We start from the raw sequence: 56540 nt of genomic DNA, 5'->3' as shown, positions 1-56540 counted from the left end.
GCGCCAGTACCAATGCGCAAGATCTGAACATTATCGAAACCCGGTCGCCCATCGTAGACCGGCTGCGGCTCTATTCCTCCGGATTGGGTCATCGATACTGGTGCCTGAGTTCGAAGTTTCCTGTGCTCGCCGAAGACGGACTGGCCATTGGACTGATCGGCATATCGCGAGATCTGCCTCGCCCTGATGAACGTCATCACGGCTACCGCCGCCTGCTCGCATATCTGGACTATCTGGAACAGAACCTTGGACAGAACATCCTGGTTACCGAGGCGGCGGAGCAAGTCTCCATCTCTGTCGATACGCTGGAACGTCTAACCCGCGAAGTGTTTCATCTGACGCCCAAGCAACTGCTGATGAAATTGCGGATCGACCACGCATGCAAGCTGCTGGAAACGACTGACAACAGCATTACGGAAATCGCGACCGAATGCGGCTACGCGGACCATAGCGCGTTCACGCGTCAATTCAAATCTGCCACGCACCTCACGCCCCGACAGTACCGAAATGCACGAGGGCGTGGTCTGCATCCTCACTAATGCTTCGCCTGCCGGGCCCTAGTAAACACCTTCCTCGATCACCAGTTCACCCTTGGTGAACCGTGACGGCGACAGCGGCGAGAGATCCAGTGTTTTAAACTCGCCAAAGCTCAACAGTTCGGCAACAGCTCGACCAACCCCTGGGCTGTGCATCATGCCATGGCCGCTGAAACCGGCCGCCACGAAAGAGTTTTCCGCACCCGACTGCCCGACGATGCCATTCTGGTCGAGAATGTTGTATTCGTAGTAGCCAGCCCAGGCGTGTTCCACCCGTAAGGCCTCGAACGCCGGGATACGCCCTGCCAAGGCCGGCCAGATGATCTCGTCAAATTCGGAAAACTGCACGTCGAGTGGCAGGTGGTCCAGATCCGTCTCCGCCGACGGCGAAACGATACAGAGGAAATGCTTCTGCTCCCTACGCAGATACACTCCCGAGGTGTCGATGAGGATTGGCATATCCGGAATCTCCGTCGGACATGACACGACAAAAGCCGAACGCCGTCGCGGCCGAACCGGCAGATCCACGCCGATGCTTTGTGCAAGCGGTGCGCACCACGCGCCGCTGGCATTCACGAACGCGTCCCCGGCGATTTCCCGCCCGTCCGTCAGTTCGACATGGGTCACCCGGTTTCCGCGTGTACGGTAGCGCACCGCTTCACCCGTGACGAAATGGACGCCCGCTTCACGCGCACGGTTTCTGAACCACTGCATGACGCTATATCCGTCGAACCAGCCCTCGCCTGCAAGACCTTCGACACTATAGGCCAGATCGCTGACATACATCCACGGGTAGCGGCGCTGCAACGCCTCGACTGAATGCTCCTGCAGCTCCACCCCGAGCGATCGGGCAAGAGCGCTCCGCCGACGCAGCACGCTCTCTTGCTGCGAGTTGCCCACGAACAGGTATCCGCAATCCACCAGGTCGACGCCAGCGCCATACCGCACCTTCTCCCGCTCGCAGAAAGAAAGAAAATCATAGCCGAACTGCGATAGCTGGATGCAGATGGGCGTTGAAAACTGCTGCCTGATCGAACTTGCCGAGAGCGACGATGAAGCGATCTGATAAGTCGGATCCTTTTCGATCACCCAGATCTCGCGGCTCTCTGTCTTTTGGAGGCTCAGGAAATACGCTATTGAACAACCGATCGCCCCCCCGCCGGTGATGACAATTCTTTCGCTCATGATCTACCTTGGAAGACTCATAGGCTCTCGAGAGCCACAACAATATGGATAACTGACAATCAAACAGACACGGTCGCCAGGTTTTGACATGCGGCGCGAATGCGGCCGAGCGCTTCGTTCAGATCGTCAAGTGACGCAGCATAAGAAAGCCGGAAGTAAGGCGAGAGCAGAAAGCCGGAGCCCGAAACCACGGCTACGTTTGCCTCTTCCAGCAGGTACATGACGAAGTCCTGGTCGCTTTCCAGAAGCGTGCCATTCGGCGTGCGGCTCCCCATGACACCATGGCAGCCGACGAATACATAAAACGCGCCTTCCGGCTGATTACTGTGGAGTCCCGGTATGCCGTCCAGCGCATTGACGACGACCTTCCGGCGTTCGTCAAAAGCCAGTCGCGATGTCTCGACGAAAGTCTGATCACCATTGAGCGCTTCGATCGCAGCGTACTGCGACACCGAAGACGCACTGGTCACAATCTGGCCTTGCACCAGATTCATGGCGCGGATGAGCGCCGACGGTCCAGCGGAATAGCCAATCCGCCAGCCTGTCATCGAGTACATCTTGGACACGCCGTTGATGATGAGCGTCCGCTCCTGCAACTCCGGCGCGACGTTCAGGATATTGACGAACGGACTTCCGGTGTAGATGAGCTTTTCGTAGATGTCGTCAGACAATACCCACACATGGGGATGTCGATGCAATACTTCTGCGATGTTGCGGAGTTCATCGGCCGAGTAAACCGCGCCGGTCGGATTCGATGGCGAATTCAGCATCAGCCACTTGGTACGAGGCGTGATCGACGCCTCCAGTTGAGCTGCGGTCAGCTTGAACCCTGCGGCCTCATCGCACGGTACAACAATAGGCGTCCCGGTCGCCATTTTGACGATCTCGGGATAGGACACCCAGCATGGCGCCGGCACGATGACTTCGTCACCTGCATTGAGCGTTGCGAAAAAGGCCGCGAAAATTGCCTGCTTCGCGCCCACGGCGACGCTGACACCGTCCACGGGATAATCGACGCCATTGTCACGCTTGAGCTTCGCGACAATCGCCTCGCGCAACTCGCGGATGCCCGCGGCCTCGGTGTAACGCGTCTTGCCTTCGCGCATCGCACGAATCGCGGCAGCCTGGATATTTTCGGGCGTATGAAAATCGGGTTCGCCTTGCGACAGGGAAATGACATTCTTCCCGTCCCGGCGCAGTTCTGCCGCCTTTGCCGCCATTGCCATTGTCTGCGCAGGGGCGATCTGGCCAATGCGGTCTGCAATGAAGCCCATTCTATTTGTCCCGTTCATTTGGAAAAGCTGATTCGCGCCAGGGCCGCCCAAAGGCAGCCCCAAACGACATGCGTGCTTAAAGACGCTCGGCCACGGCCTTCATTTGCAAGAACTGCAGAAGATAATCAGGACCACCCGTCTTGGTATCGGTGCCCGTGAGGTTGAAGCCGCCGAATGGCTGAACACCGACAAGCGCGCCCGTACATTTGCGATTGAAGTACAGGTTGCCCACGTGGAAGTCGCGACGCGCCCGTTCGATGCGGCTTCGGTCATTCGAGAAGAGCGCCCCCGTCAGGCCATAGACCGTGTCATTGACAACAGCCAGACCTTCCTCGAAATCCTTGACGCGAATCGCAGCGACGAATGGGCCAAATACTTCTTCCTGTGCGATGCGCGCGCGAGGAGACACGTCGCCAAAGATAGTGGGCTCAATCAGATAACCAGCGGCATTCTCTACGGCCTTGCCACCCGTTAACAGCTTGCCCTCCGTGTGGCCGATATCGATGTACGACAGCACCTTCTTGTACTGCAGTTCGTTGCAGACCGGACCGAAACTGGGATTGTCCCTGGCTTCGCCGACAACCAGTTCTTTCGCCTTTGCAACGACCTTCTCAAGCAATGCGTCGTAGACCGAATCCACTACGATCAAACGCGAGCAGGCGGAACACTTCTGGCCTGAATAACCGAACGCCGCCTGAATGACACCCGTCGCCGCGTCGTCGAGATTGGCTGTCTCGTCGACCAGAATGGCGTCCTTGCCACCCAACTCGAGGAAAACGCGCTTGAACCATTTCTGGCCTTCCGCGAGCTTCGCAGCGGACTCGTTGATCTGGGCCCCAGTCGCGAGCGAGCCTGTGAAGTTGATAAAGCGCGTCTTTGGATGAGCAACCAGATAGGAACCGATCTCCCGTCCAGTTCCAGGCAGGTAATTCACCACGCCCGGCGGCAGGCCTGCTTCCGTGAAGATGTCGAAGATCTTGGCCAGCGAAACAATCGTGTCTTCCGCCGGCTTGCAAACCACCGTGTTACCCACCACGATCGCGCCGACCGTCATGCCGGTCATTAGCGCCATCGGGAAATTCCAGGGCGAAATCGTTACACCTACCCCCAGCGGAATGTAGAAGCTCTCGTTCTCTTCACCGGGATAGTCAATCAGTGCCCCCAGGCCGCCCACGTGCTTGACTGCCTGACGCGCGTAGTACTCGGTGAAGTCGATCATTTCCGCGACTTCGGCGCTTGCTTCGACGTAGTTCTTGCCGATCTCATAGACCAGCCATGCCTCGAGCTCACGCTTGCGTCTGCGCATGATTGCTGCAGCCTTCAACATAAGACGGGAGCGATCTTCCTGGCTCCAGCGCTTCCACGATTCGAACGCGGCCCACGCAGCTTCGAGTGCGTCATCCGCATGCCGCGTCGTCGCCTTGGCGGTGTAGCCGACGATCTCTTCCGGATTCGACGGATTTGTCGAGACGAGCTTCGCTTCGGTCTGCACACGCTCACCGTTGATCAGAAGCGGATAGGTCCGGCCAAATTCAGAACGCACTCTTTTCAGGGCCTGCTGCATATCGGCTTTGGCACTTTCGGTGTCGAACAAATCAAATGGCTCGCTCTTGAACGGTGCAATCAGCATCGCTTTCTCCAGATTGAATTGGTTTGGGCTGCTCTGCCGCCCTGATGAGCACGGCATGCTTCCGTGAACCGATTGTCCGGCGCGAAAACTTTCCGGTCTTGATCCGGCTCCACCAATTTGTGCGGAATTCTGCATAGTCATAGCCATCGCTCCGTCTCCGTTGTTCTTCAATAGACCGATAACATAGAGGCACGGACAAAACGTGTGAAAAATATCGCAAATACCGATTTGCGGATTTCTGCTATTTGCTACACTGGATCAACGGCGCGTCACTTCATTCGGAGCACGTATCATGACCATGCATTTCGATCTCGTTGATCTTCGTCTCATCACATGTATCGCCGAGACGGATAGCTTGACGCGTGGCGCCGAGCGCTTTCATATGTCCGTACCCGCAGCGAGCACCCGGATCAAGAATCTTGAAGAAAGTATGGGGGCGAAACTACTGTATCGGACTAGCCAGGGGGTGACACTCACGCCACCGGGCCAGGCATTCCTTCACCATGCGCGGGTTGTCCTGTCACAACTCGAGCAGTTGCGCGGCGACATGCAAGAGTACGCACGCGGTATCAAAGGCCACGTGAGGATCTTCGCGAACACCACGGCCACCACGGAATTCCTTCCTAACGACCTGCGAAACTTTCTCGCCGAGCATCCGGACGTGAACGTCGAGCTTCGCGAACGATTGAGTCATGACGTGGTGCGCGCGGTGAGCGAAGGCACAGCGGACGTCGGCATCGTGGCAGGCAATGTCAGGCCCGAATCGCTGGAAATCATGCCCTATCGCTCGGACCGGCTCATACTGGCGGTGTCGGAATCACACCCTTTAGCGGGTAAAACGTCTATTCCCTTTGAGGAAGCAACGGAGTTCGACTTCGTGGGGATGCCTGAAGCAAGCGCGATTCATACCTTTCTGAACCGCGTCGCGCACGATATGCACAAGAAGCTTCAGGTGCGGATCGAAGTGGGCAACTTCGAGGCCCTGTGCCGAATGATCGAAGCCAACGTCGGGATAGGCGTGCTGCCTCGTTCGTCAGCGATAAGGCACGTCAAAACCATGAACATCCGGCTGGTTGAAATCGAGGATGCCTGGGCGACGCGCAATCTGCTGATCTGCGTGCGCAGCCTCGATCTGCTGCCATCTTTCGCGCGGGAACTTGTCGACCTGCTCACCCAGAAGTGCAAAAGCGAGTGCGAGCCTCAGCCGGCCTAAGCGGCGGCAGTTAGTCTGCGTTTAAAGCCCTCTTCTCCAGACACAAATTGTAGTCAACAGGCCGGTGCGTCAATCTAGCGTGAACGACGCTATTCGATGCCCTCATGACTACCGAACTCAATTATCTGCGCACGTGGATCGGCCGAACCCAGGCTGAGCAGGAACTCGTATCCCCTCGTCTTGCGCAGCAACTCGCGGCTACGCTAGGCTATGAGGACGCGCCGCATGCCGGCTCTCCGTTGCCTCCGCTTTGGCACTGGGCACTCTTTCCTCATATCGTTTCGCAACCACAGGTTGGGGTGGACGGTCATCCCAAACGCGGTGGATTCCTGCCGCCAGTGCCGCTACCCCGCCGTATGTGGGCAGGCAGCCGGGTCCGGTTCGAGCGGCCGCTCCTGGTCGGTAGCCTCGTCACCAGAACCTCGCAGATTGTCGATGTCGCCGCCAAGGAAGGACGCACCGGAAAGCTCGTGTTTGTGCGTCTGCGTCATGAACTGGAAGACGCGGAAGGTCCGCTGCTTTCGGAGGACCAAGACGTCGTGTATCGCGAGTCCGCGACGACTGCGTATAGCCCGGCGAACGGTCCAATTGCGCCCGAAGGGTTCACATGGAAGCGGGAGATCGTGCCAGACCCGGTCCTCCTGTTTCGTTACTCCGCCGATACCTTCAACGGACATCGTATTCACTACGACCGGTCCTACGCTCAGGAACAGGAAGGCTATCCCGCGCTGGTCGTGCATGGGCCGCTGACTGCGACCTTGCTGGCCGATCTCGTCCGACGCAGCCTTCCGGGCGAGTCGATCGCTTCGTTTTCCTTCAAGGCGGTCAACCCGCTCTTTGACGATGCCCCCTTTCATCTATACGCCGCCCGCGCGGCAGGATCGAACGAGGTGAGGCTTTGGGCGGCCAATTCCGAAGAAGTGTTGTGCGTCGATGCGGCGGTAACGCTCACGGTACCCGCAAGTGCATTTCAAAAATGAACCCAAAGGAGTAGAGACAAGTGTTGGCTAACGTTGACCCCTATCAGGACATCCGCGAAGCGATTCGCGATCTGTGTTCAAACTTCCCGGCCGAGTATTTCCGCAAGGTCGATGAAGAGCGCGCCTATCCCGAGACCTTTGTGCAGGCTCTTACCGACGCGGGTTGGTTGGCAGCCCTGATTCCGCAGGAATATGGCGGCTCCGGACTCGGGCTGACCGAGGCGTCGGTGATCATGGAAGAAATCAACCGCAGCGGCGGCAATTCCGGCGCGTGTCACGGGCAGATGTACAACATGGGGACACTGCTCAGACACGGTTCCGCCGAGCAAAAGGCCCGCTACCTGCCGGAAATCGCGAGCGGAAAGTTGCGGCTTCAATCGATGGGCGTGACCGAACCGACCACCGGCACCGACACCACCAGTCTCAAGACGACCGCCGTTCGCAAGGGTGACCGGTATGTCGTCAACGGTCAGAAGGTGTGGATCTCACGGATTCAACACTCCGATCTGATGATCCTGCTCGCACGGACCACACCGATCACTCAGGTGGCAAAAAAATCTGAGGGCATGTCGATATTCCTCGTCGACCTGCATCAGGCGGTCAAGCAAGGCATGACGGTTCGCCCGATCCCGAACATGGTGAATCACGAGACTAACGAACTCTTTTTCGACAACCTCGAGATCCCGGCCGAAAACCTGATTGGAGAAGAAGGCAAAGGCTTCAAGTACATCCTTGACGGCCTGAATGCCGAGCGCACGCTGATTGCTGCCGAGTGTATCGGCGACGGCTACTGGTTTCTCGACAAGGTTTGCAAGTACGTCAAGGAGCGGGTGGTCTTCGGGCGTCCGATTGGACAGAACCAAGGCGTGCAGTTTCCGATCGCACGCGCGCACGTCAACGTCGAAGCGGCGAGCCTGATGCGCTATAAGGCCTGCGAGCTTTTCGACGCGAAACAACCCGCCGGCGCGCAAGCCAACATGGCAAAACTGCTGGCCGCTGACGCTTCCTGGGAAGCCGCCAACGCGTGTCTGCAGTTCCACGGTGGCTTCGGCTTCGCAAACGAATACGACGTGGAACGCAAGTTCCGCGAAACACGTCTTTATCAGGTCGCGCCGATCTCGACCAATCTCATTCTTTCGTACGTAGCCGAGCATTTGCTTGGGCTGCCACGTTCTTTCTAAGGGGCCGGGCATGAAACCGCTGGACGGCGTGAAGGTGATCACCCTCGAACACGCGATTGCAGCACCGTTTTGCACGCGTCAACTTGCCGATCTCGGCGCACGAGTAATCAAGATCGAGCGCCCCGGTACAGGTGACTTCGCGCGCGCCTACGACGAGCGGGTGCACGGCATGGCCTCGCACTTCGTATGGTGCAACCGCTCGAAGGAGAGCCTCACGCTAGACGTCAAGGCTCCGCAGGCGCAGGGTATCTTGGAGCGCTTGCTCGAAGATACCGACGTGCTCGTGCAGAACCTGGCGCCCGGCGCTGCAGCTCGCCTGGGTCTGTCCTACGAAGCGTTGCGTGAGAAGTATCCCCGTTTGATTGTCTGCAACATCTCGGGTTACGGGTCCGACGGTCCGTATCGCGACAAGAAAGCCTACGATCTGCTGATCCAGAGCGAGTCCGGTTTTCTCTCGATTACCGGCGGCCCGGCCTCGCCCGCAAAGGCCGGCTGTTCCATCGCCGATATCGCCGCGGGAATGTACGCGTATACCAACATCCTCTCCGCGCTTCTGCAACGCTCGAAGACGGGCGTGGGAAGGGAAATCGACGTCTCGATGCTCGAGAGCATGGTGGAGTGGATGACGTATCCCCTTTACTACGCGTTCGATGGCGCATCGCCGCCACCTCGCGCCGGAGCCGCTCACGCAACCATCTATCCCTATGGGCCGTTCCCTGCCGGGGACGCGAAAACCGTCATGCTGGGGTTGCAGAACGAGCGGGAGTGGAGTGTCTTCTGCGCAAAGGTTCTGCTCGCACCTGAGCTGGCTACCGATCCGCGCTTCAGTTCCAATTCGAAACGGGTAGCGGCGCGCGAAGCACTGCGCGACATCATCGTCACCGCATTCAGCAAATTGACCTCGGAAGAAGTCATCCGCAGGCTGGATCACGCGCAGATTGCCAACGCCCGGATGAACGACATGTCCGATGTGTGGGCGCATCCGCAGCTTAAAGAACGCAATCGCTGGGTGAACATCGACTCCCCGGCCGGTTCCATTCCTTCGTTGCTGCCGCCAGGCGTAGTTACGGCAGCCGATGTCCGCCTCGACCCCGTCCCCGCATTGGGCCAACACACCGAAGCCCTGCTGAATGAGTTGGGTTTTTCGACCGATGCCATCCGCGAACTTCGTGACGCGGCCGTCGTATAACCTCCAGTTAAGGTAAGCCTGTTATGAGCAACACACAGATTCTTGCTTCGTTTGCGGCCAATCTCGAGTTTGAACAGATCCCCCGAGACGTGGTAGCACGGACGGAAGACCTCTTCCTTGACTGGTTCGGATCAGCATTGGCCGGCCGGGGAGCGCGTCCCGTTGAAACGATCCAGAAACTCGCATTGAACTTTGGTCCGCAGTCCGGTTGCTGCGAAGTATTGATCTCCCGCCGAACGAGCAGCCCGTTCTTTGCGGCAATGATCAATGCCGCTGCATCGCACTTCGCTGAACAGGACGATCTGCACAACAGCTCGGTCCTGCACCCGGCAACCGTCGTTTTCCCCGCGGCATTGGCTGCCGCTCAAGCACTCGGGAGAAGCGGCAAAGAGTTCGTTGCGGCATCCGTCGCGGGCTATGAAGTGGGTATCCGCGTCGGTGAATTCCTCGGTCGATCGCACTACAAGATTTTTCATACCACCGGTACGGTCGGAACGATCGCAGCCGCGGCTGCGGTCGGCAGGCTTTTGCGGCTGAGCCGCGAACAGATGATGAATGCGTTTGGGTCCGCTGGTACCCAGGCAGCCGGGCTGTGGGAATTCCTGAAAGACGCCGCGGACTCCAAGCAACTGCATACGGCCAAGGCCGCAGCAAATGGTCTTCTCGCGGCCTACCTGGCGGCCGACGGCTTCACCGGTGCGAAAGATATCTTCGAGGGCACCAAGGGTATGGGAGCCGGCATGTCCACGCAAACGCATCCGGACAAGCTCGTCGACTCGCTCGGAACGCGCTGGGCCTTGAGTGAAACATCGTTCAAGTACCACGCCTCCTGCCGGCACACCCATCCGGCGGCCGATGCTTTGCTGCAGGTTATCAAGCGCGAACAGATTGCACCTGACGACATAGAGACGGTGGTAACTCATGTTCACCAGGCCGCAATCGACGTCCTCGGGCCGGTGACGGATCCGCAGACGGTTCATCAGGCGAAGTTCTCCATGGGCACGGTACTAGCCATCGCTGCGGAGTTCGGCCACGCGGGCGTACGTGAGTTCGACGCCCACTATAGGGAAAGCAGGATCGCGCACTTCCGCAAGAAAGTTTCGATGGTGCTCGACGTCGAGGTCGATACGGCTTATCCGTCGCGCTGGATCGGCAAGGTCACCGTGCGGACCAAGGATGGACGCACTTACAAAGGTCGGGTGGATGACCCCAAGGGGGATCCGGGCAACACGCTCACGCGCGCCGAACTCGAACACAAAACGATCACGCTTGGGCTGTATGGCAAGGCAGCCACTGAAGACGAACTCAAGCACTCCATCGCCTCGGTATGGGCAATTACCGATGCCCCCGTCGTACCCCAACTGCTCCCCGAATCGATATTGGAGGTTCATCATGGCTGAGCTCGCACCCCGGTCCTATCTCTTCGTTCCCGGCAACCGGCCCGACCGGTTTGCTAAAGCTGCGGCGTCGGGCGTCGACGTTGTGGTGATCGATCTGGAAGATGCCGTACCTCCCGCCGAAAAAAAGATTGCGCGGGCCGCCCTTGCCGAGTGGCTGTCCACCAACAGCACGCCGGTCGCCGTGCGGGTGAATGACGTGAACAGCGAATGGTTTCGCGACGACATCGCGGTATGCCGTGCGCCATCCGTGGCCGCTGTCATGCTGCCCAAGACCGAACGCATCGACGACATTTTCCTCTGCGAGTTCGCCGGCAAGCCGACCGACATCCTGCCGATGATCGAAACCGCCCAAGGCTTCCGCAATGTGGTCGCGATCGCCCAGCACCGGCTGACTACACGGCTCGTCTTCGGCAATGTGGATTTCCAGCTTGACCTCGGCATCGACGGGGACGATGAGCAGCTCCTGTACTTCCGCTCACAGATCGTCCTCGCTTCGCGCATTGGCAATCTGCTTTCGCCGGTAGATGGCGTCAGTACCACGCTGGACGATACCGAGCAGATCACGCGCGACACCGTCCGTGCAAAGCGGCTAGGCTTCGGCGCCAAGCTTTGCATTCATCCGAAGCAGGTGGCGGCAGTCAACGCTGCATTCATCCCAGGCGAGAAGGACGTCGAGTGGGCACAGCGGGTTGTAGAAGGCGCCGCCGCATCTCACGGAGCGGCTGTCGCGGTGGACGGCCGCATGGTCGACCGGCCGGTCATCTTGAAGGCCCAGGAAATTCTTGCAGAGTCCCAGCGTCGGCGCCTTGGCGAATGAGTCAACATCAAAGGGAGACGAAAGTCATGCAACAGTTTGAGATGTTTATCAACGGCGAATCCTGCGCGCCGGCTTCGGGCGAATGGTTCGACACCGAGAACCCCTTCACCGGCGAAACGTGGGCACAGATTGCGAAAGGCAACACGACAGACGTCGATCGGGCTGTGCAGGCGGCGCATGCCGCCTTCAGCGCAGGACCATGGTCACAGATGTCGCCAAGCCAGCGAGGTCTGTTGCTTCATCGGGTAGGAGACCTGATCGCACGTGACGCAAAGCGGCTTGCCGAGCTGGAAGTTCGTGACAACGGCAAGCTGATGGCTGAAATGCTGGGCCAGTGCCAGTATTTGCCGCAATGGTACTACTACTTTGGCGGCCTGGCGGACAAGATTCAGGGCGCCGTGGTTCCGCTCGACAAGAAAGGCTACTTCAACTACACCCGCAACGAGCCTCTGGGTGTCGTCGCCGCCATTACGCCCTGGAACTCGCCGTTGTTGCTCGCCACATGGAAAATTGCACCCGCGCTGGCCGCGGGTTGCACGGTGGTAATCAAGCCATCCGAGTTCACTTCTGCATCCACCATCGAGTTTGCGAAGCTGTTCACTGAGGCCGGCTTTCCGCCGGGCGTAGTGAACGTTGTCACAGGCTTCGGTGCAGACGTCGGCTCTCCTCTGGTAGAACACCCGCTGGTCAAGAAGATTACCTTCACCGGTGCAGACTCCACCGGCCGGGCAATCAACGAGGCGGCAGCCCGTCAGTTCAAACACGTGAGTCTCGAACTGGGTGGCAAGTCGCCCAATATCGTTTTCGAAGATGCAGATCTGGAAGACGCGGTGAATGGCGCGGTTTCAGGCATCTTTGCTGCGACTGGGCAGACCTGTATTGCCGGTTCGCGCCTGTTGTTGCAAGAAAGCATCTACGACACGTTTGTCGACAAACTTCTGACGCTGGCAAGGTCCGCGAAAATGGGCGATCCGTCGAGTATGGACACGCAGGTCGGACCGATCACGACCCGCCCGCAGTACCGCAAGGTCCTGTCCTACATCGAAACCGCAACACAGGAAGGCGCGACGTTGCTGCTAGGCGGAAAGCCCGGCAGCGCCCCCGAATGTGGCAATGGCTGGTTCGTCGAACCCACGATCTTCGGCGACGTTAGCAACAGGATGCGAATCGCGCAGGAAGAGGTCTTTGGCCCCATCCTCTCGATCATCAGGTTCAAGGATGAAGACGAGGCGGTTGCAATGGCCAATGACGTGCGCTTCGGACTTGGCTCGGGTGTCTGGACGAAAGATATTGGCCGGTCCATTCGCGTCGCAGAAAGACTGCAGGCCGGCATGGTCTGGGTGAATAGCTATCGCGCGGTGAGCTACATGTCGCCCTTTGGCGGCTACAAGGATTCCGGACTGGGCCGCGAGAACGGCATCGACGCGATCCGCGAGTATCTGCAAACGAAGAGCGTCTGGATCAATACCGGGGTCAAGACCGCGAACCCGTTCGTGATGAGGTAATGGCAGATGGCCCCGTGGTATTCCCAAGGGGCCATCTGGAATGTCAGTAAGACGCTCGCGAAAGCGCCTTGAACTCAGGACTTGATGCCTTGAGCGGCCTTGGTACTCGGCGCCCGGACCTCTAGCGTAACCCCAGCCCCTTCATTTACCGTCTTGAAGTACGTGAAGCCACTTCGATCTTCGAGACGTCCGCGCGAGAGCACATCCAGCCCGGCGTTCGCAGCAAGTTCCTCGGCCTTGTCGCAACTCTCGACAGAGAAGCCGAGATGAAAGACGCCCTCGCCTCGCGTTTCCAGGAACCGTCGTTGCGGCGTGTCACCGTCTCCTGGCTGGCAAAGCTGCAGTTGGGCGTTATCGATATTCGTAAACTTGTAGCGCATCTTCAGAAAAGCCGGACGATCGTAGCCGTCCAACTGGTATGCATCCATCGGCGGAAAATCGTCCCATGGACCAACGCCAATTGATTCGTAATACTTCACAGCGTTTTCGATATCGCGAACCACGATGCAGACGTGGTGCAGTTTCTGAAAAATCGGCAGCTTTTCCATCGTGAACCTCATCTCTGGTCAGTTTTGACGCTGGGCCGCAGAACCTTTCTAGGCTACCGCGGCCCGACCTGAAGCAGCTGCAGTATCAACCTGCCTTCGCAATCTTCTTCGGCGTATACGTTTTTGCCGCATCGTCATGCGACTGGCCGACCGACGGGTTCCATTGGAAACCGGAACGGGCCACGACGCCCGGCTTCAGACGTTGGTCCGGACCAAAGTCTGCAAAGGGATGGAAAAACAACGGCTGCGTGCCCTCAAGCGTGCGCAATCGTGCCGCATAGGAGTCGAGGTAGGCTTGCCGCTCCTCGGCACTCACGCGGCCAGGCATCCACGATACGTGCGGCGGCAACACCTCGAAGCCAAGGTAATTGAAAATGCCGTTGTGAATCGGCCAGAGAATGTGATTGATGTCTCCATCGACGCCGTCCGGTTCGTAGAGGCTCGCGGCCGTTCCAGTCGTGGTCGAAACCATCGCCTTACGTCCCTTGAACATGCCGGTCTCGTACTTGCGGCCTGTGGCGTAGGCGAAACCACGCGTCATCACGCGGTCCACCCAGCCCTTCAGAATGGCGGGCATGCCGAACCACCACATCGGATACTGGAAAATGATCAGATCCGACCAGAGCACCTTCTGTTGCTCGGCGTAGACATCCGGCGTCGGCTTCGTGGAGGTTCCGAACATGTGCTCCTGTTCCGCTGAAAGGTCGAGGAAATCCGTATTGAGACGTTCGCCCACAAAATCTTCCACGCCGAGCTCGGGCCGCCATTTCAGTTGGTACAGGTCCGTTACCTGAACCTCATGGCCCTGCTCTTTCAGGGTCGAGACAGCCGTGTCTTTCAGCGCACCGTTGAAAGACCTGGGTTCGGGGTGAGCGAAAACGATGAGCACTTTCATGCGGCAACTCCATAAAACCGGTTCGTTGAGCGTTCTGGCCTCGCTGGCCTGCGCTTGAATTCGTGCCTTCTTCGGATGCAGTTCCGGAGCGGCGATCAATTAGGTCTATTGGCATTCTGGACGTTTACAAAATTCCGGTCTTGAAGAGGTTCGGCTAATTTCTGCGGAATTTTGCACAATTTTTGATAGTGATCCAGCCCGTCAAGGCTTGATAAGCCTTGTTCGAATCGCCATTTCATCTTTTGATCTTCCCACACTCAAGTTGCGGAGAATTGCTAAAACTCCCATCCACTGAGAGCGGGAGAAAGGGCGAAACAAGCCAGGTTTCCAGTCGCATCGGTTCACGCTGCATCGAGTTGGGACGTATCGCCCTCGAGATACGCTGCCCGGACCGACGGGCTGGCCAGCAAGTCAGCACCACTCCCTTCGAGGGCAATCTGCCCATGCTGGAGAACATACCCTCGATGCGCCACTCGCAATGCATGATGGGCGTTCTGTTCGACGAGCAGAATCGTCATACCGAACTGCTCGTTCAACTCCCTGATGACAGAGAAGATCCTCTTGATGAAAAGCGGCGCGAGGCCCAGCGACGGTTCGTCGAGTAACAGCAATCTCGGTTGAGACATCAATGCGCGACCGATCGCAAGCATCTGCTGCTCGCCTCCAGACAGCGTACCGGCACGCTGCGAGATCCGGCTCCGCAGGATTGGAAACATCTCGTAGATCCGTTCCAGGTCCTCAGCAGTCTTACGATTGGACGACGTATCGCCCATCAGGAGATTCTCAAGCACAGTCATCCGCTGAAAGATGCGACGCCCTTCGGGCACAACCGCAATATCGAGCTTGCCGACCGCATGTGAAGGCAGGTCCGTAATATTCTGTCCGTCGAATTCGACCGTGCCGCCACTGGCGCGGGGATAACCGAAAATGGTATTCATCAGCGTGGACTTGCCCGCGCCGTTCGCACCGATCAACGTAACGATCTCGCCCGTGTTCACGTCCAGGGTAACCTCGCGTAGCGCCTGGACGCTGCCGTAGTGGGCACTGAGTCCGGTAAGCTTAAGCATGAGCGGTTTTCTCCTGCGATGAACCATCGGGTGAAGAGGTCTCGTCGTCCTCCCCAAGATACGCGCTGATCACCTCGGAATTTGTCTTGATCTCGGCAGGCGGCCCCTCTGCGATCTTCTTTCCGTGATTGAGCACGACAATATGATCGGAAACCTTCATGACGACGCTCATATCGTGTTCAATCAATAGTATGCCGATACCTTGATCCCTGGAGAGGGAGGTCAACAGCGTCGTGAGTTCCCCCGACTCGCGCGGATTGAGACCGGCGGCTGGCTCATCAAGGCAAAGCAGAATCGGTTCAGCGCACATCGCGCGCGCGATTTCGACGCGACGCTGTACGCCATACGGCATGTCACCGGCAGGTTTGTTGGCGATATCCCGGACGCTTAGGCGCTCGAGCCACGTCAGGGCGTTATCTATCGCCTTGTCGTTGGCGCGGCGAAACGATCTTGAGTTCAGCGCTCCGGCAATCGAGAATCTCGACGCTTCCTGCAAGACATTGTGCTGAGCGATCATCAGGTTTTCGAGTACCGTCATACGGGGAAACAATCGTATATTCTGAAACGTCCTGACGACCTGGCCGACCCGCGCGACGTCCACGTTCGTCATCGCATCGAGCCGAAGTTCGCCGCGATAGGGATGGCGCAGTTTGATGGAGCCTTTTGTCGGTTTATAAAAGCCGGTCAGGCAGTTAAAGAATGTCGTCTTTCCCGCGCCGTTCGGCCCAATCACTGCAGTCACCTCGCCTGCACGCGCGCTCATGGACAGGTCCTCGATTGCACGAAGTCCGCCAAACTGCATCGTCAGATTCTCAACGCCAAGCAACGAATTGGAACCGCTCATGGGTTCACCTCCACGCCCGGAGCGCTGACGGTCGCACGGCGATGGCTGATGAGTCCGCCGGGCCGCACGATCATGATAAAGACCATGGCAATACCGAAGAGCAACATTCTGTACTCGGCGAAATCACGCCCCAGTTCAGGCAAGATCACCAGCAAGGCGGCCGCGAGCACGACGCCCAACTGGCTTCCCATGCCACCCAGCACCACGATCGCAAGAATCGTGGCCGACTCCGAAAATGTGAAGCTCTCCGGAGAGATAAACCCCTGCCGTGCCGCGAAGAACACGCCGGCGAATCCGGCCAGCATTGCACCGGTCGCGAATGCGGACAGTTTCACGTTCGTCACGTTAATGCCCATGGCCTTGCAGGCAATTTCGTCTTCGCGCACCGCTTCCCACGCGCGCCCCACAGGCAGGCGTCTTAGCCTTGAGACGAGAAGGTTTGTCAGTAACGCGAGTGCGAGGATCAGGTAATACAAAAAGATGACCCTCTGAACGGGTGAGTATTCGATACCAAATACGGTCGCAAATGTCGGACCATCGCTGGAAGCCTGCATCGGAAGCCCAAAGAATGTCGGCTTTGGAATCGAAGAAATGCCGTTTGGTCCGCCCGTAAGATCACCCCAGTTCACAAGCAGCAGCCGAATGATCTCGCCGAATCCGAGCGTGACGATCGCCAGATAGTCGCCTCTAAGTCTGAGTGTCGGATAGCCAAGCAGCATGCCGAATGCCGCGGCCAGTCCACCGGCGATGGGTAGCGATTCCCAGAAGCCGAAGCCGAAATGCGTCGAGAGAAGACCGTAGGTGTATGCGCCTACCGCGTAGAACGCTACGTAGCCCAGATCCAGCAGACCAGCCAGTCCAACGACGACATTCAGGCCCCAGCCCAGCATCACGTAAATGAGTACCGTCGTAGCCGTATCGACAACGTAGCGGTTTCCTGCAAACAATGCGGGCAACAGCACGGCGAAAGCCACGCATGCCGCGCCGACCCAAACCAGCGCACCATTACCCGTGATTTCAGGCGCGGGCCTTGCACGCAGGCGCCGCTTTGTCAGTAAGCGGAACCGTTGCAGCATCCACTGCAGTATCAGGCGGCCGGCAAAGGCCACCAGAATGAAGGCGGTCAGCAGTGTCCAACGTGTTTCGACATGCAGGCCATTTGCTCCGTCTCGCGTCGTCAGTCCCAGCATCGGCAAACCTACGAGGCCGGCAACCAACGCGGCGCCAAGCGCATCCCTGATGCGAAACTGCAGATCTACTTTTTGCATGATTGTCGGGCTCATCAGACTTTCTCCACCTCTGGCCGGCCAAGCAGGCCCGAAGGACGGAACATCAGAACAATGATCAGGATGACGAACGTTGCCACATCCTTGTATTCGGGAGAAAGATATGCCGCCCAGAACGCTTCGATCAATCCGATGATCAGACCGCCAAGCATCGCGCCAGGGATCGAGCCGATGCCGCCCAGAACCGCAGCGGTAAAGGCCTTGATACCCGCCTGGAAGCCAATTGAGAAGTCGATCACCCCGTAGTAGATCGTCACCATGACACCAGCGACGGCGGCGAGCGCAGCGCCGATCATGAAGGTCAGGGCGATAATCCTGTCGACGTTATAACCGAGGAACTGCATCATCCGTTGATCCTGTTCGCACGCCCGCTGCTGCCTGCCGAAAGGCGTCTTGTTGATGAACAACGTGAAGGCGGACATCAGGACAATCGTCACGATGACGATGAGGAGCTGGACATATGAGACGTACGTTCCGCGCAATCCCTCATTGGAGAAGAGATTCATACCACCCGTCACAAGCGGCGGGATCGACTTGACCCGCGCACCCTGGGTTAGCTGAACCATGTTCTGCAGAAAGATAGAAATTCCGATCGACGAGATCAGCGGCGCGAGACGATTGGAGCCTCGAAGCGGCCGATACCCGACCCGTTCGACGGTCCAGCCGAATACGGAGGTTAGCGCAATCGAGACGATCAATGTAATGGCAATACTCGCCACCACCGACGAGATCCCGCCGCTCGCGAGAAGCGTGAAACACGTCACGGCGATGAATGCGCTGACCATATAAACATCGCCATGCGCAAAGTTGATCATGCCGATGATGCCGTAGACCATCGTATAGCCGATCGCGATCAGGCCGTAGATGGCGCCCAAGGTCAGCCCATTAATAAATTGTTGCAATGCCTGGCTCATGTCCTCTCCGGTGAATCTGCTTCGGAGGCGGAGCACTGGACAGACGCACCGCCTCTTCCGTATTACATAGACGGGACAGGACTTGTCACTTCACGTAGTCATAGTTGTTGCCGTTCCAGCGATAGACCACATAGCCAGGACTCTTGAGATCGCCTTTCGAATCGAAGTCCACTTGTCCGACTACGGTATTGAAGGAGCCGTTGTGAAGCTGCTTCACGATCGCCGCATAGTCCGTGGAATTGGCCTTTTTAGCTGCCTCTGCGAAAACCTGCAAGGCGGCGTACGAATACAGCATGTAGCCTTCCGGCTCGATCTTCTGCGCGCGGAAAGTCGCCACCACCTTTGCGGCTGCCGCACTCTTGCGCGGGTCTGGCGGGAACGTAAAGAGGACCTTGTTGATTTCCGGCCCCGCTGCGGTAACCAGTTCATTATTCGTTAGCGTATCGCCGCCCAGGACCGTCAGATTTAGCCCGGCCTGCGCCGCCTGCCGCAGAATCAGCGCGACTTCCTGGTAGTACCCGCCGTACGCAAGGATCTGAACGCCATTCGCCTTCAGTTTGCTGATAAGGCCTGAATAGTCCTTTTCACCGGCCGTGATCGACTCACGCAGCACAACGGGCGTCTGCTTTGCAGCGAGATCCTTGGCGACCTCGTCGGCCAGACCGCCGCCGTATGCGGTCTTGTCATCGATGACCGCGATTTTCTTGCCCTTGAAATGCGCAGCGATATAGTCGGCTGCAACCTGCCCTTGCTGATCGTCCCGGCCGGTAATACGAAAGATCCCCTTGATGCCGCGTTCCGTGATTTTCGGATTGGTCGAGACGGTGACCTGCGGGATCTGCGCGTCGTTGTAGACGTCCGACGCGGGCAAAGTGGAACTGGAACACCAGTGACCGTCGATGAATGCCACCTTCTGATTGACAAAATTGTTGGCAACCGAAACTGCCTGCTTGGGATCACACACGTCGTCGCCCACAACCAGGTCGAGTTGCTGCCCTAGCACACCACCCGACGCGTTGATGTCTTTCACCGCCTGCTCTGCGCCCTTGCGAAACTGGTCCCCCCCCGAGGCGTACTCGCCCGTCATTGGGCCAGCCACGCCCACCAGAACACTTGCATCCGCGGCGGCCGAGCATGCCAAAGCCAGCCCGCCCATGCTCAGTACCGCACCCATTCCAACCAATCTTTTCCGGCCGTTCATAACCATCTCCAAGAGCAGGCTTCGATGCAGGAACGAACAGGTCTCAGCTATCGTTCCCGGGTATTACCTCGCGTTCAGTGCCGCAAGGTAGATCGAAGATTGCCGTCACCAAAAACGGGCTGGAATTTGATTGTGCGAAAGCGGGGATTAGGTGGAGGCTAAAGATGCACAACGGCGGCATTTGGCTGCGGGAAATCGCATAGTTTTGCCGGTCCGCTCTTCAGATGGCCGTGTAAACGACTATGCGACTATGCGTTGAGACTTCCCGCTTATTCTGGCTTGTACGAGACTATGCGTACTTATCGCCAACCGTGCTGCGGATAGGATGAGTGTCGTAGACAATGATCATGCGCTCGATCAATCCGTTGCCGTCGAACTCGAATACATCGACACACTCGAAGCGCACGGAGGAACCGTCTTTCAGCACCCGGTCGTAGATAAAATAGCTCGTCGCACTCAGAACGCCGATTGTGCCGTCGCAGATGTCGATAAGCGTAATCGTGCTCTCTCCCGAGTTGACCTGCTACGACGCTAGCTTTGCATCGCCTGCGTCACGCAATTGATCTCGGTAGTCGCGGGTTCCGTTGCAAAGAAGGTGAGCGTTCGGTGATGCGTGGACTGGCGTCCGTTTCGACGATATCACCGGCCGCAAACTGTTTGCGGTAAGCAGCGGGTGTCAGTGCCTTCAACGCCTTGAACTGCCGGTTGAAGTTCGCGACGTTCGGAAATCCAGAGCGGGCCGCAACGACCGACACGGGGGTCGAGGTGTGCGCAAGCATCCGGCAAGCATGGCCAATCCTGACCCGCGCGATATATCTCCCAACGCTCTCTCCAATGTGCTGCTCAAAGTAGCGGGCGAGAGAACGTTCCGACACATTTGCAGCCTCGCAAAGTTCGGATAGACGCAGCGGTTCGGCGAAGCGCAAATCGATCATCGAGAGCACGCGATTTATACGTTCCGGTTCGTGGCCCGAAGGACCCTCCGTCCGGTCGCTAAACGCGGTAGGCGAAGCGAGTGGTTCACCGGGCGCTTCCGCTAGCGTACACAAAACATTTAGCACTGCGGCAAGGCGTTCTCGCGGGGCGCTGGAAAGCAGATCGCCGACCTGGGTGTGCATCGCGGTGCCCACCTGCGGACTGAATGCCAGTCCGCAGGCCGCCCTGCGTAACAGGTTGCGCAAAGGCACGTATTCCGGACAGACATCTGCAAGCCGCCGCGCCCAGTCGCCGCCGAACCAGATCACGATTGCGACCTGGGGAGACGATGAATTAATCGATCGGTTCGACGCCCAGGTATGAGGAAGATTTGGCGGCACAAGAACCAGATCTTCGTCCCCGTAGTCTGCGATCGAGTCCCCGATATAGCGCTTGCCGTGACTGTTCAACGTCAGGGTCAGTTCGTATTCGGGATGGTGGTGCCATTCAAACGGGATACGCGGCAAACGCCGGTGGTAAACCCTGACCGAGCAGTCATCGCCGAATTCGACGCGTTCGTATGCTGGTTTCATGGCAGAAGTCGCAAAGAAATTGTCTGGATGGTATCACTTTTTGGGGCGTGTCCGGCCTATGCTCCAGACATAGCAGAACCCACAAGGAGACAACCATGGCACTCAATGTCGACGACCTGCCGGCAGCCATCCGGCAGGCCAAGCAGGAGCTTCGCGAAAGACTTCCGAACTATCGGGATGTTTTCGCCGAAGTGGACGAAGCAATCCGTACCGAAGCCAGCAGAATTGCCGAGCAACGGAGTCGCGGCGAAAACGTGATCCCCGAAATTCAATTCTCCGACATAGCTGGGCAGCGAGTGAGCGCGGAGCAGATCGAACTCGTCAAAGCACGGGGTGCATGCGTCATCCGCAATGTGTTTGACCGCTCTCAGGCGGAAGCCTGGGACCGCGACATCGCGGACTACGTCGAACGGAACGACCTCGATACGCGACTGAAGACCCGTGCCGAGGACAAATACTTCGGCCAGCTGGCATCGAGCAAGCCACAGATTTACGGCGTGTACTGGTCAAAGCCGCAGGTCCTCGCGCGTCAGTCTACGTCGCTGACTACGGCTCGCGTGTTTCTGAACCGTTTGTGGCGCAGTGAGAGCGAAGGTCAGGTCCACTTCGATCCGGAGCACGTACCCGCTTACGCGGACCGGTTGCGCCGGCGGCCGCCCGGGTCAGAGTCGTTGGGCCTGTCCGCGCATTGCGATGGTGGCTCGGTCGAGCGTTGGATCGAAGCGAATTTCCGGAACGTGTACCGGCATGTTTTCAGCGGCAACTGGCGTCAATACGATCCATTCGACGCCGCCTTCCGGCCGGACGTCGAGGAAATTGCTTCGCCAGCCGTATGTTCGATGTTTCGCACGTTTCAGGGCTGGACAGCCCTGACACCTCAGGGTCCCGGAGATGGCACGCTGCAACTCGTGCCCATTGCGAACTCGATGGCCTATATCCTGTTGCGCGCCCTTCAGGACGATGTTGCTGACGACGACCTATGCGGCGCAATGCCTGGCCGCGCGCTGTCGATCAAGCCGGAATTCCATGCGCCGCTCTTCGACGCGTTGTCATCGATTCCGCACATGCAGGCGGGCGACACCGTGTTCTGGCACAGCGACGTCATCCACGCAGTAGAAGACGCGCACCGTGGCACGGGCTACAGCAACGTAATGTATATCGCGTCAGCGCCCGCGTGTGCCAAGAACGACGAATACCTCAAGCGCCAATTGCCCAGCTTCCTTGAAGGCAAAAGCCCTCCTGACTTTCCGACTGACCATTTCGAGGTCGACTTCGTCGGACGAGCTACGGCCGAAGATCTGACGCCCCTCGGTAAAGCCCAACTCGGCTTCGGCCTGTAAGCGCTACCCATCGAAACGATCTGACGCATGCCCATCACGGTGTGCGCCCTGCCCGGTGATTCATACGGAAAACTAAAGGAGACAGCAATGAAAAGAACCGTCATTTCAGCCGCAGTTGTCGCAGCGGCGCTCGCCACAAGTGCACAAGTCGCAAGTTCTGCCGAGTCTCTTTCGGTGTTGCACTGGTGGACCTCGGGCGGCGAATCGAAAGCCATCAGAGTGCTTAAGGACGACATGAATAAACAGGGCTACGAGTGGAAAGACTTCGCCGTAGCCGGCGGGGCGGGTGCAGCTGCCATGACCGCGTTGAAGACCCAGGTCATGTCAGGGAATGCACCGTCGGCAGCGCAGATCAAGGGGCCGTTGATACAGGACTGGGCAAATCAAGGTGTATTGGTCGATATAGATAAATCGACTACCGACTGGAAAACCCAACTGCCAGCGCAAATTGACAAGACCATGAGGTCAGACGGCCACTATGTGGCCGCGCCATTCTCAGTACACCGGATCAACTGGCTGTGGATCAACAAAGCCGACCTCGATAAAGTTGGAGGTAAGCCACCTGCGACATGGCCAGAGTTCTTCGCGCTCGCCGACAAGTTCCGTGCTGCGGGCATCACGCCTGTGGCGCGCGGCGGCCAGCCCTGGCAGGATATGACCATCTGGGAGACCGTTGTGCTTTCTCAGGGTTCAGATTTTTATCGCAGGACCATGATTGATCTCGATCAGAAAGCACTGACTTCGCCGCAGATGGTGCAGGTGTTTCAGATTGTCCGAAAGATCCAGGGTTACTTCGACAAAGGCTCCACCGGTCGCGACTGGAATCTCGCAACCGCCATGGTCATCAATGGATCGGGTGGGATGCAGTTCATGGGCGACTGGGCGAAGGGCGAATTCGCGAATGCGAACAAGCAGGCGGACGTTGACTATATCTGCGCGGCTGCGCCAGGCACATCGAACGCCTTCACCTACACGGTAGACTCGTTCGTGTTTTTCCAGCAGAACGGCAAAAAAGACGCGACTCCTGGGCAGCTCGCGCTTGCCAAGACGATCATGTCCGTCGATTTCCAGGAGCAGTTTAGCCTTTACAAGGGTTCGATTCCTGTCCGGCAAGATGTTCCCATGGGCAAGTTCGACGCCTGTGCCAAGAAATCATACGCAGACGAGCAATCCACGATCAAAGCCAACAGTTTCTTTCCGTCGTTGGCTTTCGGTGATGTTCAGTCGTCGGCCACCGAGGGCGCGATTACCGACGCCGTGACGAACTTCATGAACTCGAATGAGGATCCGCAAGAAGCAGTACGCAAGCTCGCTGCGGCAGCAAAGGTCAAATAGGCGGGACTTTGCGGTTCGACGCTCGCGAAATCGAGCGTCTTTGCACTGACGACGCGACGAACGGAGTCTGAGAGAAAGGCATGTCGATGATCGGGGAATCCAGCCTGATGGGAACTGCCGGAGAAAAAGAGCAAGGAATACAATTTCCCGTTGGACGCCGAGCTTGAACCGCAGTAGCCGACAACCTCAGTACATTATCGCCGGCACCGCGAATCGTGGAACCCGTCGTGCGTATATGGGCGTCGACGATAAAGCTGTGAATGAGATCGGCGGTCGTGAGCACACAATTCTGCTGGTTGATGACGAGCCGGAAGTCCTCGCCGCGTGGCGCCGCATTCTTGAAAATTCAGGTTACAGGGTCGTATGTGCGAGCAACGGCATTGAAGCGCTTGCCTAACTGGAAGCGGGTCGCGTTGACCTGGTTGTTACCGACTGGATGATGCCACTGATGGACGGACTAACACTGTGCCGCCACACATTAGATCTCATCCTGACCTCTCGGATATCCCGATTCTAGGTTACTAGGCCGCGCCGCCCGACGACGTTCTCCTGCACGAATGAAACCGTTGCCTGAAAAAGCCAATGGCTGAGTTACTCTTTCTTGCAACGGTGCATAAGTTATGCACGCGCGCCGTCTACCGGAACGCCAGCCACAGCAGTGAGCCAATCGACTGCTACGGGCGTGGCTTCGGCCATTCGCTGTGATTCCACGAGTGGCGCTTCATGGCCGGACAGCGACCAACGTTCGATCGCCGTCCGGAGGGACCTCGGCTTAGACTTCAGTCTGCTCCGCCATCTCAAGAGCATCGTCGGCCTCGATGCCAAGGTATCGTACTGTGCTCTCAAGCTTGGTATGGCCTAGGAGCAATTGAACTGCGCGGAGGTTCTTCGTGCGACGATAAATCAGCGACACCTTCGTACGGCGCATCGTGTGTGTGCCGTATGCGGTGTCGTCCAGTCCAATCGATGCGATCCATCGATGCACTAGGCGCGAATACTGACGCGTAGAGATATGCGGCGATTCGTGGAGCCGGCTCGGAAACAAGAAGTCGGGCGGCGTCAGCATTGCCGCCTTAATCCATGTCCCGATACTGTCGCGGGTCTGCTCTGTGATCTCGAACTGAACCGGCCGTTGAGTTTTCTGCTGCATGATCGTCGTTCGGCTGGCGACAGCGCACCCGTGGCAAACGTCGCAAACCCGCAGCTTTGTCAGATCGCATGCGCGCAGTTTGCTGTCCCAACCCAAAAGTCGCTCCTGGTAGTCGCTTTTTCTTAATGAGCGGGCGACTGCGGGCGCATACCTCGGACCGAAATGGACATTCCGGTAACGATCAACTCACGGCGCGATGCTCGATAGCGAGCCCGCTTCACGATATGCGTTGACAGTCCTAGTTTGGCACTGTATCTTGGGTCTCGAAATATTCAAGAAGCTCGATTGCTGATCACCATTTTCCGCCTCTTCTGCGCGGTACTCGCTATCCTCTCCTCTTCCTTGAAGTTTTTGTCGCTCCGCAACGGAGCTGTTATTTTTATTTCAAGGAATTCTCATGGATACCGGTACTGTTAAGTGGTTCAACGATAGCAAAGGCTTTGGCTTCATTACTCCTGACGCGGGCGGCGACGATCTCTTCGCTCACTTCTCGGAAGTTCGCGGCGACGGTTTCAAAACGCTCGCAGAAAACCAGAAGGTGACCTACGAGACGAAGCGCGGCCCGAAGGGTATGCAGGCCGCAAATATTTCGCCGCAGTAACGTATTTCAAGGGCCGGTCTACCGGCCCTTTGCATGTCTGCCTGACTAGTATCCTCGCGGAGCCGTGCGCTCCCGATCTGATCGCCGCGTTCGTCGTGCGCGACATTTGTCTTTCGACACGATCCGTCTCGCTTCATTTTCAATTTATTTCGCCTTTACGATATAGAAGTCGTACGGGCGTCACTCGGTTATCGCTTATGCAAAATAATAAACATCTTCACCACCACAACGGTTATTCAGTCTCCCCTTCTGCACATCGGTTGCCGGACGGCTGGTTTGCCGCCAACCTTCTGCTCGTCAGGGGGGATGCCCTTGAGGCTGATCCGGTTTCCTACAAGTTCCACGCACTCGACTATTTCGATAATGAAACGCAGGCCCTGGGACACGCTACGACCTGGGCGCGTGACTGGGTGGACAGCCGCGGATAATGGGCAATACACGTGCATAGTAGCGGCAAGATGGACGGCGGCGAAGATCGACGAGCCGTCGGTGCAGAACGCGTCGGATCAGAACGATACACAGCAAGGGCACCTCTGCCTGCATGAACTGATTTCATTGCGGCGACACCGCCTGGCGCCTCGCCAGTAGGCCAGCGGAGATGGGCGCGAACGATGCCCACGGCATGATGCGAGAAAGCCCGTCATGTCTGTCACATCTGCACCAATCACACTGCTCACACAACGTCGCAATGAAGCGCCTCAAAGCTGCTCAAGCTCGCGCTCTCCAGAACGTCACTCAACCGGATCACGGGATCCGGTCGCCTGATCGACACAACGCTATTCCCGTCAATCGCAACACAAGGAGCAGAGATGGCGTTATTGGTCATGCAGGTCGCGGTAAGCGGAGAACTGGTCGAGATTTTCGAAATGCGGGTTGATGATGTCGACGGCCACCGGATGCTCGCCGCCGCCAATGAGGACGAGCGGGTGATTCATCCCTCGGGACAGGCGCTCGAAGACGGTGAAGTCTGGATCGATCTGATCGACGGAGATGGCGAGACGCTGTTCGACCAGGTGGCATGTTTTCACCGGGCGGATGCCTCGGACGCTTTGCAGATTCACTTCGGCATGCATGTCGATGTCGTTAGAGATTGCCTCTCAAAGTCGAACATCGCATCGCTCCATGCAAGGCACCGTCTGGCAGCCCAAGCCTACTTTCGCAAGGTTGACCGTCTTGTCGACTGCTCGTTGGTAGGTTCCAGGCAGAGCAATCGCCGGCGTGTTGGCGACGCCAGTGTCATGGATCTCGTGATAGAGCTTCGCCGGAGGCTGGATGGTGTTGTCACCCAGCTTGCACTGAGCGAGTTGCCAACGCATGTGCAGGCCGCGGCACGGCAACTGAAAGACGCGACAAATAGCTACGTGGGCGCGGTGCAGCGGCTGTGAAGTGGCGGACTGAACCGCATTGTGGAATGTGAAGGAGCTGTATGCAGAGAACCTTGAACTATCGCGGGTTTAAGATTGATGTTGACCTGGTGCCCACGTCCAAAGACATGTTTGACGCGTGGTTCCGTATCGATGGACCGGCTCAAGCCCCGGCAGTGGCTGCACCAGGCCAGCGTATTAAGGTCCGCGGCGGCCCGTTTTCCCAACGTTGGGCATACTTCGTCGCGGAGATCGCTGGCCAGGCGTCTATCGACGTCATCCTGGGCCCAGACGAATAATTTGACACCGCAAAACGCGAAGGGCGGGCTCGCTCGTCGCGCGTTGTTGCATGCGGTTCAAAAAAACATCGGACACCGATTTAAAAGGAACAGGTTTCATGGACGAACGCAAGCGGGACAGCATGATTGCCTATCTCCGTCACCGCATGGATGACTTCGGTATCAGCCCAGATGATCTGGCCTCGGCACTTGCGGCCGCGCCCGAAGCTGGCCGCTACCTTAGCGCAAATGGCGACAGCTGGAGCGGCGAAGGGGCGATGCCTCAATGGCTGAAGCAGGCGATTAGTGCTGGACAGTCCATAGGGCACTTCGAGTTGTCGTCAGGTTCGGTTTCTAAGCCGCCCCTGCAGGCAGGCGCAGACTGGACGAAAGACCCCTTTGCAGGCAGTCCACTCGCGCGGTCGAGTTCCGGTTAGATCATGATTCTCTTCCAAAGGAAAATCCCTTGTTTAACTGGAGACGGTGAGCCGGCCGGCGTAGACCAGCCAAGATATTGGAGCTCTGCTTCCGACCTTCTTCTGTCATTCGTGCCTACGCATCCCGGGCGGCAGCTTGCCTTGAGTTCCGCAAGCTTTTTGGGGGTACTGCCGAGCTACTGGATCGGGACGGCGACACCGATCTTCTGCGCCAGCAAACGCTCGTAAGTGCAGAAGCTCAGGTCTACCTCATCCTGAGAAACGGTCTTCACTGTCAACGCTACCTCCTCGGGAGTAAGGCCGAGGATCGTGGCCAAGGCGGCCTCGATGGGCCCTGCGCATGCGCGGTCTTCGGCGATGGTCGTGTCGACGGAGATGTCATACGCGCCGTCCTGATCGCGAAACACCACTTCCACGAGGCGTGCCCGCGCGCTCATCTTGCTTCAACTGCCAACCGAGCGACATCGGCCATGACGCGCAGCCGCTCGGCTGGAAATCCGCGAGTCGCATGCAGTCGGACACGATGTTTGCCAAGCGTCACCCAGCCAGTATCGAACTCCATATTGACTCCCTCCAGAACAACGCGCGCACTGCAGGTAAGGGCTCCTGCCCGGTGTTTCAATATATTCGGCGGAATATATTGATGCGAAGGCGATATTCGATCTGCTGATGTTGAAAGTCTTACGCGAGCTCCTATTTTGGCTCGCAAAGGCCACTGCGTGCCGCCACCATAGCGCGTCCAGAGGGCAACAGCGCAACAGCGGGCCGACGCATTTGATCATTTTGCATCGCGGGAGATTGAATCATGACTGACTTCTACTCTGGCAACGACCTGTTTGGGGAACTCGATCGTCTGCAACGGCAGATGTCGGCGCTGTTCGGCAACCTTCCATCCAGTATCCGCTCAAGCCGCACAGATGCATTCCAGCCTCTTAACATTGGCAGTACCGACGACTCGATCAACGTCGTTGCGTTTGCACCGGGCATCGATCCGGCTACGCTCGAAGTGACCGTCGACAAGGGCACGTTGACTATTGCCGGTGAGCGCAAAGCACCCGAGTTCGCGACGGGCAGCGAAACCCGCGCTTACGCCAGGGAGCGTTTTTTCGGCGAGTTCCGGCGCGTGATCGAGCTGCCGCAGAACGCTGATCCGGACAAGGTTGAAGCTGGCTATTCAAACGGCTGCCTGAATGTCCGGATCGGCAAGCGCGAGGCCTCGAAGCCACGCGCCATCACTATTCAGTAAAAGGGGGAAGCCATGAACGATAAGACTCAAATCGCACAACGCGATAACATCGATGTGGCCCGTAGTAACCTGGACAGCACCCGCCGCGTCACGCTTACACCAGCCGTCGACATCATCGAGGACAGTCACGGCATCACCCTGTGGGCCGACCTGCCGGGCGTGCCGCGCGACAAGCTCGCCGTCAAGGTTCATGACGGGAGACTGTACATCGAAGCGGAGGCGGCGGTGCCCACGCCTGGCGAACTGCGGCTGCACCATGCAGAGATTCGCACGCCGCATTTCGCGCGAGCCTTCAGTTTGAGCGAGGACTTCGATACGTCAAAGGTCGACGCCAATCTGCAGGGTGGCGTGCTGAAACTCAGCATCCCGCGTCGCGAAGAAGCACGCCCGCGCCGCATTGATGTGCGGGCGGGTTGATGGCCTGAAAGGCTACGGACGGTAGGAGCGAAAGCGCAGCTATCCGGCGGATGGCTGCGCGGGGATTGCCGCGCCTGCACGCACGCGAGTTAGCGCAGGGTGAAAGCCGCCTGTCTCTGCTGCAGGCATAACGAGGGTCTCGACGAACCATGTCTTCAGCGTCCGGGGCCCGACGTTGAGTTAGCCAGCGCGTGGGTGGAGGAAGTAGTAGCCGCTCCCGAGCGGCACAGGGACTTCAAACGGTTCGGGCGGCCCGCGCTTCACTTCTTGTGAAGTCTTTGTTGACAGCGCCGGGCTTGATTTAACAATTAGACTTATTGTTAAATTGCTCGTATTCGGGAGTAATGCGATCCGCACCAGCTTAGGAGTCTTACGTGCCTTTCGAGCCGCTAAGTGACGATGAGTGGTATCGAGTCTCATGCTTTTTTGGGGCAAAGGACGACAGGCGTCGATTTGGTCGCCCACGCCGCGATCCCCGCGATTTATTCAACGCCATCCTGTGGGTCTTGACACAGGGAGAGCGTTGGCACCGTCTTCCTCTATCAATGCCGCCAGCCCAAACCTGTTACATCAGGTATCTCCAGTGGAAGCGGGATGGAACACTGGAGAAGGCCTTTGCGGAACTCGAAAGACGATCCACCGGTATTGTTCTGCAACCTGGGAAAGAGACGACAAATGATGCAGCTACGGGCGCTTGAGCCAGGCGTTCCCACCTGAGACCAACGAACGTCAACCGCAGATTTTACGGAGCAGCGACCCCGCGCGCTCCGGTGGCCCGCGCCTGCGGGCTCTTTTTTTTCCGGATACGCACAACCGCTTTGGGGTGCATCCGGCGAGCGGCCGATTCCGGCGACAATGAGCCGGACGGCGCACACGGCCGACTCCCGGTTGTGCTGAAGCGATCAGGCGTACCGACCCAACAGGATCATTTATTCCCGGCGTCCTTCACGAGAGCGGCAATAGCAGTCAGGAATACTATTGCGTCGACAGGCTTTCTCAGACAGTCCTGCCAGTTCGCTCCGTTGCCTTCTGGCGGCCGGGAGGAAGTGTGAACGATGATTGGTACGTTCGCGAATTCCGGCATCGCTTTCAGCCGCCTGCACAACTCGCCTCCGTCCATGCGGGGCATCATCCAGTCGGTAACAATCAGGTCAACATGGCCGGATTCGACCTTGGCCAGCGCTTCAACGCCGTCGCCAGCACATACGACCCCATAACCTTCCATTTCAAGAATCACCCGCCATACAGTCAGAATTTCAGGCTCGTCGTCAACCAGCAGAATAGTGTGCATAATAGCCGCCGATTTCATTTAATTTCTGGTCGCCTATCGTGTCGTCCGCACGAAGCGTTCCATGAGCCACAGTCGCCGGGTGATATTTTCTGTTTTGTCACCTACGCGGTTTGTTCCCACAAATCGAAATCGAGGACTGCCAGGTCAGTGGCGAGCGTCGATTGCGTCCGGGGCCGAGAGCGCGTTGTTCCAAGAGGGTCGCGGGTGCGCTTTCGTCGTGGTACGGTCCGAGCGTATTCACGTTGTAGAAATTTCATGTAGCAACTTCATTCACATACGCTGATCATGACCGACGTGCACGTCAGGCCGCTGCGCAAATTTGCCGATTTCCTTCGTGTGGAGCAGGTACGCCTGACCGAGCGATGGATGAAAGCGGTTTTTGGCGACATCGACCTCGTTGAAGCGGACAGGCTCACTTACGAGCAACTCGCCGATCACCTCCCGGAAATTCTGGAAGGGCTCTGCGCAGGGTTCGATGTCGAGGACATCGAACGAGTCGAACCCGCGATCGAACGCGATGCCAGAAAACACGGCATGGTCCGCTGGCGTCAGGGCTACCGTATCGAGGAACTTGTACGGGAGCTGGATCTTTTTCATCAGGCCCTCGCAGATGCCCTTGAGGAATTTGCGGGCCGAGATACCACCTTCACGCGCCGCCACGAGAGCCGGGCGCGGCGCATGATCGCCGAGACACTGAGCATGGTCACCCACACGTCGATCCGCGAGGTTGTCAGGGAGCGGGACCGCAAGATTGACGAGTACACGGGCAGGCTTGAGCGCGCCAACCATGAACTGACGCTAAAGCAGCGACTTATCAGCGATCTTTACGAGTCCCGGATGCAGATCACCCGCAGCGTTGTCCACGATCTGCGGAATTTTCTGAATGCATTTTCGGTTGCGCTGCAACTGATCGGACGGGCACCGGCCAAGGCCGACGCTGCCTTGACGCTGGCAAGCCGGCAAGCCGCCGACATGAAAGCGCTCGTCGATCAGATGGTTGAATATTCGGTTGTGCTTGGTGACAGCACGCCTCTGACGCTTGAAGAGGTCGAACTACGGGAGCTATACGACGAACTCGTCAACTCCTCGCGCCCGGCAATCGAGAGCAAAGGACTGAGGTTGCGACAGTCGTTCGACCCCGCGCTCTCCCGCGTTACGTCCAGTCGTCTCAAGCTGAAACAGATTGCGGTCAATCTGCTGTCAAACGCAACCAAATACACGATAGCGGGAGAGATTGAACTCGCTTTTTTGGCGGTTGGCACGGACTGTTGGTCAATTCGCGTATCCGATACCGGGGTGGGCATCGCGCCCGTTGATGCCGACCGCGTGTTCGACGAATTTGAACGCGCCGCGGGCGACGATATTCCTGGAACGGGCCTCGGCCTCGCCATCGTCAAGGAGCTTTGCCGGATATTGGACGGGCAGATTGACTTCGCGTCACGCGAAGGGGTTGGGACCACGTTTGAAATCCAGTTCCCGCTCACACTGGCGGAACCTGAGTGACCAATGAGCCGATACCAGAAAATCACGCAGCCCGACAAATGGCCGTCCAGATCCTCTCAGGTGCGCTGACCATGAACTGCCGGTGCATAACTGCATCGTATCGGCCGCAACGATAGTGCTCGAGCCACTACGCCTTCGCATTCGTCTACACCGACCAACGTCATGCCACTGGCGCGGGACTGGCCGGCGGAACATCCTTGAAGCTTGGCGCATTCATCGCAGAGTTCCATGATCTCGTCGCATCTATGATTGAACAGGACCGCAGTACCGCGGGATAAACGCATTGGCGTCCGCCCGGACATTGATGATGAATCTGTAAGCCGACATCCTTTAAGCGAACCGCTGACAAACGCATCACGGTCTCGTTCGAAACAAAGCATACCGTCCTGCTAAGCTGATCCGACCGAAAAAGTTCTGCATCTCAAACGCCCGCGTGCGTTATAAAAAGAATAGCCCGCGAACCAGGCCGGGCCGAATCCATGCAGGGAAGCATGGAGGAGACGTGAAACTTATTTAAGGTTGCTCGATTTTGCATTGCAAACTGGCGGTGAAAACGCCGCACGCGACTATGACATTGAGTCTGCGGCGGCTGATTGAACCCACTATAAAAGCATGTCGCCCGATGCGCGCTAGGAAATGCAGGTCCCGGCTAGGAATCGACCAGTGAACCACCGGCAGGCCGAGCAACTGCAACGTGACGCGTGCTGTCGATCGCCGCTTCGTACCTTGTCACCACAACGGGCATCCACCTTGTGGATTTATCGTGAAACGGGAATGACCTAGTTCCCACTCATGCTATCGCATCGAATTGAAAGGCCGCGATGCATTCGTTCAATTGTCGACCCTGAACTTCGAGGGAGCTCGAAGCAGCAGCCGCCTCCTCGACCAATGCGGCGTTTTGCTGGGTCACTTCGTCCATCTGGGTAATGGCCAGGTTAACCTGTTCAATCCCTCTACCTTGCTCTGTCGATGCCGCTGCAATTTCACTCATGATGTTGGTCACGCGGCCGACAGCCTGCGTTACGTCCGACATTGTTGCGCCGGCCTCATTTGCAAGCGTCGCCCCCTCGCTGACTTTCTGCACGGAAGTGTTGATCAGATCCTTGATCTCTTTCGCAGCACTCGACGAACGCTGCGCGAGGCTGCGTACTTCGCTCGCGACCACGGCGAAACCCCGCCCCTGTTCTCCCGCACGGGCCGCTTCCACTGCGGCGTTGAGCGCGAGAATATTCGTCTGGAACGCGATTCCTTCGATAATCCCAGTGATATCCGCGATTTTTGTCGAGTTTGCGCTGATATCTCCCATGGTATCGACGACCCGGCCGACCACGATATTGCCCCTCGCTGCGACATCTGACGCGTTAGCGGACAGCGCGCTCGCCTGTTGGGCGTTCTGCGCGTTTTGTTTCACGGTCGACGTGAGCTCTTCCATGCTAGACGCGGTTTCCTGGAGCGACGCCGCTTGCTGTTCGGTGCGTGATGAGAGGTCCGTGTTTCCCGCTGCGATCTGGCTGGACCCGGTAGCTATGCTGTCTGCAGCAGTGCGGACGCGACTCATCAGATTCACGAGACTACGCTGCATTTCCCCCATGGAGGCGAGTACGCTTCCGGACGGCGCATTTTCTGCGCCGACCACCGGGCTGAGATCGCCCGCGGCCACACGCTTTGTTACACGAGCGAGATCGGTGGGTTCAGCGCCCAAGGCGCGCAGCAGCCCGCGTGTGATGACGACGCCCGCCACTATTGCCATCACAACCGCGGATAGACAAATGACAATGAGAAAGTTGCGCTGTATGGCGAAATTCTCCTCAGCATCTTGCACCATCTTTGTTGCACGTTGATGAGTCACATCGGCATAGTCATTCGAGGCTTTGATCAAGGCCGCAAGTAGTGGTCTGCATTTCGTGATGATTTCGTTTGCTGCGGCCTCGCGTTGGTTGCTGAGTGCCAGACGATTAATATCAAGAGCGACAGGGCGGTACAAACCTTCAATGCGCGCTATCTCAGCGGCGCGATGTCGCGCCTCATCGCTCATGTCCTTGGCGTCGGCCACCATCACATTGAATTTATCGAGATCACTCTCGACCCTTTGTTCCGCGTCGAGAACTGCGGCCTTCTCTATTTCAACATCCGCGGGTGAGGTGACAAGAACTAGGTTCCGTACTGCCATGGCACGATCGTCAACGGCAGCCCGGATGGACTGAGCCATTTCCGCACGTGCGTTGATACCATCAACGAAGCTCCGGAATCGATCGTTTGCGTCGTTCAACGCCTTTAGCGATATTCCCGATACGATCAGCACAACAAGCGTGAGCAATGCGAACGCAATCGAAAGCTTGATCTTGACCGTAAGATTTTGGAATTTCATGTGAGCTCCGATTCCGATGCCGGACGGCATACATACAGGTAAGACGTCCCGATAAATCTGGGGACGCGGCTAGCAAATTCTCGTTCCATGACAGCTATTAACGGCACCTCAGTCCCGGAGCGCAGATCACGAGCTTCCCGCAAAGGTTTGCGCCCGATTTGATTTTTTCTATGACCATGGACGCTCAATTGGTCTGATGAAACGTATGGTGTCTTGTTCACCAGAAGATGGGCTAGCGGAAATTCTCATCGGGGGCATTTGCCGATTGTGGTTGATGTCGGGAAATACTGATCGCACTTCGACGTTGGCCGTTTCTTATATACGCTCACACTTACCTTGCCTTACCGCGTGCAACCCTAACGTCGGGCGGAAAAAATCTTTTCAACAACCGTTAGCTACCCTGAGCAATGTGTCCACGGCGCGTACAAACATGCTTTGATGACTCGATCGTGCGTGCTCGGCAACATGGAGCAATAGAAGCGAACGAATCGCAACGCCAATTCCTTGATGGATGCCGCAAGCGCACCTAGCTAGCGGTCAAAAGCGCGCTCTGCCGCGTTTTGACCGCGATCCTCATTACCGACTGGATTCGGAGGCTTGCTGTCCACGCCGGCCAATTGAGCGACTGGTTCGCCCCCCCACCGGCGAATGCGTAATGCTGCGTTGCCTGAGCGGCGACCTGTCGCAGGCGCTCTCATCTGCGGTCCGTTTTCTACGGTCTCGGCTGGCCGCCCACCCTCGATCGCGTCGGGCAACGACCGGCCAGAGAGAGACCTTCCTCATAGTCGGACAATGTCCGTTATCGATGCCCTGTGGTCGACGGGAGTTGTTCCGATGTGTCGAAACGTGAGATATAGACCGGCCAGCGAAAAATCTGTCGGATATATGTGCTAGTGGAAGATCACTTTGATGCAGCGAACCATGCGCAGGTTCGACCAGACGCGCTTTTTTGGAGAGTTGCAATCCGCGAATGTCGCGACTATCGTAAAGTCGTCTCCTCTCCATATCGCCTGCTGATGTGGAATTGCCCGTCCTTGAGGCGGGCGTTTTTTACAGCGCTCCGCTTGCAGCGTCGGGGTCCGTTATGTGACCGCGCACAGATTACTAACGGTCGTAAGAAAAAGTGACACAGGTACAGGCTTCTTCAAGCAAAGATTCCATGCGGGCTGGAGAATGTCTGGTGGCGGCGTGGCTGACTGGCCGAGAATCGGGATATGCGCGAAGTCGGGTTGAGCCCGAATCTCGCGGCTTAAGGCAAGTCCGTCCATCAACGGCATTATCCAGTCGGTAATAATGAGGTCGGGCACGTTGTGTTTCAGACATTCGAGCGCCTCGATACCGTTGCTCGCGCAAGTCACCCTGTATCCTTCGTTGACCAAGATCAGGGACCACGCGGCGAGAAGTTGGGGCTCGTCATCCACAAGCAAAATCGAATACATCTGAGGCCACCGATTGGTCAGTTTTGTTTTTCGCTACCGCCCTCTCCTGCAAGAAACGATCCCAAGGGGTACACGCTGCCATCGCAATTGTTTGTCTTCACCACGTGTATCTTTGGGCGAGAGGCAAGCAGACACTACGTCGTTCTGCTGGCACTCGCTGAACGTGATTGGGTAGCGCGAGCGATCAATGAACGATCAACGCTCTCGCAGGGGTCTCGGCTCAAGGCAACATTTTCTCGATGATCGGAAGCAGCATGTCGAGCGAGAGAGGCTTGCGGCAATAGGCGATCACCGGATTGGGCTGTCTCGGTATATCAAGGGCTGCGCTGCAAAGGATGATGGGGATTGACCGAAGGTCCGGGTCGTCGAAGAGGGCAGCGCATAACTCTGGACCGGACATGACTGGCATCATGCAGTCACTGAGAATGAGGTCTGGCCTGGCCTTGCGGATCAGCTCAAGTGCGACTGCTCCGTCCGGCGCTGTCACGACGGCATATCCGACCTGTTCAAGCAGTAAGCTCCAGATAGTCAGAAGGTCGAACTCATCATCCACGACCATGATCGTTTTCATGGCGCGTCAACTGTCGAAACGGCCAATGATTCCTGTCGCGGCCCTACGGCCACCGAGCACACCTGCTGCACCTGGAAAAGCGTCGACAACGTCGAGCCCCTTCTCGGTAATGACGAGCTCCCGAAGCGAAGAGTCGTGCGCGCTTTCGCGCTGTTTGACCACGGAGATCATTCGATGCAGACCCGTGTCGGTTTCCGCATAGCGCAGCAAAATGAGATTTTCAGTCATGGCCGAGAGACGCATTCCGCGCATGACGGAGGGATCGGAATTGAACGGCACTTCTTCTGTGAGAAGCGTTGTCACCCCTGCGGCGCGTAACTGATGAGTCAATGCGTTGAGGAACAGACCAAACCGGCCGGTGCGCATTGCTGAATCACGAAACCCGTCGATACCGTCAAGCACAAGTCGCGTCGCGCCGGTCTGCTTTACCGTAGCGAGAGCGGTGGCTGCCAGTTCGTCTATTGCCAGTTCAATGGCCGGTTGCCACTGGACGGTCAGCCGCCCGTCGTCGCACGCCGCCTGCAACGGAATTGAAACGGATTCAGCCTTGCCGATGAGCCGTTGCGGCGACTCGTAAAAGCCAAGATAGACGGACTTTTCGCCGCGTTGCGCACCGGCCGATAGAAACTGCAGCCCAAGCAGCGTCTTGCCGATTCCCGATGCGCCCATCAGCGTGGTCGTGGAGCCCTTTATAAACCCTCCGCCGAGCAACTCATCAAGACGAGGAATACCCGATCCGAGGCGCGCCTTGAGGTCGGCCGGTCCAGGCTGCTCCGCACATCGTGCTTCCAGCCGTGGAAACATGACATGGCCGCTGTCCGTTATACGAAAGAAATGCTTGCCCAGCATGTGATCGCGAGCACGCATCTTGTGGACTTCAATTTCGCGCGTGCGGCGCATGCCATCGCTGTAACGGTTGAGCTCAATCAGGCCGTCGACGAGCGTATGTTCGGGATGCGGCTCATTACCCGACAAAGGAGCCAGCAGCAACGTTGTACAGTTCATGGCAGCAACCAGCGCGTTCAACTCATGGATGAACTTGGACAGCGAGAGGTCCGTTTCACTGAACTCGCGTGCGCTGCGAAAGCCATCGACGATGAGCAGACCCGGGCGGTACTGGTGGAGGCTCAAGGCAACCTGCTTGAGGAAGCCATCAAGTCCGCCCTGCATAAGCGCGTGATAGCCCGAGACGAAAAACATTTTCTCCGCGACCGCTTTCTCGTCAAAGAAGCTGAGTGCGCTCAAGTGCCCGAGGAGTTTGTCGTGCGATTCAGCGATCAAGGTCATATACAGCACCTTCTCGCCCTGGAGGACACGATGGAAGCCGATCTGACTCGACAGAATCGTCTTGCCCGCGCCAGCCATGCCTTCTATCAGGTACAAAGCGCCGCCGACCAGACCTCCGCCGAGAATGGTATCAAGGCCCGGTACACCCGTTTCGACGTTCGAATGGCGCGACGCTGGAGATGTGTGAGTTGTCATTTTTTGAATCGTCTGCGAAGGTTCAAACAAGGGGCCGCCGCGAAATCAGCAAATCCCCAATAGAAAGCAAACCGTGTACCTGACTCGCCGCGCCGACAGGAAAGCGCATGCAAAAAGCGCGCGCCAGAATTTTACCTCTTTGAATTCGCTTGCGATCCTCGGACCCTGTGCAGGGGCAATCGCAAATCCTTGTCTCGGCGGTGGATGGCGACATTCCGACGGTTATTGGCGGACTTTTGCTCTCGCGACGGACTTCTCCTTCGCCGGTCGTCCACCTTGCTCAGGGACCGATGTTTGGAATGGTCATGCAGGGAAACAAGAGCATGCGGTTGGGGAACGAAGTTCAGCACTACGGCGTCGGCAGATTATCTGCTCGTATCGTTCGACGTTCCGGTCACGTCCAGATTCGATGCCCCCGGCGGGCAGAATCGATGTGCGAAAAGTGACGCCAAGGCGTGATCGCGCGTTAGCGATGCGTCGGAAAAAATCTAGCGTCTGGCGGCCGCCGATTCGACGGGACGGCCAGGGTGACTACCGTGCCTTTTTGCGGGCATCCGATAGCTGCCAAACGAAACCGGCCAATCTGGAGAACCGGTATGAGCGCAGACACTCCCACCCCCGTCTTCGGCGAGTTTTCTACGACCTGCTGGCAGGTCGCGGGGGATCTCAGCGAAACCATCAGCGCGGCAAACAAGGTCGTCGGCTATCGGACCGCACTCATGCTGTCCGGAACCGCGACGTGTCGGCAGATACCATGCCCGACAATATCAGGTCTTAGGGGCAGCCGGCACGGCGCTCGATGCAGCAGCCTCCTTCGCCTTCCTGTTGGCCATATGCCGGCCAGCGATACACCCGCCAGTTGCTCCCAACACCGAGTGCCCCTTCCCAACATAATGGCCTGCCACCGCCCCCACCGCTGCGCCCTTCATGCAGCCAGCAGCATTCGCACCAACTGCAGCGATCGAGAACAGGAATGCGATCAACAATTTCTTGAGATTCATGCTTTTTACCCAAAAGGTTGTCATTCAAATGAGAGTGCTCCGTTACACATAGCGGTTAAACCGGCGTTAGCGCACCCAGGTTTCCCAAAGCACCATCAGGATCGTCATGAGCGCGGGGCCGATAAACAGGCCTAAAAGCCCGAAGGTCTCCGCTCCGCCAAGGATTCCGATGAGAACGAGCAGAAAATGCAGGCGGGTCGAACCGCTGATCAGCGCGGGACGTACAAAGTGCTCGGCCGCGAAGACCACAACGACGCCGGTCACTGCGACGCAGATAGCGGCCGCGGTCGAGCCGTTGACGAACAACCAGGCTGCAGCACCGAGAAACACAATTGGGGCGCAGAGAGGCAACATCGCGGCGAACGCGGTGATCATTCCGAGGAGCGTTGCGTGCGGTACGCCCGCGAAGAAATAGGCAATCCCCAACAACACGCCTTCGCCGATACCCACCACTACCAGTCCGACCACCGTACTGCGTGCCGAGCGCGCCATACGTTGAAGCAAGGATGCACCTTCGCCTCCGAAGGCCCGGCGTGACGCGGCGGTTAATTGAGCTCCCAGCTTCGGACCAGCCGTGAGCATCGCGAACAATGCCATCAGCAGGAAACCCAGGGTGATTACCGCATGCGCGGCCCGCGCGCCAAGTGCACCTGTGACCGAAATGGCCTGCGCACCATGCATACCATGCGCGGCGATCAGCGAAGCAAGCGGTGACGAGGATAGCGGAACAGCCAGATTGTGCTGCCACCAGCTCGCAATCTGCACCGCGCCGAACGGCAAATGTCCAATCAGATCCGGAACCGGAATCCCGGTGCGCATGATCCCAACAACCCATTGTCTCGCCGAATCCGCTTCCGCGATGCCCTGGGCCGCGAGCATCAACAAAGGCACAATGAACACAATGCTGATCAATGAAGTCAGCACGAGCGCGAGCAACACAGGCCGGTCGCGAAACGGGCGTCTTTGCTCAAGCCACTGCAGCATTGGCCACACCGAGATAGCGATGACGGCTGCCCACGCTATGGCAGGCACAAACTCGCGAGCGGTCCAAAGCGCAACCAGTAGTAGCGCAGCATAAAGCGCAGCGGAAGCCCAACGCCGGCCTGTCAGGGCCGTGGAATACGCTTCAGGGTTGTCGGCAGGTCGGGTATTCATGAGAGGCGTCGCTCCGTCGTCTGTGCGTGTTAGATTTGCGATCTGTCCGGTCCGGGCCTATCCACAGCCCGTCTGGCGGACGACCAGGCCGCAAAGTGTACGGGGCAAGAATGCGGAGCGCATGATGCAGTTGCATCACCCCGCCTGATGCAACTGCATCTCCCGAAGGCGTTCTTAACGACGGCAAACTGCCAGCAGTACAGATCCACCCACATAAAGTGGGTCAAAACCAGGACAACCATGGCAATCCAGGCGACCGATCCCGATAGTTCAGGCGCTATAAGCGTCGAGGATGAAAACGTATTGCGCGCACAGACGGACCGGCGCCAGTTACATCAGATCATTGCCGGCCTGACGGAAGGGGTGATTCTCGTCGAGCCAGACCAGACAATCGTCTGGGCCAACCAGGCCGCTCTGGAGATGCACGGAGCCTCAGAGCTGGCCGAACTCGGTGCCGATGTTTCCGAATACCGTGAGCGATATCGACTGCGGTACCGCAACAATCATCCGGTGCAACCGGGCAACTACCCTATCGACCGCGTTGTCGCCGGCGAATGCTTTAACGACGTGGTCGTAGAGGTCTACGCGGCCAACGACGAGACGCGGGTCTGGGTACATCGCGTGCGTAGCCTGGTGTTGACCAATGCACGCGACGAGCCCGACTGTCTCGCGCTGATCCTGCATGACGCGAGCGAGTGGGCAAGCGCGGAAAAGCGCTTCGAAAAAACATTCAATGCGAATCCTGCACCCGCACTCATCTGCCGCCTCGACGACCATCGGTATATTAAGGTCAACCAAGGCTTCCTGGAGATGACGGGTTACGTACGTGAAGATGTAATAGGACGCTCGGTTTATGAGGTCGATGTATTCGAAGGGGCCGAGCGGCGTGACTTCGCGATCGAGCGTCTGGCCGAAGGTGCGACCATTCCACAGACCGAAGCGAACCTGCGCTTGCCCGGGGGCGGCACGAAGTTTGTAGTGGTCGCAGGGCAACCCATCGAGATAGGTGAAGAGGCATGCATGCTCTTCACCTTCATGGACCTCGAACCGCGCAAACGCGCTGAAAGTGCGTTGCGGCAGAGTGAAGAGCGCTTCGAGAAATCGTTCCGCATGACGCCGGTACCGACCGTCCTGTATGCAGCCGACACTTTACTCACACTGGACATCAACGACGCATTCAGCAATACCACCGGCTTTACCACCGAGGAAATCCTTGGCAAGTCGCTCAAGGACGTGAGCCTGTGGGCGGTAGGCGCTGCGGATCGGGTCCATGGCATGCTCACGGAATCGGGAAGCCTTCGCAACGTTGAGTTCCAGATTAACGGGAAGGACAATGAGGTACTCGATTGCCTTGTCTCGGCCGAGACTTTCACCATTCACGGCAGCGAATGCGTCCTGATGTCGCTACTCGACATCACCGACCGAAAACGCTCGGAGATGGAGCTGGTCTCGGCCATTGAAACCGTCATGCAGGACGCGTCCTGGTTCAGCAGGACCCTGATCGAGAAGCTCGCCAATGTCCGGCACGCCAACTCACCTGATGCAGGCGCATTGCTGTCTGACCTCACGCCGCGCGAACGTGATGTGTTCGAATGCCTGTGCCGCGGTCTGGCTGATAAGGAGATCGCGCGCGAGCTCGGTTTAGCGGCAGCAACCGTGCGCAATCACGTGTCGACGATCTATGCGAAACTGGACGTTCACAGTCGCAGCGAGGCCATCATCTGGGCACAGTCGCGTGGCCACTTCGGCATGAAACCAGCTGATGCACCAGGGCGAAGCGGGCAAGGCAACCGTTGATGCATCACGATTTGATGCCGAAGAGCCAATGTATCCCTTGCAAATGCATCAGCTCATCCAGTGCATTTGCCTCTGCCGACCTTATCCGAAGCCAGCAATACTGTTGATACGGCCAGACGGCGCAGTGCCCCTGGTACGTCGCTCTCAACCCACTCAGTTCGGAGGATGTATGAACGACAATCGTATCGAAGGTACCGCAAAGCAGATCAAGGGTTCAGTCAAGGAAGCCATCGGCAAGGTGACGGGTGACAAGGCCACCCAGATCGAGGGCGCAGCCGAGAAATTGGAAGGCAAGGTTCAGGCGAACGTCGGCAAGGCAACCGACGCGGTCAAGGATCGAATCAAGAAGTAACAATAGTGGCATGAGGGCGGTCTGAGCGATCGCCCTCACCAATGCCAGATTGATCTTCCTGCAGGCAGGACACACATCCTCGAAGCGTCATTTAATGGTGCGTTTGCCTCAGCATCGCCGTATCGTAACCGAGCGCCGCAACCCGCCTCACCAGTTCAGCACGTAGTATCGGGTCGGGGTGTTCGGCACGCGTGAGAATCCAAAGATAGCGGCCAGTGGGCTCGCCGACGATCGACCAGCTATAGTCGTCCGCATGGTCGAGCACCCAGTAATTCCCCATATAAAACGGTCCGAAGAACGATACCTTGAGTTTGGCATTTGCCGAATCCGGCACGATCTTCGCACGTCCTTCTGAAACACGTAGAGGTCCGCCTACACCGCCGTCGTGGCAACGGTTCGTCACGGCGATCAGCCCATCGCTGCGTTTGGCGTACTCGGCGGTGACGCTCTCGCAGCCCTTCTCGAAGCGGTTCTCATAGCGGGCAAATTCATACCACCGGCCAGTGTAGCGATCCAGATCAACTGGCTTCGCGGGCTGCGGCACCTGCGCATTGCCACTCTTGCCGCCGGTAAGCGACGCGCACGCGGCCAACAGTCCAAGCGCCGCGACAGCGAGCACCGTTGCAGCGAGACCCATTGGGCGCCGCTGCTTTGGTCGCGTCGGCGAGTTTTGATGTCGCATTTCTGGTTGCATCGGAATGGTTGGCTCGGGTTTGTGTCGGGTCATGTTCATGTATACCGGCGCGCGCGCCGCGTCAATCGAAGGAAGTTTTTAGTGCACACTGTAGCCGCGCGATTCGCCTCGAGGATCCAGCGATTGCGCACATATTTTCGCATCGGTGCGCACGGCGTTAATGTCACCGGCTTTCGGCCCAGATGAATAGTCAGCGGTCGACGTGGGAGCGGTCGTGCCTTCGAGCTGTACTTTGAGAAGATTCAGTGCTCGCCGTATCCACGACTTCGCGGTCCCGACAGGAACGTTCAGTGTACAGGCAACTTCGGCATGGCTTTGCCCGCGAAAATAGGCGAGCGCAATTGCCTGACGCTGCATCGGGTTGAGCTGCTGAAGCGTCGCGCAAAGGTGCGCGATATCGGTTGTCCGCTGCAACACCGCGTCAGGCCAGTCGTTCTCAAACTCGCTATCCGCCTCGAAATCCCCCGGCAGTTCATCCATCGACGGCAGCCGGCGCAAGTGATCAAGTGCCTGGTTTCTGACGATCGTCGCCATCCAGGTCATCGCCGACGACCGATCCGGGTCATATGAGCGGGCGAACCGCCATATCTTGATGAAACCGTCTTGCAGAACGTCCTCCGCCCATTCCCGCTTTCTCGTGACACGCATCGCAACGCCGAGCAGCGCCGGCGCGCAGAGGCGATAGAGCTCCCCAAGTGCTTCAACATCCCGTTGCGCCACGTGCGCCAGCAAGCTGGCGACATCTGTCTGCCCGCACTTCCGGGGGGGATACACTGCATCTCCTACGTTTGAATTGCGATTCTGCATCAAGAAACTCTCCGTAAGCATCATCATGCTGCGCGGCGCCTCTGATCAGCACGTCTCGCACCTCGAGCGGCATGCGACCGCTGCCGCATCTGGCTGAATCAGGCGCTACCGTATAGCAGTCAGCAGACTTAACGCGCCGACCGTCGTCAATACAATACGCATGCGCACATACCACCCGGGCAATGCGTTGCGACGCCCCGCTCCGCGCCTCTGGAACCGCATGTCCACCAGCAGGCAAACCATCAATATCGCAGCCAGCGCGCCCAGCGCAGCGCGGGTATCGATTGCCAGCACCACCCACGCCGCCACCGCGGGAACCACGCTCCAGCCCAGGGCCGCGTTCGAACGCGCCTGCGGCGCCGTAGCGCCCAGCCATAAGCCCCAATGCACAGCGCCGACGAACGACACGATGCAGGCGCCATAGGCAAGGAGCGCGTGTCGCAGGAAGGCCTCATGTGCACCGAAGGTGTTCACGAGAAATGCGAGCACCACGAACGGAATCAATCCTGCATAGCCGAGCGCCCTTGGCAGGCCGATTGAGATTTCAGTATCAGGCGTCATCCTGTCGCCTCCCGGCAACGAGCCGACGCGACGGCCCGCGCCCCAATGGTTCGAATGTTTCGCATAGCCGGAGCAGAACCGTTCCCGTCTGGGTCGTCGCTAGCACTGTCCATGCCGGACATCGATGCGCGCGCAGCTAGTTTCTTCCTGGCAGAAGACTCAGGAATTCACGACGCAACGCCGCATCTTTGAGAAAGGAGCCACGCATCACGCTATTGACCATCTTTGCACCGTCATCCCTCGTGCCGCGCCAGTGCATGCAGAAATGGTCTGCCTCTAGAACCACCGCCAGGCCGTCCGGCACAATCCGGTTCTCAAGCAGGTCGGCGACCTGTTTGATCGCCTCCTCCTGAATCTGCGGTCGGCTCATGACCCAGTTGACCAGCCGTCCATATTTTGAAAGACCGATCAGGTTCGAGCACTCGTTGGGCATCACGCCGATCCAGACACGGCCCATGATTGGGCAGAGGTGGTGCGAACAGGCGCTGCGTACGCGCAACGGGCCGACGATCATCAATTCATCGAGATGCTCGACGTTCGGAAACTCGGTTACGGCGGGCGCGGGTTCATAGCGTCCTGAGAACACCTCACGCATGAACATCCTGGCGAGGCGTTTGGCCGTATCTCTCGTGTTGTGGTCGGCGTCGACATCGATCACGAGAGAACGCAGCATGTGTTCGAGCTGCTCGGCCACTTCGGCCTGCAGTCCATCAACCTCGCCTTCACGCAGATAATCGGCAATGTTGTCGTTCGCGTGAAAGCGCACGCCGGCGCGGCGCAGCCGCTGACGAATCCGTTGCGACAGTGGGACGCCGACGTCGGGATCGATCCGCTGTGGAAGTTCCTGCAATCCGGTTTCCATACGTCACTTACCCCGTGGTTTGATCAGGCCAGCTGTGCATCGAACTGCAGCGTGCCCAGATATATGCGCAAGCCAGCTATGGCAGCGAATGCCTGATGGCGCGTTGTGTGTGAGCGGGTCAGTCATCGCGGCCCTCCTGCAGAAGGCCTTCTTCGTGTGCGATTTGCGAGAGCGCCGACTCGAACATCGCGAGCGCGCGGTTCGCGACGTCGCCCAGATTCCGGTGTAGCAACATGTCTGCGACTGAGCGCGATCCGCATTCATCGCTGTACTTCTCGAACGCAGAAAGCTTCATGATCAGTTCGGCCAGGTGCCGCGGACACTCGCACGCAATGGTCGACGAGCGCGCCGCCATCGCGGCCAGCGTCTGGTCGTCGAAGCGGCGCGCCGCACGCAGCCATAGGCTGTCCCGCGCCGCGTCGCCCCAGCCTCGGGCCGTCCGGGCCAGTTCTTCGAGCACCTGCCGCAACTCGATGCGGCTGTCGGGTTCACGGTAGAGCCGCGCGCCCGACAGCCGCAGCATCTGGATGGCCCGGCCCGTGCCAAACCCGTAGGCCACTGCGATCGCTCTCGCCTGATACGCTTCGCCCAGACTCAGGACTTGCGAGGCCACGTCCTCGTGAAGCGACGTAACTGACACCACGAGAACGTCTGCCCGCTCGGTGGCCGGATGCAAGCACGCCTCTTCCAGGCTCGCAAAGCACGCCATATTGGCCACGCCTGCTTCAGCAGGGTCGAAATTTTCCGTCTCGATGCGCTGCACAAGTGCGTCGCCGATTACAGCGAGGGTTATGCCGACGGCCAGCGGCGCCGGCCCCGAGGCTATCTGGACGAACTCCCTGTCGCGGCGACCTAGCGCAAGCTGTTCGAGCTGCGTCCGATCAAGCTTCGCGATCGTGCCAATCGGATGACCGCGCTGCACAAGAGCCTTGAGCAACGCCAACCGGCGCACGTCATCTTCCGAATAACGGCGCTGCCCCGATTCGCTCTTTGGTGGCGCCACGACGCCGTAGCGGCGCTCCCAGATACGCAGCGTGGTAACGGGCATGTTTGCCAGCCGCGCCGCGTCGCCGCTCCGGTATCGCTTTTGAGTCCCGTCATCTATCGCCGACGCCACTGCAGCTCCTCTTTTCTGACATCCGTCTCAGAATGATAGACGGTATATGAGTCATTTTGAATTGTTTTTTAAAAATACCGAGTCAACGAAACGATATCTTCGATTCGATTCGATACAGTGACGCCAGTTTCGATTGCCGAATCCGGACCGTTTTCGAGACATTACGAATTTGCTGAAAACGGCCCACACATTGCGTGTCATCGAGGCTGGCATGGCTAGCCCCCTCGCGCGACCGCACTGCGCGATGCTCGGTGCGCGGTTACCGTATTCGACAGGAGCCAACGGCCAGCCGGGCGGATGAGCACCCGCCAAGACGTCCACTGGCAGTGCGACCATGGAGCGCAATACTTCACCGCCCGCGACCCGTGGTTCCGCGCGGAGGTCGCCCGCTGGATACACGCAGGCGCGGCGGCGATGTGGGAGCCGCGCCTCGCCGTGTTCGACGGTACGATCCACCCGGTCTACTCTGCGCGAACGGAAAAGCTTGAGCGCCTCGTTGGCACGCCGTCCATGACTTCACCAGCCGATCTGCTGGCGTCCTCGCTAACAGTCAGGACGCAGAGCAACATCGTGGAGTTGCGTCGTCAGGCGAGTCGCTGGCAACTCAGTATTGGACCAACCCGGGGTCGCGCAGTCTGAAGCCATGTCGCTGGCCGCGCGGCTCGCAGCGGGCAGCGCTCATCCGGTCAGTCGGGCAATGACGCGCTACGCTGAATCAGACCACGCAGTGACCGCTGCGGATGAGATCGAAATCGCGCCGTTCGAACGCGCGCTCGAACGCAGGGGTCTGGGCATCATCGCCCAGACGCTCAAGGGCGCCGCAGTGCTTGGCCGCGCCGAATGGTTGCAGGAACATGTGAACGGTCATGTTCAGGCACCCGAGACGATCGACGGGCCATGTGTCGGGCTAGCCCTCGACGGCAAACTGCTCGCCTGGTTCGGTTTTGCCGATGCGCTTCGTGCCGAAGCTGCTGATGCGCTGGCCGAGTTGCGCGTGCTAGGGCTCGTGCGGCAAATCTTGCTAACGGGTGACCGCGAGGCAGTGGCGCGCAAGATGGCGGCGCAAGTGGGCGTCGACACGGTCGTTGCGCAAGCGCTACCGCACGACAAACTCGACTATGTGATGTATGAACTCGAAGCGGGCCGCCACCCGCTGGTGGTCGGCGACGGTCTAAACGAGGTGCTCGCCATCAAAGCCGGTGCGACCAGTATTGCCATGGGAGAACGGGGTATCGATATCGCAGTGGCATCGGCGGACATCGTGCTGCTCGGCGACGATTTGCGCCGCATTCCCACCTGCATCCGCCTCGGGAGACGCTGCCGGCACACCGCAACAGTCAACGCAGCGATTGGACTGGTGTGGACGGTGGCAATCATCGCGCTTGCTGCGCTTGGCGTGCTAGGCGCTTTGTGGGTTGCTGTCATGCACAACGTCGGCACGTTTGTCGTCATCGCCAATGCGGGGCGTCTGTTGCGTATCGACGAAGCGGCAGAGATCCGAAAAGCAAGTGAATAGCACTGAGAACGCAGTCTTAAATTGTTCGCCAACATTCATATGTTTCGCGCGGCGGACGACCCGCTCGTCCTGCCCATACGGCAGTAAGCTTAAAACTATCCGCAATGGAGATTACGATGCACAGGCGAAATTTTGTACGGACAGGAAGCGCCGCGCTCGCTGTTGCTGCTCTGGCGTTCGGGGGTTGGACGGCCACGGCGCCTCAGGCGACCGCGAGCGAAACTAATGAGGCAAAGCGGCGGTCAATTGATGCAAAGGTGCGGGGCACGATATCGCGGCTCTATTCAACCGTTAAGGGTTCGCGCGAACTTGTCGCCAAAGCGAATGGCGTGCTCGTGTTTCCGTCGGTGCTGCAAGCAGGTTTCGTCGTGGGCGGACAATACGGCGAGGGTGCGTTGCGCGTAGGCGGGAAGTCGGTCGGGTACTACAGCACGGTATCTGGATCCTTCGGATTTCAGGCGGGTGCCCAATCAAAGGCCATCATTTTTCTGTTTATGACGCATGACGCGCTGGAAAGCTTTCGCGACTCAAAGGGCTGGTCAGCAGGTGGAGAGGGATCGGTAGCGCTTGTTAAGGTCGGTGCGAACGGGGCCGTCGATACAACCACGGCGACTGCACCGGTAGAGGTCTTTGTGCTGACGAACGCCGGTCTGATGGGCGATGTTTCGCTGTCGGGTACCAAGGTGTCGCGTTTAAACATCTAGTGGTTGATTCCAGCCGGCCCGCATGGCTTCACGTGGGCGCCCACTGGCGCTGCCGGGTGCCCCCTTCGAAGCTATAGATGGGGCCCGCAATAAGGTGACGTTGCTGAGACTGTTCTTGGGCACGACTCTGCCGAAGCATGACCGGCTCATATTGCCGCTACCGGTTGTCGACAATTTGTGCGCCTGCATCGAACGCGTCAAAGCGTACAACGCATTCAAGATGTCAACGTTGCGTCGAAAAGGTGTCAATGCGAGACTTTGGGCGCCTCCACAGACATACTCAGTACGGGTTTGCCGGGCGCCAAATAAAGCCGTCACCTCGCCCGTGAGATGCGACCTACGGCTCGCCGCTGCAGACCAACAGTAGTCAAAGTATATTGCGGCCAACGTATGCCGATCGCATTGGACAGCACGTGGCCACATGCAGCCGTTTGCCTTTTACGTCCGCCGGTCGTTCGACTGTCGGATTCGGGAGGAGGCCACGGACGTCACTGCCCCAGTTCGAAACAGGTGTTATGTCAAGCCCTCCCTATCCCCTGCCCGGCCAACCTCCGCGCGCCATGTGCCCCCCAAACCATTGCGCGGCGGCGCGTCTGTATTGGCCAGGTGTGCGCCGCCCGCGTTGTCGAGCATTGGTAGAACGAGCGGTATCGGATCACCCATGTTAATCGCGGCGACGTTGCCGACGAAACGTGATTGCGATTCTTACGGCGGAGGATGTCGGAGCAGATCCAGCTTTTCCTGTAATTCGCTGACTACGGCTGGCGAACCAAGGCCCGTTTTTTCGTCCGTATGAACGAGCACATCGCGGTTTGTATCCGACCAGCCGGCATCATCATCATCTATCGCCAGCCAACGTGTCGGGCGCGGACGCGAGCGCGCCATCCATTCCAGTATCTGATAGAAGCGGGGCTTCGCCAGGAACTCCGACTTCATCATTTGGCTGTGCCAAGTCGAGCCGATTACCCTGTTACGCAGACCCGGCGGTAGCTCATTGCGCGCTCGGGTGAAGCCCCGGTGAACACACCAACTGGTACTCAGCACAATCCGTATCTCGGGATACGGCACGAGTAACGCTTCAAGTGTTGGTGTCCACATGAACAGATGGCCCGGTTCTACAAGGGTCGGCCGCCCTCTCTTCAGGATGACTGGTCCCGGGTGCAGCACCCCGTCAAAGTCGAGAAAGAGGACGCTCACAAACGGGCCGCTCCGTGGGCCTCACATAGCCGGTTGAAACCTCGTCGAGTGGTTGCCTCCTTCCCGCAAATAGCACACAACCGCCCGCTTTCTTCCTCGGCCTCAGCAATGAGGCTGTCGATGCGAGGGTCGTCACCAGAAAAGTAGATGCACAAGACACCATACTTTTCCTTGATGTCCCGCAACTGGGGCAGACTTCCGACGGACGCCCCGCAAGCTTGCTGTGCTTTTGCGAACTGCTCAAGTTCCACGCATACGCGATTGATGAGATCGAACCAGCCGTTTGGGCAACCCACGCCAATTCGCTGCGAGAAAATCAACGGATACGACCGGTGGAGGAACTGGATCTGTTGCAGGGTCACGTTTGCCTCACTCTCTGAAAGTGGAGACTGGTATCGATCAGGCAGTCCTGCAAGCGCATATGGTGTGCTCGGACGCCCGATCCGCGGATTGATACTGACGTGAATTAGTTTCCTCCTCTATCCAGGGAATATGGCTCACGCTATACATGCGGTGTGACTTTATTCGACACAACGTGCTAGCGCCGTGTCTCACGTACATTGATGCACGGGAACCCAAACGATTCATCTGCCGGGTCTGCGTCGAGCAAAAATGCTCGTCCTACCCCAACCTCCCCCGATATTCTTCCGAACGCACCGTATCCGATTCGAGTTGATCAGATCTCAGAAACCTCTTTTACAAACCTGCCCTGTGTCAGCTCTCGAATCAATTCTCCGGCTTTGCACGTACGCCCCGTCACCGCGACCGGCAATTCCAAAACACGCGGGATAATCACCGCACCAATCAAGGCTGTCTCAGTACGGCCATGGGCCACGAAAAGTTCGAGGCCATCCTGGAGCGTAAATGGAGGTTCAAGGGTGCCACCGGCAGCTCGTTCCCGTTGTATATGCGTAACGCAGTCCACGTACATGCCAACATATTGGGCTGCGCAAATCGACCTCGGCGGCTCGCGGCCATCGTGGACCAGCGGCAACGGTGCATCGCGGATCAAGGCGTCATGCACCCGCGCGTAAATGCTGTACCACTCTCCTTCGACCCGTCGCCTTAGCAGGCAGTATGCCGCCAATGGCGTGGGCAGCATCCTGACTTCGTCTTCGCTTGTGTATTTGTGGCTCGAAGGCCAAAAGCGTGAAAGAGACGCTGTTGTCAGCCATCGACGCAAACGCCGTAGCACCGTCCGATAGACAGTGAGCGGTATCGTCGCCCGTTCGCTCCATCGTGATCTGTATTGATACGAGGCGCGCTGCCGCGGGACGAGGTTAAGTCGCCATCGTATCGCGAGAACAGGACAGCCTCTCGAACAGGTACATCCGTCCGGCAGAGCACAAAGCTCGTTGGCCAATCCTTGAAGTAGCGGTCGCGAGAGCGGCCGACGGAGTAACAAATCCCGGTTCTGCCTTGTGAACAAATGAAGTGCCTTCAACGGCTTCTCAGCGCTTTTTGCCCATTGATCGAGATAGCGGAAAGCTGAAGACAGTTGATCCGAGTGTTCGCGAAATTCCGTATGCGACGCCAAAGTCGTGGGCGCCCCTGCCAGAAACGCTCCGCACTTGGTACATCTAAACGGCATCTCGAACAGATCGCGGCTGACTCGATAATTGCCCACGACGCGGGCGCACTGCTGACAGAGCGTGGTCAGTGGCGTTGCATGGAGGGGGCAGCACAGCAGCGGTTCGAACTGGTACCAATAGCTGTGGTAGGCGCCTTCCAGACAGATCGGGCAGAATCGAAAACGATTCGAAAGCCACACATTTTGCGCTGGCTCCAAAGCTCCGAGCATATTGACTTCATCGTCTGCGGGAACTCCCCATCCGGTCGCGGTAAAGACACGTTTGCCGTTGATCCAACCCAACTGAAGGAATACGTCCCGAGCCCTCCCATGCCGGTGCCCGCAACATAGCGACCGAATGTCTTCAGGGCTCAAGACACTGCGCCACCCAAGGCGCATCAAGGCCGATGCCGCCGACTCGTAGGGCAACGGACTGAACGCTCGGCCCAAAAAAGCTCGTGATGCGGCCTCAGGTCTTAACGCTCTCGGTGCCATCTGTTGCTCCGCCAGGCTGCGCCAATGCGTCGCGCCAAATCGCACGCCCCACTGCCGCCATCCATGCGTCGGACGGTAGCTTCGGCGTGCGCGCGTCTGCGCCAGCGTTATCTGTTAAAAACTCCTTGATTGCTCTAAACGCGACTCGTGCCGAAACGCCGTCGCTGCGGCGTGACTGACGCTTTGCGCGCGTTAGCGCATTCCATAGCGCTTCCGCTTCATGTTCCAGGCGAAAGCCAGAGGCATACGCAATCGGAAAGAAAAACTCCGTCCACCGAACCTTTGGGCTTTCGAGAAAGACTTCGCTATCGATGGCTCGAAGGACCCAACGAATGTCGGCAACATTTTGAAACGAGCGGAGACGGAAGACCCGATGGGAGAATCGGTCGATCAAAGACTTTTCCCGGGCTCCGCCCAAATTCTTGATCGAGTCCTTGAATGCAGGCTCCTCCCCCATGAGAATACCAATCAGATGGATGCCCTCCCGGGCCAGATCGTTATAGACGTCTTTCAGAAACCGAAAATCACTCAAGTGCATTTCCTGGGCCTCGTCGACCAGTAAGACGGCCTGTTTGAATGGCGATCGTCCAGCATCATCCACAATTGTGGTTACGAGTCGCAGCCTGAGTTCATAGGTTTCGCCTTTGCGATTTGGTTGGTTTACCGTGGCCAGAAAATGCTGAAAAAATCCGCGGACAGATGTTACATCGTGGTGGTGAGCATTGTGTGTGTACACAACAATGCCGGGGAAGTCGCGCGCCAGTTGCTGCCTTATGATGTCGAGCGCGAAAGACTTACCTACACCGCTCATTGCGGACACTGAGCAACCAGATTCACGCAACAGCACCATACGTCGCATGTCCTGATAAAGCTCCTGGATGGGGGGAGTGGGAAGCGACACAGACAGCGCTATAAGCGGATGCATCGGGTAAAGCTCAGCGCGTCGCCCTATCCAGTCGGGAAACGGCTGCGAATTCAGATCATCGGACATACTGGAGCGCGGCGTCGAGTCCGTTTGGGAGGCGTCATTGATCATCTGAATCATCCTTCCAAACGGGCTTCATCGTCTCAACGGACGTCAATCCGAACACGTCCGGAATTTCCGAATTGCCCCAAGATCTTGCTGGCTCTGGATCGGGAAGGTCGCCGGTGTCTACCGGTATTGAAGTCGCAGTTTTGCCTGACTTGGCCTTACTCCGTTTCGCGAGGGCAAGAGCGTTTCCCGCAGATGACCTGCGCCCTCGGCGCGAGACTTTCCTTGTCAACATTTCTTCTTTCTTTTCCGTCGCCCAATGGCCGAGAGGATCAGAACGGCGGTCTGAGTCCTCTGCTGGCGTTGCCCTGTTGATAATTTTTCGTTCCTGGTAGGTATGTGGCCAATTGGACCATCGCTTTTCGGCTCGCAGAAAACCAAGTATTTCGCCGGTGTCTATGACGACGGCGAATGCTACTCGTGCATCCCTTCTGCTGATCCTTACCAACACCCGCTTCCCTACCAGTTCGTATTTCTGCGATAGGAGATCATTGCGGTACCTGCAACGATCAGCTCTGACATAAGGTTGGTCATTTTTTGAGATGTCTCCGCGCACGAAGCATTCAACTTCATGCCATAGCAACCGACAATTTTGCGATGTGTCTCGAGGGACAGGCTGGGGCAGCCATGGGTGTTCAGGGTGACCTACCACGCTAATCAGTGTTCGGATCGGCGACGCCCCGTGCAGGTGTTCGGTAGACGCCAGATTGTGGTCTCTGACGCAGCCGTAAATAATCGCCACCAGTTCGTCGAGATGAATCCGAAAGTATTCCGCCTTTCCGATAGGGTCTGCTCGCGTAGTATCGGCGGGTCCAGATCCGAAAGTCGACGGTAGCCTTTTCAAACCGGCATCGGTCAGCTTACCGAAGATCCTCTCGATCAAACTCCTGAGCCACCAGGCCCGAACCGGGCCAAAATTTATTGCACAGCCAATTACATCCATTACGATATTCACCACATCAGTCGCGGAATTGCTCCACGCATTGTCAACCCTCAAAACAGGGAAGGCCTGCCCCGCCAGCTCCGGAACCAAGTCATGTACGAGAATCTTGCCATCCGGCGTGAACTTCATTCGAAGGTCATCTGGGCCGCATTCCCACGGGGTTATCGCACTTTCCAGCGTCTCAAGCGTGCTATCGGCGCTGGGATTTCTATCCAATGCAATGCAAACACCGCAGATCCCGGCGGTAAATTCGTCCACGAGCATGCCGAAAAACCACCGTGCAACGGGATAGTCATGGTCTACGAAATTTTTATCTGTAATACTAATTATCGAGGCTGCGTCTACTTTATGGAAATCAAGCTGCATCATTGAGTAAGGGCGGCGGGCCTCCATCAGGCTGCGATACCCACGACCCAGATTCCTGCGTCTTGCGGCGTCCTCGCCTGATCGGGCCCAGACCCACCTTTCCAGGTGCGCATCTCTGATACTCATACAGTGGCGGTGGAGAGTGCGTTTAGCCTGATCTTTCCGTTGGAACGGCCATTCGTCGCTTCTCACGCCAACCCTTTTTAAATACGCGAGGAAGTACTTGTGTGCGCGAGAGAACTGGATCCGGGCCTCGGGTATCTGTTCATGCATCGGTTTCTTCAGAATGAGACGTTCGATACTCTCTTCGAGCTCGGGGAATCGCCGGAACATCATCCCCAACGCGCCCGCATCTCCGAAAGGCTGTCCGTGGGGCCGCTGATTAAGCGGTGCTTTTCGAATATATCCATTGACGCGGGTCCCAGGTACAAGAGCACGAAAACCGAAAATCTGCCCGTCGTCCGCAGGCTGAAGACAGCGGCGGATCAATCGACCGACCTCCTCCCGCGATTTCCCAGTTTGCTTGCGTATCTCGTCGTGCGGACGGCCATCGAGATACATCAGGATGGCTTCCCTCCGCGTTTCGTATAGCCGCCTTGCTGTCCCCATGAGAGAAGCATCTGGCTGGGGCCATGTCTGCGGGTCTTTCAAACGCGGCGGTACTAGATATCGGGGGCTGCCAGAGCTCATGTCGGCCTCCGCGACAGTAGCGACGCCCGACGGAAATATTCCATCTCGAGATTGGCATTCAGTTCGCCTGCCTGCAGCAGCCTGGCCACGACTGCCAACATCAGCGCAGGGTCGATAGCGCTGTCCGACATCAGTTCGCCTAATGTACACTGATCGCGCAACACCAGCCGCTCTCGTAGAACCTCCGCTTCGCGATACGTTGCGCACCCACGTGCGCGTGTTATGGCGGCGCAAAGATGGAGCCAGTTGTCAAAAAGAATGTCCTTTCCAACCAGATCACGCTCGGTAAGCACTCTGTAAATCACGCCAACGGTGCTGGCTGCCGTAGCTTGAGCATTAAGTTGCTCCCGCGCCCTCCCTTTTCGGGAGGGTCCCGCATCTCGTGCGCGCTTGAATTCCCACCACTCATCCCGTCCGCTCTCAAAATGCACAATGGCATCCAGCGTGGTTTGATACGGCTCTCCGTTCGCCACACTCAGAATGGGCGCCGGTGTGGGATCGTACCCAAGCACGCTTGTGTCGCCCTCAAGCAACACGAGATGCATGAAAGCGACGTCGCCGAGGACAGTAAATCGTTTATTAATTTTGGGCGAATCAAACACCCAGATATTCGATTGATGCCTTTTCCGCTTTCGGATCGTCGGAGTTACCGATATCCGATGCCGCCGTAGATCCAGCGACGATTCGATCGCAGCAATGTCCATGCGTTTCTCCAAACGAAGAAATCGATGGCGCCCTGCTCTAGGCGCCATCATCCAGCGCTGGACGCGAAGAATCCCCTTGACTTTGGTTGAAGTTCGAACCAAAATCAAAATGACGTCCTAAGCGTTGAGGTTGGGCAAAAGCGCTGTTCGCGCAGCGCTTTTTGCGTGAGTTCAAGTTCCGTTCATTCGGACCCTCTCAATTCCCGTAATAAAATCCTATAGCAATCGTCTAGGTTGAGCGGATGGCGCCGCCCAACCGTTGGTGCATTGGATTCGACAATCGCAGATTAGCGCATTCATAGAAGAATCCAAGCGAATAATTTGTCATTCGCTTTATTTTTATATTTCATCCTCGCTTCCACCCCTTATTTTATATTGCATCGATCCGTTGCAGGTCCGGCAATTTTGACGTCCCTTCATTTGCAACATACAACGAATTTTATAAGTACATTGCAATATCAGCGTGATATCGTTGCACGATTTTTTGATTCGGCGATACACCTATTTTTCGATGTATCAGAGTTGCTTTTTATTAAATAAAATATATTCTAAGTTTTAATCACCTCCCTCGTGGAACAAGAACGTCTGCGTATTTGCATGATCTCGCCACCCCATCGGGCGTCTTTCGTACGACTTTCAGATGACACATCCAGACATCGAACTTATTGCTCGATGGACCGCGCCTAAGGAAGTTCGCTCGGCGGGTACTGCCAAGTTGTACGGGCTCCACGGCCGCCGGTTTCTTGCATGGCTGGTACAGCGGAAAGGCTCAGCCGCGCGCCTTTCGGACGCGATCGAAGCCGACGCAATCACTTACAAGGGTTATCTTTTCGATCCCCAGCCTGCCATTCCATCAGAGATCTACCAGCAGTTCGGGTTTACAAGTCCGCCTCACAAAGGCGGTCTTAAGCCTGTGTCAGTAAAAAATGCGCTGACCATACTGAATGTGATGTATGGCGCGCTAGCCCAGATGACGAGAGA

56 protein-coding genes and 3 pseudogenes (2 of these 59 running past the window's edge) are annotated in these 56540 nt (G+C 57.7%); 27 read left to right on the top strand and 32 right to left on the bottom strand.

Translation table 11 applies throughout. From position 1 onward, the window contains the following. On the top strand, window positions 1-539 hold the 3' portion of the coding sequence (locus P3T17_RS27855; protein ID WP_429409663.1) for a helix-turn-helix domain-containing protein. The gene continues 226 nt to the left of window position 1, outside the view; only the last 539 of its 765 coding nucleotides appear in the window; its start codon lies off the left edge, out of view; its stop codon occupies window positions 537-539. Between the two features lie 18 nt (window positions 540-557). Here the strand turns inward: P3T17_RS27855 and P3T17_RS27850 are convergent, their stop codons facing one another. The 3 genes from P3T17_RS27850 to pruA all read right to left on the bottom strand — a co-directional run bounded on the left by P3T17_RS27850 (window position 558) and on the right by pruA (window position 4625). Then, window positions 558-1721: an NAD(P)/FAD-dependent oxidoreductase gene (locus tag P3T17_RS27850; RefSeq protein ID WP_429409661.1), complete on the bottom strand. Its 1164-nt coding sequence runs from the start codon at window positions 1719-1721 to the stop codon at window positions 558-560. Between the two features lie 59 nt (window positions 1722-1780). Beyond that, window positions 1781-2995 carry a pyridoxal phosphate-dependent aminotransferase gene (locus P3T17_RS27845; RefSeq protein WP_429409659.1) on the bottom strand — a complete coding sequence of 405 codons (1215 nt, stop codon included), beginning with the start codon at window positions 2993-2995 and terminating at the stop codon, window positions 1781-1783. Window positions 2996-3071: 76 nt separating this feature from the next. Then, window positions 3072-4625: an L-glutamate gamma-semialdehyde dehydrogenase gene (gene pruA / locus P3T17_RS27840; RefSeq protein ID WP_429409658.1), complete on the bottom strand. Its 1554-nt coding sequence runs from the start codon at window positions 4623-4625 to the stop codon at window positions 3072-3074. 292 nt (window positions 4626-4917) lie between these two features. On the opposite strand from pruA, the gene P3T17_RS27835 reads away from it, so the two are divergent. From P3T17_RS27835 to P3T17_RS27805, 7 genes are all read left to right on the top strand, one after another. Next, window positions 4918-5838, top strand: a complete 921-nt coding sequence (locus P3T17_RS27835) for a LysR substrate-binding domain-containing protein (RefSeq protein ID WP_429409657.1) — start codon at window positions 4918-4920, stop codon at window positions 5836-5838. A 104-nt stretch (window positions 5839-5942) separates the two neighbouring features. Further along, entirely contained in the window at window positions 5943-6818 is an 876-nt protein-coding gene (locus P3T17_RS27830) for an FAS1-like dehydratase domain-containing protein (protein ID WP_429409656.1), read from the top strand. A 20-nt stretch (window positions 6819-6838) separates the two neighbouring features. Further along, entirely contained in the window at window positions 6839-7999 is a 1161-nt protein-coding gene (locus P3T17_RS27825; RefSeq protein ID WP_429409655.1) for an acyl-CoA dehydrogenase family protein, read from the top strand. A gap of 10 nt (window positions 8000-8009) precedes the next feature. Next, entirely contained in the window at window positions 8010-9188 is a 1179-nt protein-coding gene (locus P3T17_RS27820) for a CaiB/BaiF CoA transferase family protein (protein ID WP_429409654.1), read from the top strand. A 23-nt stretch (window positions 9189-9211) separates the two neighbouring features. Then, entirely contained in the window at window positions 9212-10588 is a 1377-nt protein-coding gene (locus tag P3T17_RS27815) for an MmgE/PrpD family protein (protein ID WP_429409653.1), read from the top strand. Then, window positions 10581-11405 carry an HpcH/HpaI aldolase/citrate lyase family protein gene (locus P3T17_RS27810; RefSeq protein WP_429409652.1) on the top strand — a complete coding sequence of 275 codons (825 nt, stop codon included), beginning with the start codon at window positions 10581-10583 and terminating at the stop codon, window positions 11403-11405. Before P3T17_RS27815 ends, P3T17_RS27810 begins: the two co-directional genes overlap by 8 nt. Before the next feature lie 26 nt (window positions 11406-11431). Next, entirely contained in the window at window positions 11432-12910 is a 1479-nt protein-coding gene (locus P3T17_RS27805; RefSeq protein WP_429409651.1) for an aldehyde dehydrogenase, read from the top strand. A gap of 74 nt (window positions 12911-12984) precedes the next feature. Here P3T17_RS27805 and P3T17_RS27800 read toward each other — a convergent pair whose 3' ends face one another. The 9 genes and pseudogenes from P3T17_RS27800 to P3T17_RS27760 all read right to left on the bottom strand — a co-directional run bounded on the left by P3T17_RS27800 (window position 12985) and on the right by P3T17_RS27760 (window position 21173). Further along, window positions 12985-13458, bottom strand: coding sequence for a VOC family protein (locus P3T17_RS27800; protein WP_429409650.1), 474 nt, complete (start codon window positions 13456-13458; stop codon window positions 12985-12987). An 85-nt stretch (window positions 13459-13543) separates the two neighbouring features. Further along, window positions 13544-14353, bottom strand: coding sequence for an NAD(P)H-dependent oxidoreductase (locus P3T17_RS27795; RefSeq protein ID WP_429409648.1), 810 nt, complete (start codon window positions 14351-14353; stop codon window positions 13544-13546). A 341-nt stretch (window positions 14354-14694) separates the two neighbouring features. Further along, on the bottom strand, window positions 14695-15420 hold the full coding sequence (locus tag P3T17_RS27790) for an ABC transporter ATP-binding protein (RefSeq protein ID WP_429409647.1): 726 nt from the start codon (window positions 15418-15420) through the stop codon (window positions 14695-14697). Further along, the gene (locus P3T17_RS27785) at window positions 15413-16264 is read right to left on the bottom strand and encodes an ABC transporter ATP-binding protein (RefSeq protein WP_429409645.1); all 852 of its coding nucleotides are present in this window, start codon (window positions 16262-16264) and stop codon (window positions 15413-15415) included. Before P3T17_RS27785 ends, P3T17_RS27790 begins: the two co-directional genes overlap by 8 nt. Next, window positions 16261-17532: a high-affinity branched-chain amino acid ABC transporter permease LivM gene (gene livM, locus P3T17_RS27780; protein WP_429409643.1), complete on the bottom strand. Its 1272-nt coding sequence runs from the start codon at window positions 17530-17532 to the stop codon at window positions 16261-16263. Before livM ends, P3T17_RS27785 begins: the two co-directional genes overlap by 4 nt. A gap of 14 nt (window positions 17533-17546) precedes the next feature. Beyond that, window positions 17547-18464: an ABC transporter permease subunit gene (locus tag P3T17_RS27775; protein WP_429409641.1), complete on the bottom strand. Its 918-nt coding sequence runs from the start codon at window positions 18462-18464 to the stop codon at window positions 17547-17549. A gap of 85 nt (window positions 18465-18549) precedes the next feature. Next, on the bottom strand, window positions 18550-19665 hold the full coding sequence (locus P3T17_RS27770) for a branched-chain amino acid ABC transporter substrate-binding protein (protein ID WP_429409640.1): 1116 nt from the start codon (window positions 19663-19665) through the stop codon (window positions 18550-18552). 289 nt (window positions 19666-19954) lie between these two features. Further along, a pseudogene (locus tag P3T17_RS27765) lies at window positions 19955-20179 on the bottom strand (nuclear transport factor 2 family protein); the annotation flags it as partial. Window positions 20180-20216: 37 nt separating this feature from the next. Further along, complete coding sequence (locus P3T17_RS27760; protein WP_074266844.1) at window positions 20217-21173, bottom strand: helix-turn-helix domain-containing protein; 957 nt, start codon at window positions 21171-21173, stop codon at window positions 20217-20219. A gap of 95 nt (window positions 21174-21268) precedes the next feature. On the opposite strand from P3T17_RS27760, the gene P3T17_RS27755 reads away from it, so the two are divergent. The 3 genes from P3T17_RS27755 (at window position 21269) to P3T17_RS27745 (ending at window position 24245) form a co-directional block, all read left to right on the top strand. Continuing rightward, on the top strand, window positions 21269-22513 hold the full coding sequence (locus tag P3T17_RS27755; RefSeq protein WP_429409639.1) for a DUF1479 domain-containing protein: 1245 nt from the start codon (window positions 21269-21271) through the stop codon (window positions 22511-22513). 87 nt (window positions 22514-22600) lie between these two features. After that, window positions 22601-23848 carry an ABC transporter substrate-binding protein gene (locus P3T17_RS27750; RefSeq protein ID WP_429409638.1) on the top strand — a complete coding sequence of 416 codons (1248 nt, stop codon included), beginning with the start codon at window positions 22601-22603 and terminating at the stop codon, window positions 23846-23848. A 163-nt stretch (window positions 23849-24011) separates the two neighbouring features. Beyond that, window positions 24012-24245 (top strand): hypothetical protein, encoded by a 234-nt coding sequence (locus P3T17_RS27745; protein WP_429409637.1) that lies wholly within the window; start codon window positions 24012-24014, stop codon window positions 24243-24245. 375 nt (window positions 24246-24620) lie between these two features. Here the strand turns inward: P3T17_RS27745 and P3T17_RS27740 are convergent. Next, window positions 24621-25094 (bottom strand): annotated as a pseudogene (locus P3T17_RS27740) (tyrosine-type recombinase/integrase); the annotation flags it as partial. Window positions 25095-25395: 301 nt separating this feature from the next. On the opposite strand from P3T17_RS27740, the gene P3T17_RS27735 reads away from it, so the two are divergent. The 5 genes from P3T17_RS27735 to P3T17_RS27715 all read left to right on the top strand — a co-directional run bounded on the left by P3T17_RS27735 (window position 25396) and on the right by P3T17_RS27715 (window position 27678). Further along, entirely contained in the window at window positions 25396-25599 is a 204-nt protein-coding gene (locus P3T17_RS27735; RefSeq protein ID WP_111934417.1) for a cold-shock protein, read from the top strand. A gap of 197 nt (window positions 25600-25796) precedes the next feature. Then, window positions 25797-26027 (top strand): hypothetical protein, encoded by a 231-nt coding sequence (locus tag P3T17_RS27730; RefSeq protein ID WP_429409636.1) that lies wholly within the window; start codon window positions 25797-25799, stop codon window positions 26025-26027. 381 nt (window positions 26028-26408) lie between these two features. Further along, complete coding sequence (locus tag P3T17_RS27725) at window positions 26409-26984, top strand: hypothetical protein (RefSeq protein ID WP_429409635.1); 576 nt, start codon at window positions 26409-26411, stop codon at window positions 26982-26984. Between the two features lie 41 nt (window positions 26985-27025). Continuing rightward, entirely contained in the window at window positions 27026-27262 is a 237-nt protein-coding gene (locus P3T17_RS27720) for a hypothetical protein (protein WP_429409633.1), read from the top strand. Between the two features lie 98 nt (window positions 27263-27360). Further along, complete coding sequence (locus P3T17_RS27715) at window positions 27361-27678, top strand: H-NS histone family protein (RefSeq protein ID WP_429409632.1); 318 nt, start codon at window positions 27361-27363, stop codon at window positions 27676-27678. Between the two features lie 176 nt (window positions 27679-27854). Here P3T17_RS27715 and P3T17_RS27710 read toward each other — a convergent pair. After that, window positions 27855-28240, bottom strand: a pseudogene (locus P3T17_RS27710) (hypothetical protein). A gap of 243 nt (window positions 28241-28483) precedes the next feature. On the opposite strand from P3T17_RS27710, the gene P3T17_RS27705 reads away from it, so the two are divergent. From P3T17_RS27705 to P3T17_RS27695, 3 genes are all read left to right on the top strand, one after another. Further along, window positions 28484-28924, top strand: coding sequence for an Hsp20/alpha crystallin family protein (locus P3T17_RS27705; RefSeq protein WP_429409631.1), 441 nt, complete (start codon window positions 28484-28486; stop codon window positions 28922-28924). Window positions 28925-28936: 12 nt separating this feature from the next. Beyond that, window positions 28937-29341, top strand: coding sequence for an Hsp20/alpha crystallin family protein (locus P3T17_RS27700; protein WP_429409630.1), 405 nt, complete (start codon window positions 28937-28939; stop codon window positions 29339-29341). 374 nt (window positions 29342-29715) lie between these two features. Next, complete coding sequence (locus P3T17_RS27695) at window positions 29716-30039, top strand: transposase (protein ID WP_429409629.1); 324 nt, start codon at window positions 29716-29718, stop codon at window positions 30037-30039. Between the two features lie 227 nt (window positions 30040-30266). Here P3T17_RS27695 and P3T17_RS27690 read toward each other — a convergent pair whose 3' ends face one another. Further along, complete coding sequence (locus P3T17_RS27690) at window positions 30267-30650, bottom strand: response regulator (protein ID WP_429409628.1); 384 nt, start codon at window positions 30648-30650, stop codon at window positions 30267-30269. 267 nt (window positions 30651-30917) lie between these two features. Between P3T17_RS27690 and P3T17_RS27685 the strand changes: the two genes are divergently transcribed. Then, window positions 30918-32135 (top strand): sensor histidine kinase, encoded by a 1218-nt coding sequence (locus P3T17_RS27685; RefSeq protein WP_429409627.1) that lies wholly within the window; start codon window positions 30918-30920, stop codon window positions 32133-32135. Window positions 32136-32925: 790 nt separating this feature from the next. On the opposite strand, the gene P3T17_RS27680 is transcribed toward P3T17_RS27685, so the two are convergent. From P3T17_RS27680 to P3T17_RS27665, 4 genes are all read right to left on the bottom strand, one after another. After that, the gene (locus P3T17_RS27680; RefSeq protein ID WP_429409626.1) at window positions 32926-34503 is read right to left on the bottom strand and encodes a methyl-accepting chemotaxis protein; all 1578 of its coding nucleotides are present in this window, start codon (window positions 34501-34503) and stop codon (window positions 32926-32928) included. A gap of 1082 nt (window positions 34504-35585) precedes the next feature. Beyond that, on the bottom strand, window positions 35586-35942 hold the full coding sequence (locus P3T17_RS27675; protein ID WP_429409625.1) for a response regulator: 357 nt from the start codon (window positions 35940-35942) through the stop codon (window positions 35586-35588). A 220-nt stretch (window positions 35943-36162) separates the two neighbouring features. After that, complete coding sequence (locus P3T17_RS27670) at window positions 36163-36513, bottom strand: response regulator (RefSeq protein WP_429409623.1); 351 nt, start codon at window positions 36511-36513, stop codon at window positions 36163-36165. A gap of 6 nt (window positions 36514-36519) precedes the next feature. Beyond that, complete coding sequence (locus tag P3T17_RS27665; protein ID WP_429409622.1) at window positions 36520-37995, bottom strand: RAD55 family ATPase; 1476 nt, start codon at window positions 37993-37995, stop codon at window positions 36520-36522. Between the two features lie 167 nt (window positions 37996-38162). Between P3T17_RS27665 and P3T17_RS27660 the strand changes: the two genes are divergently transcribed. Continuing rightward, the gene (locus P3T17_RS27660; RefSeq protein WP_429409621.1) at window positions 38163-38441 is read left to right on the top strand and encodes an AraC family transcriptional regulator N-terminal domain-containing protein; all 279 of its coding nucleotides are present in this window, start codon (window positions 38163-38165) and stop codon (window positions 38439-38441) included. Between the two features lie 321 nt (window positions 38442-38762). On the opposite strand, the gene P3T17_RS27655 is transcribed toward P3T17_RS27660, so the two are convergent. After that, window positions 38763-38996: a hypothetical protein gene (locus P3T17_RS27655; protein ID WP_429409620.1), complete on the bottom strand. Its 234-nt coding sequence runs from the start codon at window positions 38994-38996 to the stop codon at window positions 38763-38765. A 66-nt stretch (window positions 38997-39062) separates the two neighbouring features. Then, window positions 39063-40151 carry an AI-2E family transporter gene (locus tag P3T17_RS27650; protein ID WP_429409619.1) on the bottom strand — a complete coding sequence of 363 codons (1089 nt, stop codon included), beginning with the start codon at window positions 40149-40151 and terminating at the stop codon, window positions 39063-39065. A gap of 240 nt (window positions 40152-40391) precedes the next feature. Between P3T17_RS27650 and P3T17_RS27645 the strand changes: the two genes are divergently transcribed. Continuing rightward, window positions 40392-41948 (top strand): PAS domain S-box protein, encoded by a 1557-nt coding sequence (locus tag P3T17_RS27645; RefSeq protein WP_429409674.1) that lies wholly within the window; start codon window positions 40392-40394, stop codon window positions 41946-41948. 169 nt (window positions 41949-42117) lie between these two features. After that, the gene (locus tag P3T17_RS27640; protein ID WP_408397928.1) at window positions 42118-42300 is read left to right on the top strand and encodes a CsbD family protein; all 183 of its coding nucleotides are present in this window, start codon (window positions 42118-42120) and stop codon (window positions 42298-42300) included. 91 nt (window positions 42301-42391) lie between these two features. Here P3T17_RS27640 and P3T17_RS27635 read toward each other — a convergent pair whose 3' ends face one another. The 5 genes from P3T17_RS27635 to P3T17_RS27615 form a co-directional block, all read right to left on the bottom strand. Next, entirely contained in the window at window positions 42392-42937 is a 546-nt protein-coding gene (locus P3T17_RS27635; RefSeq protein ID WP_429409618.1) for a lipocalin family protein, read from the bottom strand. Between the two features lie 135 nt (window positions 42938-43072). Next, on the bottom strand, window positions 43073-43828 hold the full coding sequence (locus tag P3T17_RS27630) for an RNA polymerase sigma factor (protein ID WP_429409617.1): 756 nt from the start codon (window positions 43826-43828) through the stop codon (window positions 43073-43075). A gap of 78 nt (window positions 43829-43906) precedes the next feature. Then, window positions 43907-44362: a DUF3429 domain-containing protein gene (locus tag P3T17_RS27625; RefSeq protein ID WP_429409616.1), complete on the bottom strand. Its 456-nt coding sequence runs from the start codon at window positions 44360-44362 to the stop codon at window positions 43907-43909. 136 nt (window positions 44363-44498) lie between these two features. Further along, window positions 44499-45212: a GTP cyclohydrolase I gene (gene folE / locus P3T17_RS27620; protein ID WP_429409615.1), complete on the bottom strand. Its 714-nt coding sequence runs from the start codon at window positions 45210-45212 to the stop codon at window positions 44499-44501. 130 nt (window positions 45213-45342) lie between these two features. Further along, on the bottom strand, window positions 45343-46341 hold the full coding sequence (locus tag P3T17_RS27615; protein ID WP_429409613.1) for a MerR family transcriptional regulator: 999 nt from the start codon (window positions 46339-46341) through the stop codon (window positions 45343-45345). Between the two features lie 237 nt (window positions 46342-46578). Here P3T17_RS27615 and P3T17_RS27610 point away from each other — a divergent pair, with 237 nt between their 5' ends. From P3T17_RS27610 to P3T17_RS27600, 3 genes are all read left to right on the top strand, one after another. Continuing rightward, on the top strand, window positions 46579-46980 hold the full coding sequence (locus tag P3T17_RS27610; RefSeq protein ID WP_429409673.1) for an NAD(P)-binding protein: 402 nt from the start codon (window positions 46579-46581) through the stop codon (window positions 46978-46980). Next, on the top strand, window positions 46952-47857 hold the full coding sequence (locus P3T17_RS27605; protein WP_429409612.1) for an HAD-IC family P-type ATPase: 906 nt from the start codon (window positions 46952-46954) through the stop codon (window positions 47855-47857). The genes P3T17_RS27610 and P3T17_RS27605 overlap by 29 nt, the downstream gene beginning before the upstream one ends. A 116-nt stretch (window positions 47858-47973) precedes the next feature. After that, entirely contained in the window at window positions 47974-48561 is a 588-nt protein-coding gene (locus P3T17_RS27600; protein ID WP_429409672.1) for a BPSL1445 family SYLF domain-containing lipoprotein, read from the top strand. Window positions 48562-49266: 705 nt separating this feature from the next. On the opposite strand, the gene P3T17_RS27595 is transcribed toward P3T17_RS27600, so the two are convergent. From P3T17_RS27595 to P3T17_RS27570, 6 genes are all read right to left on the bottom strand, one after another. Next, a complete protein-coding gene (locus P3T17_RS27595; RefSeq protein WP_429409611.1) occupies window positions 49267-49758 on the bottom strand; it encodes an HAD domain-containing protein in 492 nt (163 codons plus the stop codon). Next, window positions 49755-50120: a hypothetical protein gene (locus tag P3T17_RS27590; RefSeq protein WP_429409610.1), complete on the bottom strand. Its 366-nt coding sequence runs from the start codon at window positions 50118-50120 to the stop codon at window positions 49755-49757. Before P3T17_RS27590 ends, P3T17_RS27595 begins: the two co-directional genes overlap by 4 nt. A gap of 314 nt (window positions 50121-50434) precedes the next feature. Continuing rightward, on the bottom strand, window positions 50435-50860 hold the full coding sequence (locus tag P3T17_RS27585; protein ID WP_429409609.1) for a hypothetical protein: 426 nt from the start codon (window positions 50858-50860) through the stop codon (window positions 50435-50437). Between the two features lie 937 nt (window positions 50861-51797). Beyond that, window positions 51798-52859, bottom strand: a complete 1062-nt coding sequence (locus P3T17_RS27580) for an ATP-binding protein (protein ID WP_429409608.1) — start codon at window positions 52857-52859, stop codon at window positions 51798-51800. Then, window positions 52849-54726, bottom strand: coding sequence for a hypothetical protein (locus P3T17_RS27575; protein ID WP_429409607.1), 1878 nt, complete (start codon window positions 54724-54726; stop codon window positions 52849-52851). The genes P3T17_RS27580 and P3T17_RS27575 overlap by 11 nt, the downstream gene beginning before the upstream one ends. Window positions 54727-54851: 125 nt before the next feature. Continuing rightward, window positions 54852-55559 (bottom strand): hypothetical protein, encoded by a 708-nt coding sequence (locus P3T17_RS27570; RefSeq protein WP_429409606.1) that lies wholly within the window; start codon window positions 55557-55559, stop codon window positions 54852-54854. A gap of 640 nt (window positions 55560-56199) precedes the next feature. On the opposite strand from P3T17_RS27570, the gene P3T17_RS27565 reads away from it, so the two are divergent. After that, a protein-coding gene (locus P3T17_RS27565) for a hypothetical protein (RefSeq protein ID WP_429409605.1) crosses the window boundary here: on the top strand, window positions 56200-56540 show its 5' end (the start). 703 nt of this gene lie beyond the right edge of the window; 341 of the gene's 1044 nt are visible here — the first part of the coding sequence; its start codon is at window positions 56200-56202; its stop codon lies beyond the right edge, outside the window.

The organism is Paraburkholderia sp. GAS82 (assembly GCF_050436285.1).
Taxonomy (GTDB): Bacteria; Pseudomonadota; Gammaproteobacteria; order Burkholderiales; family Burkholderiaceae; genus Paraburkholderia; species Paraburkholderia phenazinium_B.
The sequence above is the reverse complement of the archived record's forward strand: the minus strand, read 5'-3'. Positions and strand labels throughout refer to the sequence as shown.

What these genes read in the sequence shown, in the direction of transcription:
- P3T17_RS27685 (WP_429409627.1), top strand. Translation starts at nt 30,918, where the DNA reads ATGACCGACGTGCACGTCAGGCCGCTGCGCAAATTTGCCGATTTCCTT.
- P3T17_RS27690 (WP_429409628.1), bottom strand. Translation starts at nt 30,650, where the DNA reads ATGAAATCGGCGGCTATTATGCACACTATTCTGCTGGTTGACGACGAG.
- P3T17_RS27835 (WP_429409657.1), top strand. Translation starts at nt 4,918, where the DNA reads ATGACCATGCATTTCGATCTCGTTGATCTTCGTCTCATCACATGTATC.
- P3T17_RS27755 (WP_429409639.1), top strand. Translation starts at nt 21,269, where the DNA reads ATGGCACTCAATGTCGACGACCTGCCGGCAGCCATCCGGCAGGCCAAG.
- P3T17_RS27785 (WP_429409645.1), bottom strand. Translation starts at nt 16,264, where the DNA reads ATGAGCGGTTCCAATTCGTTGCTTGGCGTTGAGAATCTGACGATGCAG.
- P3T17_RS27645 (WP_429409674.1), top strand. Translation starts at nt 40,392, where the DNA reads ATGGCAATCCAGGCGACCGATCCCGATAGTTCAGGCGCTATAAGCGTC.
- P3T17_RS27670 (WP_429409623.1), bottom strand. Translation starts at nt 36,513, where the DNA reads ATGAAAACGATCATGGTCGTGGATGATGAGTTCGACCTTCTGACTATC.
- P3T17_RS27730 (WP_429409636.1), top strand. Translation starts at nt 25,797, where the DNA reads ATGCAAAATAATAAACATCTTCACCACCACAACGGTTATTCAGTCTCC.
- P3T17_RS27815 (WP_429409653.1), top strand. Translation starts at nt 9,212, where the DNA reads ATGAGCAACACACAGATTCTTGCTTCGTTTGCGGCCAATCTCGAGTTT.
- P3T17_RS27580 (WP_429409608.1), bottom strand. Translation starts at nt 52,859, where the DNA reads ATGATCAATGACGCCTCCCAAACGGACTCGACGCCGCGCTCCAGTATG.
- P3T17_RS27805 (WP_429409651.1), top strand. Translation starts at nt 11,432, where the DNA reads ATGCAACAGTTTGAGATGTTTATCAACGGCGAATCCTGCGCGCCGGCT.
- P3T17_RS27635 (WP_429409618.1), bottom strand. Translation starts at nt 42,937, where the DNA reads ATGGGTCTCGCTGCAACGGTGCTCGCTGTCGCGGCGCTTGGACTGTTG.
- P3T17_RS27655 (WP_429409620.1), bottom strand. Translation starts at nt 38,996, where the DNA reads ATGAATCTCAAGAAATTGTTGATCGCATTCCTGTTCTCGATCGCTGCA.
- P3T17_RS27845 (WP_429409659.1), bottom strand. Translation starts at nt 2,995, where the DNA reads ATGGGCTTCATTGCAGACCGCATTGGCCAGATCGCCCCTGCGCAGACA.
- pruA (WP_429409658.1), bottom strand. Translation starts at nt 4,625, where the DNA reads ATGCTGATTGCACCGTTCAAGAGCGAGCCATTTGATTTGTTCGACACC.
- P3T17_RS27650 (WP_429409619.1), bottom strand. Translation starts at nt 40,151, where the DNA reads ATGAATACCCGACCTGCCGACAACCCTGAAGCGTATTCCACGGCCCTG.
- livM (WP_429409643.1), bottom strand. Translation starts at nt 17,532, where the DNA reads ATGCAAAAAGTAGATCTGCAGTTTCGCATCAGGGATGCGCTTGGCGCC.
- P3T17_RS27575 (WP_429409607.1), bottom strand. Translation starts at nt 54,726, where the DNA reads ATGTATCTCGATGGCCGTCCGCACGACGAGATACGCAAGCAAACTGGG.
- P3T17_RS27790 (WP_429409647.1), bottom strand. Translation starts at nt 15,420, where the DNA reads ATGCTTAAGCTTACCGGACTCAGTGCCCACTACGGCAGCGTCCAGGCG.
- P3T17_RS27600 (WP_429409672.1), top strand. Translation starts at nt 47,974, where the DNA reads ATGCACAGGCGAAATTTTGTACGGACAGGAAGCGCCGCGCTCGCTGTT.
- P3T17_RS27680 (WP_429409626.1), bottom strand. Translation starts at nt 34,503, where the DNA reads ATGAAATTCCAAAATCTTACGGTCAAGATCAAGCTTTCGATTGCGTTC.
- P3T17_RS27725 (WP_429409635.1), top strand. Translation starts at nt 26,409, where the DNA reads ATGGCGTTATTGGTCATGCAGGTCGCGGTAAGCGGAGAACTGGTCGAG.
- P3T17_RS27715 (WP_429409632.1), top strand. Translation starts at nt 27,361, where the DNA reads ATGGACGAACGCAAGCGGGACAGCATGATTGCCTATCTCCGTCACCGC.
- P3T17_RS27675 (WP_429409625.1), bottom strand. Translation starts at nt 35,942, where the DNA reads ATGTATTCGATTTTGCTTGTGGATGACGAGCCCCAACTTCTCGCCGCG.
- P3T17_RS27750 (WP_429409638.1), top strand. Translation starts at nt 22,601, where the DNA reads ATGAAAAGAACCGTCATTTCAGCCGCAGTTGTCGCAGCGGCGCTCGCC.
- P3T17_RS27810 (WP_429409652.1), top strand. Translation starts at nt 10,581, where the DNA reads ATGGCTGAGCTCGCACCCCGGTCCTATCTCTTCGTTCCCGGCAACCGG.
- P3T17_RS27850 (WP_429409661.1), bottom strand. Translation starts at nt 1,721, where the DNA reads ATGAGCGAAAGAATTGTCATCACCGGCGGGGGGGCGATCGGTTGTTCA.
- P3T17_RS27800 (WP_429409650.1), bottom strand. Translation starts at nt 13,458, where the DNA reads ATGGAAAAGCTGCCGATTTTTCAGAAACTGCACCACGTCTGCATCGTG.
- P3T17_RS27795 (WP_429409648.1), bottom strand. Translation starts at nt 14,353, where the DNA reads ATGAAAGTGCTCATCGTTTTCGCTCACCCCGAACCCAGGTCTTTCAAC.
- P3T17_RS27570 (WP_429409606.1), bottom strand. Translation starts at nt 55,559, where the DNA reads ATGGACATTGCTGCGATCGAATCGTCGCTGGATCTACGGCGGCATCGG.
- P3T17_RS27820 (WP_429409654.1), top strand. Translation starts at nt 8,010, where the DNA reads ATGAAACCGCTGGACGGCGTGAAGGTGATCACCCTCGAACACGCGATT.
- P3T17_RS27775 (WP_429409641.1), bottom strand. Translation starts at nt 18,464, where the DNA reads ATGAGCCAGGCATTGCAACAATTTATTAATGGGCTGACCTTGGGCGCC.
- P3T17_RS27760 (WP_074266844.1), bottom strand. Translation starts at nt 21,173, where the DNA reads ATGAAACCAGCATACGAACGCGTCGAATTCGGCGATGACTGCTCGGTC.
- P3T17_RS27585 (WP_429409609.1), bottom strand. Translation starts at nt 50,860, where the DNA reads ATGCTGCCCACGCCATTGGCGGCATACTGCCTGCTAAGGCGACGGGTC.
- P3T17_RS27720 (WP_429409633.1), top strand. Translation starts at nt 27,026, where the DNA reads ATGCAGAGAACCTTGAACTATCGCGGGTTTAAGATTGATGTTGACCTG.
- P3T17_RS27630 (WP_429409617.1), bottom strand. Translation starts at nt 43,828, where the DNA reads ATGATGATGCTTACGGAGAGTTTCTTGATGCAGAATCGCAATTCAAAC.
- P3T17_RS27625 (WP_429409616.1), bottom strand. Translation starts at nt 44,362, where the DNA reads ATGACGCCTGATACTGAAATCTCAATCGGCCTGCCAAGGGCGCTCGGC.
- P3T17_RS27665 (WP_429409622.1), bottom strand. Translation starts at nt 37,995, where the DNA reads ATGACAACTCACACATCTCCAGCGTCGCGCCATTCGAACGTCGAAACG.
- P3T17_RS27770 (WP_429409640.1), bottom strand. Translation starts at nt 19,665, where the DNA reads ATGAACGGCCGGAAAAGATTGGTTGGAATGGGTGCGGTACTGAGCATG.
- P3T17_RS27640 (WP_408397928.1), top strand. Translation starts at nt 42,118, where the DNA reads ATGAACGACAATCGTATCGAAGGTACCGCAAAGCAGATCAAGGGTTCA.
- P3T17_RS27700 (WP_429409630.1), top strand. Translation starts at nt 28,937, where the DNA reads ATGAACGATAAGACTCAAATCGCACAACGCGATAACATCGATGTGGCC.
- P3T17_RS27735 (WP_111934417.1), top strand. Translation starts at nt 25,396, where the DNA reads ATGGATACCGGTACTGTTAAGTGGTTCAACGATAGCAAAGGCTTTGGC.
- P3T17_RS27705 (WP_429409631.1), top strand. Translation starts at nt 28,484, where the DNA reads ATGACTGACTTCTACTCTGGCAACGACCTGTTTGGGGAACTCGATCGT.
- P3T17_RS27830 (WP_429409656.1), top strand. Translation starts at nt 5,943, where the DNA reads ATGACTACCGAACTCAATTATCTGCGCACGTGGATCGGCCGAACCCAG.